This is a genomic window from Aminobacter anthyllidis (assembly GCF_018555685.1).
GTDB lineage: Bacteria > Pseudomonadota > Alphaproteobacteria > Rhizobiales > Rhizobiaceae > Aminobacter > Aminobacter anthyllidis.
Genome location: NZ_JAFLWW010000001.1, coordinates 724,354 through 780,197, shown reverse-complemented (window position 1 = coordinate 780,197; position 55,844 = coordinate 724,354). Strand labels below are relative to the sequence as shown.

Here is a 55,844-nt window from a genome sequence, read left to right as displayed (position 1 = left end):
GGCAAGGTGATGCCGAAGACGGTGAGGATGGCCGCGCCCGCAACCGCGAAGACGGCAAGCACGATGAAGGCGATGATGCTGGCGCGCATCGACACCTGCAGGCGCTGCTCGCGGTTCATGCCGCGGGTGACGGCGAGAAACAGCGGCGCCAGGCCGGGCGGGTCGATGGTCACGAGGATGGTGACGAAGGCATTGAAAACACTGTCGAAAAACGGCATCCGATGTCTCCCCGGCGGATGCAGGCTAACCCGAGGCGGGCCGCAACGCCAGAGCCCTTGCGCATGATTGCCGCGTCATGCGCGCGCAAAGGGCGGCACAGCCGCCGGACAGACTGTCGCGGATCAGGAGGTGGCGCCTATCCTCTTGATATCTAGCGAAAAATCAGCGTTGGAAAAGCGCGGCCAGAATTGGTCAATTGCAGGTCGTTCCTATATAAGAGGCAAATGATTCCCAACATGCGTGATCAGAGTTGACCGACCAGAAATCACCGCGCGGACCTGACGGTCCCTCCGGCATCGAGCCGATTTCCATCATCGAGGAGATGCAGCGCTCCTATCTCGATTACGCGATGAGCGTGATCGTGAGCCGCGCGCTGCCCGACGTGCGCGACGGCATGAAGCCGGTGCATCGCCGCATCCTTTTTGCCTCGCATGAGAGCGGCTACCACTGGAACCGCAAATATGTGAAGTCGGCGCGCCCCGTCGCCGACGTGATGGGTAAATATCACCCGCACGGCGACGCCTCGATCTATGACGCCCTTGTGCGCATGGCACAGGACTGGTCGATGAGCGTGCCGCTGATCGACGGCCAGGGCAATTTCGGCTCGATCGACGGCGATCCGCCCGCAGCGATGCGCTACACCGAAGCGCGCCTGACCAAGGTGGCGCACGAGCTGCTCGAGGACATCGACAAGGATACCGTCGATTTCCAGGACACATATGACGCGTCGGGCCAGGAGCCGCGCGTTCTGCCGGCGCGCTTCCCGGCATTGCTGGTCAATGGCGCCGGCGGCATCGCCGTCGGCATGGCGACCAACATTCCGCCGCACAACCTGGTCGAGATCTGCAACGGCACCATTGCCGTCATGGAAAACCCGGCGATTGACCTGCCCGACCTGATGGAGATCATTCCCGGTCCGGATTTCCCGACCGGCGGCCTGATCCTCGGACGCTCGGGCATCTACAATGCGTATTCGACCGGGCGTGGCTCGGTCATCATGCGCGGCAGGGTCAACATCGAGCAAAGCCGCGGCGACCGCGAAGCAATCGTCATCACCGAAGTTCCCTTCCAGGTGAACAAGGCGTCGATGATCGAAAAGATGGCCGAACTGGTGCGCGACAAGCGCATCGAAGGCATCTCCGATATCCGCGACGAGTCCGACCGCCAGGGCTACCGCGTCGTCATCGAGCTCAAGCGCGATGCCAATGCCGAGGTGATCCTCAACCAGCTCTACCGCTTCACGCCGCTGCAGACCTCGTTCGGCGCCAACATGGTGGCGCTCAACGGCGGCAAGCCGGAAGTGCTGACGCTGCTCGACATGCTGAAGGCGTTCGTTGCCTTCCGCGAAGACGTGATCAGCCGGCGGACAAAATTCCTGCTCAGGAAGGTGCGTGACCGCGCGCATGTCCTGGTCGGCCTGGCGATTGCCGTTGCCAATATCGACGAAGTCATCAAGCTCATCCGCACCGCGCCAGATCCGCAGACGGCGCGCGAGCAGTTGATGACGCGGCGCTGGCCGGCGTCCGATGTCTCGGCGCTGATTCAGCTGATCGAAGATCCGCGCCACCGCATCAACGATGACGGCACCTACAATCTGTCGGAAGAGCAGGCGCGCGCCATTCTCGAACTGCGCCTGCAGCGCCTGACGGCGCTTGGCCGCGACGAAATCGCCGACGAGCTCAACAAGATCGGCGCCGAGATCACCGATTATCTCGACATTCTGTCGTCGCGGGCGCGCATCCAGCAGATCGTCAAGGACGAGCTGGTCGCCGTGCGTGACGAGTTCGGCGTGCCGCGCCGGACCGAGATCACCGACGGCGGCGCCGACATGGAAGACGAGGACCTTATCCCGCGCGAGGACATGGTCGTTACCGTCAGCCATTCCGGCTACATCAAGCGCGTGCCGCTGTCGCTCTACCGGGCGCAGCGCCGTGGCGGCAAGGGCCGCTCGGGCATGTCGACGAAGGACGAGGATTTCGTCACGCGGCTGTTCGTGGTCAACACGCATACGCCGGTGCTGTTCTTCTCCTCGCGCGGCATCGTCTACAAGGAAAAGGTCTGGCGCCTGCCGATCGGCAATCCGCAGTCGCGCGGCAAGGCGTTGATCAACCTGTTGCCGCTGCAACAGGGCGAACGCATCACAACGATCATGCCGCTGCCGGAGGACGAGGCAAGCTGGGCCGAGCTCGACGTGATGTTCGCAACCACGCGCGGCACCGTTCGCCGCAACAAGCTCAGCGAGTTCGTCCAGGTCAACCGCAACGGCAAGATCGCCATGAAGCTGGAGGAAGAAGGCGACGAGATCCTCGGCGTCGAAACCTGCACCGACAATGACGACGTGTTGCTGACCGCCGATTCCGGCCAGTGCATCCGCTTCCGGGTCGACGACGTGCGCGTGTTCCAGAGCCGCAACTCGGTCGGCGTGCGCGGCATCAGCATGGGCGAGGGCGACCGCGTCATTTCGATGGCCGTCATCGAGCATGTCGAGGCAAGCCCGGCCGAGCGCGCGGCTTACCTCAAGCGTTCGGTTGCCGAACGGCGACTGGCTGCGGGTGTCGCGGCCGGCGACGACGAGGACATCGCGCTGACCAACGAAGAGGTTGGCGAGGAAACCGACATCTCCGATGAGCGTTATCAGCTTCTGGCCGAGCACGAACAATTCGTGCTGACGGTCACGGAGTATGGCTATGGCAAGCGTTCTTCGTCCTATGATTTCCGCCTGACCAACCGTGGCGGCAAGGGCATCCGCGCTACCGACGTGTCGAAAGTGGCTGAGATCGGCAAGCTGGTGGCGACGTTCCCGGTCGGCAATGACGACCAGATCATGCTCGTCTCCGACGGCGGCCAGGTGATCCGTGTGCCGGTCGACGGCATCCGTACGGCCAGCCGCGCCACCAAGGGCGTGACCATCTTCAACACCGCCGATGGCGAGAAGGTGGTTTCGGTCGAGCGGATTTCCGAGCCGCAGGGTGAGGATGATGGCGACGAGGCATCGGATGGCGAAGCTTCTGGCGGCGAGGCTCCGGCGGCCGAGAGCTGATCTCGTCGGGTCTCAAACAGCTTTGCTGTTCAAGGCATTAGGTCAAGGAACTTAAGGAAAGAAAGAAGCGGCGCCGAGGCGCCGCTTTTGCCTGGAGGGGCAGAAACTGTTCAGCGGTGGCTGCGCGGATTGCGCCAGCCCGGAAGCTGCACACGCGCCGTCTGCACCTTGGTGCGAACGCGATGGGCCTCCTGATGAAGGCTGAAGGCTGTGGCGACAAGCATGGCCAGGGTCATGGCTGCTGCGAGCATGTAGATCATCATGGCGCTGTTCTCCTGCTGGAAACAACGGACGAGATGCCGTTTGGTTTCATCTGTTATAGCGACTATCTATTCACATCCGCTTGAACTGATCCTGAGATTGCCGTTCATTCCGCATTCATCTCGTAACCAATTTCCGGCCTGTTCCGGGCCAAGTTGGCGGCAAAAGTGCGCTTCCACCTTTGGCGCCGATGTTCTAGAAGCAGCCCATGACTGATCGCATCGCCATCTACGCCGGGTCGTTCGACCCACTGACCAACGGCCATCTCGACGTGCTCAAGGCGTCGCTGGCGGTGGCCGACGTCGTCTATGCGGCAATCGGCATCCACCCCGGCAAGAAGCCGCTGTTTTCCTTCGAGGAGCGCGTGGTGCTGATCGAGGAAGCAACGAAGTCGGAGTTCGGCGCCGATGGCGGCCGCATCAAGGTCGTGGCCTTCGACGGGCTGGTGATCGACGCCGCGCGCAAGGAAGGCGCTTCGATCATGATCCGCGGCCTGCGCGACGGCACCGACCTCGACTATGAAATGCAGATGGCCGGCATGAACGAGACCATGGCGCCGGAACTGCAGACGGTTTTCCTGCCCGCGAGCCCGTCGGTTCGCACAATTACCGCCACACTTGTCCGCCAGATAGCCTCGATGGGCGGCGACATCCGCCCGTTCGTGCCGGCGGCGGTCGTTGGCGCGCTCAAGGCCAAATTCGCGAAATAATCCCGGAGTATTTGATAATGCAGCTCAGGAAGCTTGCCTCGTCCTTCGTTGTCCTCGCCGGTTTGATGGCCGGTTCGACTGCCGCCATTGCCGCAGAACCAGACAACACGATGATCATCACGCTGAAGGGCGGCGACGTGACGGTGGCGTTGCGACCCGACCTCGCGCCCAAGCACGTCGCCCAGATCAAGACGCTGGTGCGCGAAGGCGCTTATGACAATGTCGCGTTTCACCGCGTCATCGGCGGCTTCATGGCCCAGACCGGCGACGTCGAGTTCGGCGACATGAAGGACGGCTACAACGCTGCCCGCGCCGGCATGGGCGGTTCGAAGCTGCCCGACATCCAGGCCGAGTTCTCCAACGAGAACTTCAAGCGCGGTGTCGTCGGCATGGCGCGTTCGCAGGATCCGAATTCGGCGAATTCGCAGTTCTTCATCATGTTCGACACCGCGTCCTCGCTCGACGGACAGTACACCATCGTCGGCGACGTCGAGAGCGGCATGGAACTTGTCGACGCCATCAAGAAGGGTGACGCGGCCGACAACGGGACCGTCAGCGATCCCGACCGCATGATCAAGGTCCGCATCGCCGCGGACGCCAAGTAATCCAAAACGAAAAGAAGGAATTTCATCATGGCCGAGATCAAGGATCGCGAGAACGCGCTGATCATGGAAACGACCAAGGGCAAAGTGGTCATCGAACTGTTGCCTGACCTGGCGCCCGGCCATGTCGGCCGCATCAAGGAGCTGGCGCGCGAAGGCGCCTATGACGGCGTTGTGTTCCACCGCGTCATCGAAGGCTTCATGGCCCAGACCGGCGACGTCAAGTTCGGCAAGTCGGGCGGCAAGGACTTCAATCCGTCGCGCGCGGGCATGGGCGGTTCGGACAAGCCGGACCTCAAGGCTGAGTTCTCCAACATGAACCACGCTCGCGGCACCTGCTCGATGGCCCGTTCGCAGAACCCGAACTCGGCCAACTCGCAGTTCTTCATCTGCTTCGAAGACGCCGGCTTCCTCAACCGCCAGTACACGGTGTGGGGCCAGGTCATCGAAGGCATGGACAATGTCGACAAGATCAAGCGCGGCGAGCCGGTGCAGGATCCCGACAAGATCGTGTCGCTGAAGGTCGCGGCCGACGTCGCGGAATAACAGGCAGATGTCCGGCGTTCTCTGGTCGCTTCTCGGCGTTCTGGCGGGCGCCTTCATCGCCATTCAGGCACCTGTGAATGCGCAGCTGGCGCGCGGGCTCGGCGTGCCCGTCGCGGCGGCTGCGATTTCGTTTCTTGCCGGCGCCATCGTGCTCGGCGTCGTCACTTTCCTGACCACGCGCTCGCAAGGCCTTGTCATCGACTGGCGGGCGCCCGCGCCCTGGCTGTTCGTGACTGGCGGGGCACTCGGCTCGGTCTATGTCGTCAGCGCTGTGCTTTTGACGCCGCGCATCGGCACGGCGGCGCTGATGGCGTTCCTTGTCGCGGGCCAGCTGCTCGCCGGCATGCTGCTCGACCGTGCCGGCTATCTCGGCGTTGCGGTGCGCGAACTCTCCATGGGCCGCATCGTTGGCGCCTTGCTGCTGCTCGCCGGCGCGATGATGATCCGTATCTACTGATGCGTGTAGACCTTTTCGATTTCGAACTGCCCGAGGAACGGATCGCGCTGCGCCCGGCCGAACCGCGCGATTCCGCGCGCATGCTGGTGGTGCGGCCCGGTGAAGCGCTTGCCGACATGAGCGTCGGCGACCTGCCGTCGCTGCTGAACCCTGGCGATGTGCTGGTGCTCAACGATACGCGTGTCATCCCGGCGCAGCTCAAGGGCCGGCGCGTGCGCGGCGAGGCGGTGGCGCATGTCGATGCGACGCTGCACATGCGCACCGCGCCTGACCGCTGGCTTGCCTTCATGCGCCCCGCCAAGCGGGTTGCCGTCGGTGATCGCATCCAGTTCGGCCACGAAGCCGAGGCCTGCATGCTCGGCCAGCTCGACGCGACCGTGTTGGAAAAAGGCGAGGGCGGCGAGGCGTTGTTGGCCTTCGACCTTGCAGGTCCGGCGCTGGACGAGGCGCTGCATGCCGTCGGCCACATTCCACTGCCGCCCTATATCGCGTCCAAGCGCGCCGACGACGAGCGCGACCGCAAGGACTACCAGACGGTCTATGCCCGGGAAGAGGGCGCGGTCGCTGCCCCTACCGCCGGCCTACATTTCACGCCGGAGCTGTTTGCGGCGCTGGAAGCTCGTGGCGTAGAGAAGCAATTCGTGACGCTGCATGTCGGCGCCGGCACCTTTTTGCCCGTCAAGGCCGACGACACCGCCGAGCACAAGATGCACTCGGAGATCGGCTACGTTTCGGCCGAGACGGCAGCCGCGCTGAATGCGGCGCGAGCGCGCGGCAACAAGGTCGTCGCCGTCGGCACGACGTCACTGCGCCTGATGGAAAGTGCCGCGCGCGCCGACGGCACCTTGGCCGCCTGGTCGGGCCCGACCGACATCTTCATCACGCCCGGCTACCGTTTCAAGTTCGTCGACGCGCTGATGACCAATTTCCACCTGCCGCGCTCGACGCTGTTCATGCTGGTTTCGGCCTTTGCCGGGCTGGAACGCATGCACGACGTCTATGCGCACGCCATTTCCAGCGGCTACCGCTTCTATTCCTATGGCGACGCCAGCCTGCTGTTCAGGAACGACCGATGAGCGAAGAATTCAAGTTCAACGTCCTTGCCAGCGACGGCAAGGCGCGGCGCGGCGAGATCACCATGCCGCGCGGGACCATCCGCACGCCGGCCTTCATGCCGGTTGGCACCGGCGGCACTGTCAAGGCGATGTACATGGACCAGGTGCGCGGCGTTGGCGCCGACATCATCCTGGGCAACACCTATCACCTGATGCTGCGTCCGGGCGCCGAACGCGTGGCACGGCTTGGTGGCCTGCATGAATTCGCGCGCTGGCCGCATCCGATCCTGACCGACTCAGGCGGTTTCCAGGTGATGTCGCTTTCGAAGCTGCGCAAGCTCAGCGAAAAGGGCGTGACCTTCCGCTCGCATATCGACGGCGCTGCCTACGAGATGTCGCCGGAGCGCTCGATCGAGATCCAGGGCCTGCTCGATTCCGATATCCAGATGCAGCTCGACGAATGCACGGCACTACCGGCGACGCCCAAGGAAATCCAGCGTGCCATGGAGCTGTCGCTGCGCTGGGCCGAGCGCTGCAAGGTTGCCTTCGGCGACCAGCCGGGCAAGGCGATGTTCGGCATCGTCCAGGGCGGCGACATCCCTGACATGCGCGTGCGCTCGGCGCAGGCGCTGAAGGCGCTCGACCTCAAGGGGTACGCGGTTGGCGGCCTTGCCGTCGGCGAGCCCCAGGAGGTGATGCTCGACATGCTCGACATCACCTGTCCGGAGCTGCCCGAGGAAAAGCCGCGCTACCTGATGGGGGTCGGCACGCCCGACGACATCATCAAGTCGGTGGCGCGCGGCATCGACATGTTCGACTGCGTGATGCCGACGCGCGCCGGCCGCCACGGCCTTGCCTACACCCGCCGCGGCAAGGTGAACCTGCGCAACGCCCGTCACGCCGACGATCCGCGTCCGCTGGACGAAGAGAGCGATTGCCCGGCGGCGCGCGACTACAGCCGCGCCTATCTCCACCACCTGATCAAGTCGGGCGAGTCGCTCGGCGCGATGCTGCTGACCTGGAACAACCTGTCCTACTACCAGCAGCTGATGAGCGAGATCCGCGCCTCGATCGAGGCCGGCCGGTTCGTCGACCGGAGCGCCGAGATCAGCGAAGGCTGGGCACGCGGCGACATTCCGCTGCACCAGGGCTGACCTCACAGTTCCTTTTCGGCCAGCTCGCGGAACGCGTCGGGCACCGAGCCGGCGCGCCCGAGTGCGACAGAAGCATAGCCGACCGCCTCCCAGCCGAAACGCTCGCGGATGGCATCCATGGCACGGTCGGCGCCCCAGCGCGCCTGGCCCTTGTGCGTGCCGGGCCGATGTCGTTCGTCGACGAGATCAAGCGGCAGCTCGAGCTGCAGGCCCGAATGTTCCTCGAGATGCGAAACAGAGATCGCCAGCAGCGAGATGCTGCGTTCAGCAGGGTAATGGGCGAGCGCGCCGCGCACCAGCTCCTCGGCGACCTCTGCAATCATTGAGGTGGCCGAAATCGGCGCGTCGAGCGTGATCGACCGCGTCACGGCGCGCATGTCGGAGAAGCGGACGCGGGCGGTGATCGTGCGGCCAGGACGCGACTTGGCACGGAGGCGCGAGGCGACACGGTCGGCGAGGTGGCGCAGCGCCGGCACGTAGATATCGGGCCGTGCGGGCTTCGTGCCCAGTGCCGACTGCGCGCCGGCCGAATGGGCGCGGCGATGCGGCTGGAGACGGCGCGGGTCGCGGTTCCAGGCAAGTGCTGCCAGCTTTTCGCCGGCGGCCGGGCCGAGCAGGCGTTCGAGCACATGCCGGTTGGCATTGGCCAATTGGCCGATGGTGGTGATGCCGGCATCACCGAGACGCGTTTCGGTGGCCGGGCCGACGCCCCACATCAGACCCACGGGCAGTTCGTGCAGGAAGGCGAGTTCGGTTCCCTCGGTGACCACGACGAGTCCGTCGGGCTTGGCGACCTGCGAGGCGATCTTGGCGAGATGCTTGGTGCGTGCGACGCCGACCGAGATCGGCAGGCCGAGCTCGGCGCGCACCCTGTGCCTGATCTTCCGGGCGATCTCCTCTGGCGAGCCGAAGAGATGGGTGCAGCCGGCGACGTCGGCAAAAGCCTCGTCGATGGAGATGCGCTCGACCAGCGGCGTGAAATCGCCGAGCACCGCGATCGCTGCGTCGCCGAGGCGCTGGTATTCCCTGAAGTTGCCGCCGACGAAGATGAGCCCGGGGCACAGCTCGCGGGCGCGGCGACCCGGCATGCCGCCGTGGACGCCGAAAGCCTTGGCCTCATAGGACGCAGCGAGCACCACCCCGCCACCGACGGCGATGGGCTTGCCCAACAGGCTGGGGTCGAGCAATTGTTCGACCGACGCGTAGAAGGCGTCGAGGTCGGCGTGCAGGATGGTGGCTGCGCTTTCCATGGAGGCGTTCTGCTGGAAATGAACAGGAACATAAAAGGAACATTGAGGCAGGAAAGTCAAGCACTGGCGCAAGCGGTGATGGTTGGTGCGGGCTTATGGAAACAGCGGGCGTCGACTATGGTGCCGCGATCCAAGGAGATTCCCATGACTGTATCGCTGCGCGTTCCGACATTCGAAGACGTCAAGGTTGCGGCTTCGCGCATATCAGGCGAGGCGCATCGCACGCCCGTGCTGACCTCGCGCACCGCCAATGCCAAGGCGGGCGGCGAACTCTTCTTCAAGGCGGAGAATTTGCAGCGGGCAGGGGCATTCAAGTTCCGTGGCGCCTACAACGCCGTTTCAGCGCTTTCACCGGAAGCCAGGCGCAAGGGCGTCGTCGCCTTCTCGTCGGGCAACCATGCCCAGGCGCTTGCCTATGCGGCGACGCTGCTCGGCGCGCCGTCGGTGATCGTGATGCCGAAGGATGCACCCGAGATCAAGATCGCAGCGACGCGGGGCTATGGCGCCGAAGTGGTGTTTTTCGACCGCTACAAGGACGACCGCGATGCGATCGCGCGAAGCATCTCGGAGGAACGCGGCATGTCCCTGATCCCGCCGTTTGATCACCCCGACATCATCGCCGGGCAGGGCACGGCGGCACTGGAACTGATCGACGAGGTCGGGCAGCTCGACATCCTGATCGTCCCGCTGGGCGGCGGCGGGCTTTTGGCCGGCTGTGCGCTCAGCGCCAAGGCGCTGTCGCCTGGCTGCCGCGTCATCGGCGTCGAGCCGGAGGCCGGCAATGACGGGCAGCGGTCGCTTGAGAAGGGCGAAGTGGTTCGCATCGCGCCGCCCAAGTCGATCGCCGACGGGGCATTGACCACCTATGTCGGCGACCACAATTTTCCGATCCTGCAGGCCAAGGTCGACGCCATCGTCACGGTCAGCGACGCGCAGCTGGTGTCGACGATGCGCTTCCTTGCCGAACGCATGAAGGTGATCGTCGAGCCGACAGGCTGCCTGGGTGCTGCTGCCGCGCTCAACGGTGTTGTCGACTGTGCCGGAAAGCGCGTCGGCATCGTGCTCAGTGGCGGCAATGTCGACCTCAAGGCGCTGAGCGGGTTTTTCGCCGACGCCTGACATTCGGCGGCCGACGCCTCGGCGCAAGCCGTGGTGTCTGCGCAACAGGCACCGCGCAAAGCTCCCAGGCTGAAGAATTCGCGACTGGACGCGGCAAGCAACTCCGTCCTATGGCGCTGGTCATGTTAGACCTCGCGAAGGTCGGTGGCAATTGCTGAAAGTCGGTGAGGCGGGTGCGCATGAACAACAGATACGGAACGCTTGCCTCCTGGGTCTACAATATCGACAAGCCGGTCGGCCGCTCGTTCGGCGACATCGAATATTATCGTGAGCGACTTTCAGGCTGTGTCGAGCCGGTACTGGAGCCTGCCGTCGGCAATGGCCGTTTCTTCGTCCCGATGCTCGAGGCAGGCATCGACATCAGGGGATTCGACCCTTCCGAGGAAATGCTCGGTTACTGCCGCAAGGCCTGTGCAGTGCGTTCGCTTGAAGGCCGGCTGAGCCGCCAGACGTTCGAGAGCTTCAGCTATGACACCACCTTCGCGGCCATCGTCGTGCCGCTGGGTTCGTTCCAGCTGCTCACGGGGCTCGATCAGGCCAAGGCCGTGCTGAAGCGGTTCTACGATCATCTGGCGCCTGATGGGCGGTTGATGATCGACCTCGATCCGATCGGCGGGTTCCTCGGCGCGAGCGGCAATATCCGCAGCTGGACAACTGAAGACGGCGATCTGCTGACGCTGACCGACAACCGCGTCGAAACCGATTTCATCGCCCAAACAACGGTTTCGCAGCTTCGCTACGAACATTGGCGCCATACAAAGCTTGTCGACAGCGAGCTCGAACTGTTCAGCCTGCGCTGGTGGGGCGTCAACGAGTTTGCCATGTCGCTAAGAGAAGCCGGCTTCACCGATGTCGTTGCCTCCGGCAACTATCAATACGGCCGTGCGCCGCAAAAGGACGACGAGACCATCAGCTTCGAGGCGTGCAGGCCGGCCTGAGTTTCGGTTTCAAACCAAGCACCTCGCCTTGACCTCAATATTCGCGACTTATCCAAGCTGACGCAAGGTGTCAGGAGGGCTGCTGTATAGTCGGTGCATGTCTTGACCTCAAAGGAGGTGAAAATGGACATCGTCATCGATGAAATCGCGGCGGATACGTTCAGAATATCGAGTTATTCGCCTGAGGCCGGTTTCACTTTCAACCAGTTTGTTGTTCGCGACCAACAACCACTGCTTTACCACACGGGTTTTCAAAGAGCGTTTTCATCGACGCGCGATGCTGTCGCTACATTGCTTGATCCAGCTACGCTGCGGTGGATAGGCTTCTCGCATTTCGAGCCGGATGAATGTGGTGCCCTGAACAAGTGGCTGGCCATTGCGCCTAGTGCGACAGCTATCACCAGCTCCGTCGGAGCCAGCGTCATGCTGGACGATTTCGCAGATCGGCCAGCGCGGGCGCTGATGGACGGCGAGCGCCTGAACACCGGCGCGCATACGTTCGAGTTTCTCTCCACCCCGCATCTGCCGCATGGATGGGACGGAAGCCTGCTGTTCGATGAGACAGAGCGAACGCTTTTTGCGTCCGATCTGTTTCTGCACCAAGGCGAGGGGCCGGCCGTCGTTGAAACAGATATCGTCGGGCCGGCACGGGAGATGATTGCTTCCACGTTCAGCAGTCCATTCGCTCACAGCATTCCTTGGACTTCGAGGACGGACGCGATGTTCAAGCGGCTGATGTTGCTTCAACCGAATACGCTTGCGGTGATGCATGGCTCGGCTTTTCGGGGGGACGGCGCGGGCGCTCTTTCTGACCTGTGCGGGGCCCTTTGCGCAGCGTCAGCATCTTGAAGGTTGCCTTCGCCTTTACGTGCTCAGCGAATTCGCCGCCCGCAGGCTGACGCCGGTAATGCGCCAGACGCCGTCCGGCTGCAGTTCGAGCGTGTAGACGGCTTCGTAATCCTTGCCGTCGGCGCCGACGATGATGACCTGCTGGACGATCGCGGTCGGGCTCATCTCCTGAAACTTGCCGAAGGAGAAGCTCTGCGGCTTGTGCACCGGCTTGTAGGCGCCAGTGACCATGTTCATGAAGGTGTCGAGGTTGGGGAAGATGCGCTTCACATTGGGCGCGGCGTAGCCGTAGGCAGCGGCATCGTCGCCAGCACGGAACGCTTGAAGCTGGCCCGAAATGCTGTTCTGGGCCGCCTTGATTTCAGCTTCGCCGGCAAAGGCGGGCAGGGCGACCAGCAGCAAAGCCAGCATCATTGCCGTACGACGCATTTCGACGTCTCCCGTCGGGTGGCAGGCATTGGCCGCAGCCACGATCACATTGTAACATACGCAGGTGCTGTGCCTCCGGTTTCAGGCTGGCGGACGATTTGCCTGAAACCGGCCCGTGCCCGAGGGGCTGGGACGCCAGCATTGGCTTGAAAGGGCCGGCCCGTTCTGCGACAAGACCGGCAACAGTGGCAGGCCCGGAACGGACGGTGCGATGAAGACCTTTTTCGTGCAGATCAAATGCGAACTCGGCAAGGCCTATGAGGTGGCGAGCGCACTGGCTGACGCCGAGATCGCCTCGGAGATCTATTCGACGGCCGGCAATTTCGACCTGCTGGCGAAGTTCTATGTCGACGACGAGGAAGATGTCGGGCACTTCGTCAACGAAAAGGTCCATGCCATCGGCAACATCAAGGACACGTTCACGACCGTGACTTTCCGCGCGTTCTGAACGCGGAAAGGGCAGGGGTGCGCCCAAATCCCCTGCATCTTGCCGAAAAGACGGGCAAATTCCCGATAAATAAGCCGGCTGCCGCTGAAACCGGCGATTGCGCTTGATTTTCTCTCCCGAGGTCATTTCACTGGCCATGAGGGGAGTTCGCCATTGGTCGCTTTCGACGAAATGCTCCCGGCCGAAGCCGGATTGAGAAGACCCTACGAAGCCTATGACGGCTGGCTGAAAAACCAGGACCCCGCCCGACTTACCGAGAAGATGCGCGATGCGGAACGTGTATTCCGCAAGACCGGCATCACCTTTGCCGTCTATGGCGAACAGGAAGCCTCGGAGCGGCTGATCCCCTTCGACATCGTCCCTCGCATCATTTCGGGCAATGAGTGGCGCAGGCTGACGCAAGGCATCGAGCAGCGCGTCCAGGCGCTCAACGCATTCCTCGACGACATCTATCATCGCCAGGAGATCCTGCGGGCAGGGCGCGTGCCGCGTGAGCTGATCGCGGCCAATGAAGCTTTCCTGCCCGAGATGATCGGCGTGCGTCCACCCGCTGGTGTCTACACCCACATCATCGGCGTCGACATCGTGCGTATCGCCGAAAACGAGTTCTATGTGCTCGAGGACAATGCGCGCACGCCTTCGGGTGTCTCCTACATGCTGGAGAACCGCGAGACGATGCTGCAGCTCTTCCCCGAGCTGTTCCAGCGCATCAAGGTGCATCCGGTCGAGAACTACCCGCAATTGCTCCGGCAATCGCTGGCGGCGGTCCGGCCGAACGGAGTGAGTGGTGCGCCGACGATCGCGGTGCTGACGCCCGGCAGCTTCAACTCTGCCTATTTCGAGCATGCGTTCCTGGCCGACCAGATGGGCGTGCAGCTTGTCGAGGGGCAAGACCTGCGCGTGGCCGACGGCCACGTGGCGATGCGCACCACCGAGGGCTACAAGCGTATCGACGTGCTGTATCGACGCGTCGACGATGCCTATCTCGATCCGCTGACCTTCAGGCCGGATTCATCGCTTGGCGTGCCCGGCATCATGGATGTCTACCGCGCCGGCAACATCACCATTGCCAATGCGCCGGGCACCGGCATCGCCGACGACAAGGCGATCTATTCCTACATGCCCGAGATCATCGAGTTCTACACCGGGCGCAAGCCGATCCTCGGCAACATCCCGACCTGGCGCTGCTCGGAACCCGACAGTTTGAAATACGTCCAGGAGCATCTCGGCGAACTGGTGGTCAAGGAAGTGCATGGCTCGGGCGGCTACGGCATGCTGGTCGGGCCTGCCGCGTCCAAGAAGGAGCGCGAGGAGTTTTCCAAGAAGCTCGCCGCAAGGCCATCGAACTACATCGCCCAGCCGACGCTGTCGCTGTCGACCTGCCCGATCCTGACCGAGAAGGGGCTGGCCCCGCGCCATGTCGATTTGAGGCCGTTCGTGCTGGTTTCGGACCGGATCCGCATCGTGCCGGGCGGGCTGACGCGCGTTGCGCTCAAGGAGGGCTCGCTCGTGGTGAACTCGTCTCAAGGTGGCGGGACAAAAGACACGTGGGTTTTGGACGACTGAGGGGACGCTGAGACTTCATGCTTCTGGGACGCACAGCCAACGGCCTCTACTGGATGAACCGCTATATCGAGCGGACAGAAAACATGGCGAGGCTGATCGATGCCGGCCTGCGCATCGCGCTTACCCGCAGCCAAGATGCCTCGGAGGAATGGAACTCGGTGCTGTTGTCGGCCGGTGCCGCCAGCGCGTTCGCCGCCAAGCACAGCGACCACACGGCGGAGAACGTCGCCGACTTCCTGCTGCGCGACATGTCGAACCCGTCGAGCGCGGTTGCGGCCATCGAGACCGCGCGCAACAACGCGCGCATGGTGCGCACGGCGCTGACCCGGGAGACCTGGGAAAGCATCAACGAAGCCTGGATGTCGCTCAAACGCGTGCTGGCATCGCCGATCGATCAGCGTGAGCTACCCGGCGTGCTCGACGCCATCAAGCGGGAAACGGCGCTGATCCGCGGCTCGTTCTACGGCACCATGCTGCGCAACGAGATCTTCGATTTCGCTCAGCTCGGCACCTATGTCGAGCGGGCCGACAACACCGCGCGCATCCTCGACGTCAAATATTACGTGCTGCTGCCATCGATCTCGTGGGTGGGATCGTCGCTCGACAACTACCAGTGGGAGTCGATCCTGCGTTCGGTGGCGGCGCACCGGTCCTACCGCTGGGTCTACGAAGCCGAATACAAGCCGACGAACATCGCCGAATATCTGATCCTCAATGCGCGCATGCCGAGGTCGCTGTCGTTCAGCTACCGCTTCCTCGCCGAGCATCTGAAGTTTCTCGGCGAGGATTACGGCGCCAGGCATCCGGCACAGGAGATCGCCGAGCGGACCTATGCCCGGCTGCGCGGCACCGAGATCAAGGACATCTTCGAGACCGGTCTGCACGAGTTCCTGGCCGACTTCATCAAGGACAATAACCGGCTGGGCGATCAGGTCGCCCAGGATTTCGGTTTTTATTGATCGGATAGGAAGATGCGGCTCAAGGTCAGCCACCGCACCGAATACAGTTACGACGAGCCGATCCGCTACGGTTTGCAGCGGCTGCGCCTGTGGCCGGCGAGCGGTCCGGCGCAGACGATGCTGACCTGGGCGCTGCACATCGAGGGCGCGCGCGAGGAGGTGCGCTTCCTCGACCAGTTCGGCAATGACACGCGGCTGCTGTCCATCGACGGAGAGCCGCATACGATCAGCGTGGTGGCAGAAGGCGAGGTCGAGACCAACGATACGGCGGGCGTTTCGGGGCCGCATCGCGGCTTTGCGCCGCTGTGGCTGTTCGAACACCAGACACCGCTGACGGCACCGGGCACCGCGATCCGCGAACTGGCGGCAAGCGTGGGCAACGGCCGCGATCTGGACCGGCTGCACGGGCTGATGGCGCTCATCCAGCAACGGATCGCCTATGTCACCGGCACCACGGACTCGCGCACGACCGCCGAGGAAGCGCTGGTGAAAGGAACCGGCGTCTGCCAGGACCACTCGCATGCGTTTGCCGCTTCGGCCCGCCTGCTGGGATTTCCGGCACGTTATGTCAGCGGCTACCTGATGATGAACGACACGGTCGAGCAGGTGGCGAGCCATGCCTGGGCGGAGGCCTATGTCAGCGATCTCGGCTGGGTCGGCTTCGACGCCGCCAACGGCATGTCGCCTGATGAACGCTACGTGCGCGTGGCCGTCGGGCGCGACTATCGCGAGGCGATGCCGATTGCCGGCATTCTGATCGGGCAGGCACAGGAACGGCTTGCAGTCCACATCACGGTAGAGCAGTAATCCGGCATTAGAACATTCGCCGGACTGGAATCGATGACTTATTGCGTCGGGATGAAAATTGACCGTGGCCTGGTGTTCATGTCGGACACACGGACCAATGCCGGGGTCGACAATATCTCGACCTTTCGCAAGATGCGTATCTGGGAGCAGCCAGGCGAGCGCGTCGTCGTTTTGATGTCGGCCGGCAATCTCGCCACCACGCAAGCCGTGGTCAGCTTGCTCGACGAGCGGACCAAGGCTGCCGCCGAGCGTGCGCCGACGCTGCTCGAAGCACCCTCGATGTTCCAGATCGCGCGAATTGTCGGCGACACTGTCAAGGAGGTGATCTCCCAGTCGGCCCCGGCCGGACAGACGGCGGATGCGGCGTTCAACGCGTCGTTCATCCTCGGCGGTCAGGTCAAGGGCAGCGAACCCCGGCTGTTCATGATCTATCCCGAAGGCAATTTCGTCGAATGCAGCGACGACACGCCATTCTTCCAGATCGGCGAGACCAAATATGGCAAGCCGATCATCGTGCGCGCCTATGACCCCAAGATGAGCTTCGCCGAAACGGTCAAGCTTTTGATGGTGTCGTTCGATTCGACGCTGAAATCGAATTTGTCGGTCGGCCTGCCGCTCGATCTCGCCTTCTATGAGAAGGACAGCCTAAAGATCGGCCTGAAAAGGCGGATCGGCGCCGACGACCCCTATTACCGCAGCGTCTCCGAGGGCTGGTCGGATGCGTTGAAGGCCGCATTCCAGAGCCTGCCCGATTTTGTCGAATAGTTGAACGCCTGGCCTGAGGCTGGTGGCGGGGGAGGATCATGGACAGCGAGGCGTTTCGGCAGTGGTCGCTCAAGGCGGCCGAATGGGGCGTCGACTATCGCGATGGCCTGCGCGAAAGGCCGGTGCGGCCGCAGGTCGAGCCGGGCCAGGTGCTCGCCTCGATTGCCGCCAGCCCGCCCGAGGCAGCCGAGCCGATGGAGGCGATCTTCGCGGACTTCGAGGCCAAGATCGTGCCCGGCATGACGCACTGGCAGCATCCGCGCTTTTTCGCCTATTTCCCGGCCAATGCGGCGCCCGTGTCGGTGGTCGCGGAATATCTCGTCAGCGCCATGGCAGCGCAATGCATGCTGTGGCAAACCTCGCCAGCGGCGACGGAACTGGAAACACGCGTCGTCGACTGGATGCGCCAGGCACTCGGCTTGCCCGAGGCCTTTGCCGGCGTCATCCAGGATTCGGCCTCGTCGGCGACGCTCGCCGCCGTGCTGACGATGCGCGAACGCGCGCTCGACTGGCAAGGCAACAAGTCCGGGCTGTCGGATGCCCCGCGGATCCGCGTCTATTGTTCGGATCAGGTCCACACGTCGATCGATCGCGCGATCTGGATCGCCGGCATAGGCGAGGATAACCTCGTGCGCATTCCGACCGGCGGGCGCTTTCGCGCCATGTCGCCCGAGGCGCTGGAGTCGGCGATCGTCGAGGACCGCAAGAATGGCTTGCTACCGGCGGGCATCATCGCTTGTGTCGGCGGTACCAGCGTCGGCGGCACCGACGACGTGGCCGCGGTCGTCGAGGTAGCCAAGCGCCATGGTCTTTATGTCCATGTCGATGCAGCCTGGGCCGGTTCGGCGATGATTTGCCCGGAGTTCCGCCATTTCTGGGCCGGTGTCGAGGGCGCTGACTCGGTCGTCTTCAATCCGCACAAATGGCTGGGGGCGCAGTTCGACTGCTCGATCCAGTTCATCCGCGATCCCGAAAGCCTGGTGCGGACGCTTGCGATCCGGCCGGAGTTCCTGAAGACGCATGGCCGCGACGGCATCACCAACTATTCAGAGTGGTCGGTGCCGCTTGGCCGCCGTTTCCGCGCGTTGAAACTGTGGTTCCTGCTGCGTGCGCATGGGCTGGAAGGTTTGCGAACCATGATCCGCAACCATGTCGGCTGGAGCCAGGGTCTGGCGCAGCGGCTGGGCCGCGAGGCCGATTTCGAGATCACCAGCGAGCCGATGCTGTCGCTGTTTTCGTTCCGTCACGCGCCGGCGGGCGTGGACGATCTCGACCGCCACAATCTGGCGCTTGTCGAGGCGATCAACAGGGACGGACGGATTTATCTCACGCAAACGCGACTCGACGGGCGCGCCGTCATACGTTTCCAGGCCGGGCAGTTCGAAACGACCGAGGCCGATGTCGACCAGGCCTTCGAGGTGATCGTTGCGCTTGCCCGTGCCGAAGGTGAGCCGGCCGCCAACTGACTGCCGGTGAGAAACCGGCCGGAAACTGGATTCCGGCCGGCCTTCTTCAAGTGACGTCAGCCCCTGAGATAGGGCAGGACTTCGATGGTGCCGCGATAGATCATCTCGCCGGCGACATAGAGGATGATGACCAGGCCGACATAGGCGATCCAGCGGTACTTCTGCAGCAGGTTGGCAATGAAGCTTGCGGCAATACCCATCAGCGCGATCGACAACACGAGGCCGAAAATCAGGACGTTCGGATGGTCGCGCGCGGCACCGGCAACCGCCAGCACGTTGTCGAGCGACATCGAGACGTCGGCGATGAGGATCTGCCAGGCAGCCTGGGCAAACGTCTTGCGCGGCGCGGTGCCGGCGACCTTGCCGTCGCGGTCGATATCCGAGTCGGTAAGGGCTTCGACGGCCTGCGTTTCTTCGGCGTGGCTGTGGCGGAGTTCGCGCCACATTTTCCAGCATACCCACAGCAGCAGCACGCCGCCGGCGAGCAGCAGCCCGACGATCTGGAGAAGCTGAGTGGTTGCTGCGGCGAAGCCGATGCGCAGAACTGTCGCGGCGATGATGCCGACGACGATGGCCTTAGTGCGTTGGTCCTTGGGCAGGCCCGCCGCCGCGAGGCCGATGACGATGGCATTGTCGCCCGCCAGGACCAGGTCGATCATGATGACCTGGAACAGGGCGGTTAAGGCTTCGGGAGTAAAGAATTCTGTCATTATGGCACCCTTTGTTTCAGCAAGGGCGGCGTGGCTTGCAGACATGATCTGCCGCACCAGGATTGCTCCGAGTGGGTGCGGGTCAGTAACTGCCGGAGATAAGATACATCGAAGCCAGGCCGCCGGATTGGAACTCCAGTCCGACATCGCAGCCATGGTGACTGCCAGAGGGGCCCGGCCTGGGTGGCAGGTTCGTAGTCGATCGCTGTGCGGATTTCAAGGTCTTATGCGCGCGAAGCTTTCTGGCTGCCGCATCGGTCGTCATGAAAGCATTCGGCTTCGATCCGGGTTTCGAAGTGCCTTTTCACTGCTTTCGTCTTGGCCTATCGTCGGTCAAAACGAACCTCGGGGAATGCCCAGATGTACCTGTCGCCGCGCCAGTCCGAAATCATCCAACTCGCCAAGGACAACGGGCGCGTGCTGGTCGACGATCTGGCGACGCATTTCCAGGTCACGCCGCAGACGATTCGCAAGGACCTCAACGACCTGTGCGACCAGCGCCTGCTCAGCCGCATCCATGGCGGCGCGCTGTTTCCCTCAGGCATCGAGAACCTGGAATACGAGGCACGGCGCAAGATCGCGGCCGACGAGAAGGATGCTATCGGCCAGGCGGCGGCCCGCCTCATCCCCGATAACGCCTCGCTGTTCGTCAATATCGGCACCACCACCGAGGCCGTCGGCAAGGCGCTGCTCGACCACAAAGGGCTGATGGTCATCACCAACAACATCAATGTTGCCAACAGAATGCGGGTATATCCTGACATGGAGGTGGTGATCGCGGGTGGCGTGGTGCGCGGTTCGGATGGTGGCATCGTCGGCGAGGCGGCCGTCGATTTCATCCGCCAGTTCAAGGTCGACTACGCAGTGATCGGCGCCTCGGCCATCGACCATGACGGCGCGCTTCTTGACTTCGACTTCCGCGAGGTGAAGGTGGCACAGGCGATCATCGCCAATGCGCGCCATGTCATCCTGGTGTCGGACCAGACCAAGTTCGAACGCACAGCGCCTGTGCGCATCGCCCACCTGTCGCAGATGGACACATTCATCACCGACCATTGCGACATTCCGAGCATCCGCAAGATCTGCGCGGAATCGGACGTGCAACTCGTCGAAACGAAAAGACCCGCGCCTTGATGAGCGCGGGCCCGATTGTGCTGCCGGCGTAGCCTAGTTAGTAAGGCGAGTAGCACTGCTGGCGCGGCCCGTTATAGGGCTGGAAGGTATTGTCGGACGCGCGATAGGACCGGTAGCGGTCATAGCACCACTGGACATGCGAATTGCCGTAGCGGCTCGGCTGGACGTAACGCGGCTGCGGCTGGTTGGCCAAGGCACCGCCGATGATCGCGCCGGCAATGAAGGCACCGGCGGGGAACCAGAAGTCGTTATGGCGGCGATAGCCGGGGCGGTAGTTGCGATAGCCGCGATGGCCATTGAAATAGACGGCATCACCACGATCCCGGTAGAAGCCGCTACGCGGCGCACGGAAATGGCTGGCGCTGTCGCTGCGGTTTAGCCGGCGCTTCTTCCAGTAGCCGTCATATTGCACCTGCTGGATCGCCGTGTCGGCCTGTGGAGCCTTTGGCATGTAGGCCGGCGCCGCCGTGGCCTCGATCACCGGCATCACAGCAAATGATGCCGCGATGGCCGTCGCCATCAAGCTTGAGATTACCTTGTTCATTGTCTTCTCCTCGTAGGACGGATCGTTCCTTCATGGGCATAACGGCGCGAGGCGCCAAATGTTCCTGAGCCTGGAACAGGTGATGGGCGGTGTTGCCAGTTCTATGACGAGATTGAACAAGATTTGTTGGTGGGCGGGATGGGACTCGAACCCATGACCATTCGATTAAAAGTCGAATGCTCTACCAACTGAGCTACCCGCCCGACCGTACATAGCTGCTCTACCGGCTGAGCTACGCGCTCCCGAAGGCCGCGTGGCGACCTCGAAATTCCGGCGGAACATAGGGAGAGTGCCCCGGCGGGTCAACCGGAAAAACGCTGTTGCAAACAGGCTGTTAAATGCGGGTCGCTGGACTGCCGGCGATGCGCATCCGGATGTCGTAATATTACCGGGCGGTGATATTGCTGGTGTCATAACCGACTGCTAGACAATGGTGCCCAATATCGGGCCGCCATCGTTTTGGAAATTGATAAATGCGTATGCTTTTGAAACTCGCCGTTGCTTCCGTCCTGGCAGTCTCCGTTCTTCCTGCCGTTGCCCAGGCAGAAGACCTTGTCTTTACCTTGAAGAATGGCACGACCTCGGTGCTGACGAATTTTTATGCCTCGCCGGTCGGCGTCGACAAGTGGGAAGACGACATCTTCGGCCGTGACACGCTGGGCGCCGGCGAAAGCATGCAGATCACCATCGCCGACGGACGCAGCGTCTGCGAATACGACATGCGCTTCGAGTTCGAGGAAGCTTCGGACCTCGACACGACCGAAGACAAGCAGAACCTCTGCGAACTCGGCGAATACACGATCCACGAGTAAGGTTGGCCACGAATAAGGTTGGCCACGAATAAGGCTGGCCATGCCCCGAGCAGGTCCGGCCCCGCTCGGGGCCGGCTTCCAATAGGTGGGCGTGCGCGGCGCATGAGTGCCGGAGATGAGGCGCTTCGGGCCGGCGACAACCGGCCCGGCTGCCACAAAATGGTGATTGGTACCTGATTGCCGCTGCCGCTATAGCGGCGCCTGTATTTCAGTGGAGCGGCACTAAATGGCATTGGACGTCGGTTATCTCAGCGCCCTGGGGGCAGGAGCCCTGTCTTTCCTGTCGCCATGCGTGCTGCCGCTGGTGCCGCCCTATCTCTGCTACATGGCTGGCGTTTCGGTCGACGATTTCAGGGCCGAGGGCGGGACGGCAACCGTTTCCCGCGCCCGCGGCGCGCTGCTGACGGCGTCCACCTGCTTCGTGCTTGGTTTTTCCACCGTCTTCGTGGCGTTGGGCGCGGGCGCCTCGACGATCGGGCAGTTGCTGCGGACGTGGCAGGAACCGCTGGCGATGGCGGCAGGCGTGCTGATCATCCTGATGGGGCTGAATTTCCTCGGCATATTGCGCATTCCGCTGCTGTCGCGCGAGGCGCGGTTCCAGTCGCAGGGCAAACCGGCGAGCAATCTTGCCGCCTATCTGATGGGGCTCGCCTTCGCCTTCGGCTGGACGCCTTGCATCGGGCCGGTGCTCGGGCCGATCCTGACTTTGGCCGGCGGACGCGAGACGGTGGGCGAGGGTGCAGCCCTGCTGGCCGTCTATTCGCTGGGCTTGGGCATTCCGTTCCTGATAGCGGCGCTGTTCTCAGGCGCGTTCATGCGCTTCCTGCAGAAGTTCCGCGTGCATCTGGGTAAGGTCGAAAAGGCGATCGGCGCGCTTCTGGTCGTTGCCGGCGTGCTGTTTTTGACCGGCGGCGTGCAGACCGCATCCTATTGGTTGCTCGAACGCTTTCCGGTGCTCGGCCAACTCGGCTGAACCTTCAAACCGTCGAAATCGGTGTGCATTGGAGGCGATTGCCAGCAATGCTAGAAAGGTGGCCGAATCCAGCCGCCTTCATCCAATCCGGACGACGCCATGACCTCGAGAACCTGCCTGTCGATCATCCTTGCCGCCGGCGAGGGCACGCGCATGAAAAGCAGCCAGGCCAAGGTCCTGCACAAGATCGCCAACCTGCCGATGGTGGCGCATGTCGCAAGGGCCGCAGAATCGGCGGGCGCAGAGGCCGTCGTATTGGTGGTCGGGCATGGCGGCGACGAGGTCACGAAGGCGGCGGAAGGTTTTGCGCCCAAGGCGGAAATCTTCGTCCAGAGCGAGCGTCTCGGCACCGCTCATGCGGTGCTGGCGGCGCGGAACGCGATTTCGTGCGGCCATGACGACATCCTTGTGATGTTCGGCGACACGCCGCTGGTTGAGGCCGATTCGCTTGAGTTGGCGCGGCAAAAGCTTGCCGAAGGTGCTGCCGTCGTGGTGATCGGCTTTCGGCCGCCAAACCCCGCCGGCTATGGCCGCCTGATCGAGAAGGCCGGCAGGCTCGTGGCCATACGCGAGGACAAGGACTGCAACGACGAGGAACGCAAAATCGGCTTCTGCAATGCCGGATTGATGGCGATTTCCGGCGCCCATGCACTCAAGCTGCTCGACCAGGTCGGAAACGCCAACGCCAAGGGTGAGTTCTACCTGACCGACATTGTCGAGATCGCCGACAGGGCCGGCCTGGCCGTGGTGGCGACCGAAGCAAGCTTCGAAAGCGTGCTCGGCATCAACAATCGCGCTGAACTGGCCGAAGCCGAGGCGATCTGGCAAAAGCGCCGCCGCCGCCAGGCCATGCTCGATGGCGCGACGCTGATTGCGCCGGAGACAGTCTACTTCTCGCACGACACGGAGATCGGTGCGGATGTTGTGGTCGAGCCGAATGTCTGGTTCGGCCCGGGCGTGAAGATAGCCGGTGGTGCCGTCATCCATGCGTTCAGCCATCTTGAAGGCGCCGATGTTGGGCCCCGTGCCGAGGTGGGGCCGTATGCCAGGCTGCGTCCGGGTGCCGAACTGCATGAGAAAGCCAAGGTCGGCAATTTCTGCGAGGTCAAGAAGGCGACGGTCGAAAAGGGGGCCAAGGTCAACCATCTGACCTATATCGGCGACGCGCGTGTCGGCGCCGGCGCCAACATCGGTGCCGGAACGGTCACCTGCAACTATGACGGCTATTCGAAATTCTTCACCGACATCGGCGAGGGCGCCTTCGTCGGCTCTAACTCATCGCTGGTCGCCCCGATCGTCATCGGTGCCGGCGCGTATGTTGCGTCGGGCAGCGTCATCACCGAGGAAGTGCCCGAAGATGCGCTGGCATTCGGCCGGGCGCGCCAGAAGACGCTCCCGGGCAAGGGCAAGGAACTGCGCGAGCGCTTTGCCTCCGCGGCTGCGGCAAAGAAGGCGGGAGGGAAGTAACCGCATTTCAATCCTGCCGTGCCATTGTGCACGGCCCGAAGGCTTGGATGGCTGATACGTAGCGAAACGGAATGTGACTTCCGCTTGATCGTTGCGCTGCTAAAAGGCCGACAGGGTTTTGAGGGATGGGGCTGGATCATGTGCGGAATTGTCGGAATTGTCGGCCGGACGCCGGTTGCGCCGCTGATCGTCGATGCGTTGAAGCGGCTCGAATATCGCGGTTATGATTCTGCAGGCGTCGCCACCATCGAGAATGGCGAACTGGCGCGCCGCCGCGCCGAAGGCAAGCTTGTCAATCTCGAGCGCCGGCTGAAGGATGAGCCGCTAGACGGCAACATCGGCATCGGCCACACGCGCTGGGCGACGCATGGCGTGCCCAACGAGACCAACGCGCATCCGCATTTTTCCAACGGCGTGGCGATCGTCCACAACGGCATCATTGAGAATTTCGCCGATCTGCGCGCAGAGCTTCAGGGCGACGGCTACGAGTTCACCTCGCAGACCGACACCGAGGTTGTGGCGCATCTGATCGCACGCGAACTGGCTGGTGGCACCAAGCCTGTCGACGCCGCATACGCGGCACTGAAGCGGCTCAATGGCGCGTTTGCGCTCGCCATCATGTTCAAGGGCGACGAGGATTTGATCGTCGGCGCCCGCAACGGTCCGCCCCTGGCCATTGGCCATGGCGACGGCGAAATGTTCCTGGGCTCGGACGCCATTGCGCTGGCGCCGTTCACCGACACAGTTACCTATCTCGAGGATGGCGACTGGGCGGTGGTGCGCCGCAACGAGTTCCAGATCTATGACATGGATCGCACGCCGGTTACGCGCCAGCGACGCCAGTCGGTCGGCTCGAGCTACCTCGTCGACAAGGGCAACCACCGCCATTTCATGGAAAAGGAAATCCATGAACAGCCCGAGGTGATCTCGCACACGCTGGCCCATTATCTCGATTTCACCCAAGGGACCTCGAAGCCGCTCGACCTGCCGTTCAGCTTCGCCGACATAGACCGCCTCGCGGTTTCGGCCTGCGGCACGGCCTATCTCGCCGGACTTGTCGGCAAATACTGGTTCGAGCGCCATGCGCGGCTGCCGGTCGACATCGATGTCGCTTCGGAGTTCCGCTACCGCGAAATGCCAATCTCGAAGAAAAGTGCTGCGTTCTTCGTGTCGCAGTCGGGCGAAACGGCCGACACGCTGGCGTCGCTGCGCTACTGCCGCAAGGCGGGCGTGCCGATCGGCTCAATCGTCAATGTGCGCGAATCGACGATGGCGCGCGAATCCGACGTCGTGATGCCAACGCTTGCCGGCCCCGAGATCGGCGTCGCCTCGACCAAGGCGTTCACCTGCCAGCTCTCGGTGCTGGCAGCACTCACCATACGTGCCGCCTCGCAGCGCGGCACGATCTCGGCTGACGAAGAGAGGGCGCTGGTGCGCAGCCTTTCGGAGACGCCGCGTTATGCCGCTCAGGTGCTCAAGCTCGACAAGCAGATCGAGAAGGTGGCGCGGGAACTCGCGTCCTACAAGCACGTGCTCTATCTCGGCCGCGACACCAATTTCCCGCTCGCCATGGAAGGCGCGCTCAAGCTCAAGGAAATCTCCTACATCCATGCCGAGGGTTATGCAGCGGGCGAGCTGAAGCACGGACCGATCGCGCTGATCGACGAGAACATGCCGGTCATCGTCATTGCGCCGCATGACCGTATTTTCGAGAAGACCGTGTCGAACATGCAGGAAGTGGCGGCGCGTGGCGGCAAGATCATCCTGATCACCGACCAGAAGGGGGCTGCTCAGGCGACGGTGAAGACGATGGAGACCATCGTGTTGCCCGACGTGCCGGAATTCATCGCGCCGATCATCTACGCGCTGCCGATCCAGATGCTGGCCTATTTCACCGCCGTGTTCATGGGCACCGACGTCGACCAGCCGCGCAACCTGGCGAAATCCGTGACGGTGGAATAAGGCCAAGAGATCGGCGCAGCGTAGCGCCTGTATCTACCAATGATACGTGTTCTTGCCTCCCCTTCTGTATCTGTATATGATACAGAATTCGGGGCTGGCATATGATCGTTTCGTTCAAAGGCAAGGCCGTCGAAGCGGTTGCTGCCGGCAAGGCGCCGAAAGGTTTTCCGCCGGATCTTGTCGCCCGAGGCGAACGACGTTTGCGTGCCGTGGCCAATGCCGTCGAGCTGAACGATCTTCGGTCGCCGCCGGGGAATCACCTGGAGGCACTCAAGGGCAACCGAGCCGGCCAGCATTCAATTCGAATCAACGACCAGTGGCGCATCTGCTTTCGATGGACTGCAGCCGGCGCAGAAGACGTCGAGATCGTCGACTACCACTGAGCATGGAGGCAGATATGACGCTGAAATTTGCACGCCCCGTCCATCCCGGTGAGTTCCTGCGCGAGGAATACCTGCTGCCGTTGGGCTTGAGCGCTGGCATGCTTGCCAAGAAGCTCAACCTGCCGCGCACACGTATCGAACGGATCGCCAAGGAAGAGATCGGGGTTACGCCCGATACTGCACTTCGCCTTGCCAGGTACTTCAACACCACGCCGGAGTTCTGGATGAATTTCCAGCAGGCTTATGAACTTGAGACCGAGGCGCGCAAACTGGCTCCGGAACTCGAAAAGATCCAGCCGATGGAAGCTGCAGCCTAAGCCCCTAGCCCCCTACGAAGATCGCTGTTCCAATGCGCGGCGCGCTTGACTAATGTTGCGCTGCAAACAATGCGGCGGTGAGCGATGTCGGACGGCCACAAGACCTCGGCGATGACTCGGTTGAGGAACTATTTCCTCACCGGCTTCATCGTCTGCGCGCCGCTGGCACTGACCATCTACATTGTCTGGTCTTTCATCGGCTGGGTCGATTCCTGGGTGAAGCCGTATATTCCAAGCAGCTACAATCCGGACAATTATCTTTCGATCAGGGTTCCCGGCTTCGGCCTGATCGTGGCGCTGGTTCTGATCACGCTGATTGGCTTCCTCACTGCCAATTTCATCGGCCGCGCCATTGTTGGCTTCGGCGAGCGGCTGATGAGCGGGATGCCGTTGGTGCGCGGCCTCTACAAGGCGCTGAAGCAGCTGTTCGAGACGGTGCTGTCGAACAAGAACGAGATGTTTCGCACCGTCGGCATGGTCGAGTACCCGCGCAAGGGGGTGTGGTCGCTGGTTTTTGTGGCCAACGAAAAGCAGACCGAGATCAACGAAAAGCTCGACAAGGAAGGCGATCCGCTGATCGCCGTCTTCATGCCATGCACGCCCAACCCGACGACCGGCTTTTTGATGTATGTGCCGAAATCCGACATCGTGGTGCTCGACATGAGCATCGAAGATGGTGCCAAGCTGATCGTATCGGCAGGACTCGTGGCACCCGAGGTCAAGACCAAGGCCGCGGCAAAGGGCATCGTCGTCGAGGGACCGATGGGCAATCCGCCGGTGGGCACCTTGCCTCAGCCGGCTCTCAGCAAGCGCACCGCCTCATCCCTGCCGAACACATAAAGCAGCAGCCGCAGCGCCTCGCCGCGTGGTGACACCAGTTCCGGATCGCGAGCCAGGATCAGCCGGGCGTCGTCGCGGGCGATTTCCAGGAGGTCGGCATGCGCCTCGATACGCGCGACCTGGAAGCCCGGTGTGCCGGACTGGCGCGTACCGAGAAGTTCGCCTTCACCGCGCAGCTTCAGGTCCTCCTCGGCGATGACGAAGCCGTCCTCGGTGTCGCGCATGACCGACAGGCGGCGCTTGGCGGTTTCGCCGAGCGGGTCCTTGTAGAGCAGCACGCAGGACGACGGCTTCGAGCCACGACCGACGCGACCGCGCAACTGGTGCAGCTGGGCGAGGCCGAAGCGCTCGGCATGCTCGATGACCATGATGGTGGCGTCTGGCACGTCGACGCCGACCTCGATGACGGTGGTGGCGATCAGCACGCGGGTTTCACCCGCCTTGAAAGCGCGCATCGCCTCGTCCTTGTCAGCACCCTTCATGCGGCCATGGACGATGCCGATCCTGTTGCCGAAGACAGGCTGAAGCGAGGCGAACCGGTCCTCGGCCGACATCAGCTTGACCTCTTCCGATTCCTCGACCAGCGGGCAGATCCAGTAGATCTTCTGGCCCTCGGCGACGGCATCCCTGACACGGCCGACCAGCTCGTCAATGCGCTCCAATGGGAGCGTGACGGTGCGGATCGGCTGGCGGCCAGCGGGTTTTTCGGTGAGGCGCGAGACGTCCATGTCGCCGAAGGCCGTCAGCACCAGCGTGCGCGGGATCGGCGTCGCTGTCATCACCAGCATGTCGGGCGCCTGGCCCTTGGCATTCATGGCGAGGCGCTGGTGGACGCCGAAGCGGTGCTGCTCGTCGATGACGGCAAGCGCGAGGTCGCGGAAGGCGACGGTTTCCTGAAACAGCGCATGCGTGCCTATGACGATGTCGATCTCGCCGCTTTCGAGCCCGGCCAGCGTCTGGGCGCGGTCGCGCCCCTTTTCGCGGCCGGTCAGCACCGCGACCTTGATACCGACACGTTCGGCGAGCGGCGCGATTGTCGCCATATGCTGGCGGGCGAGGATCTCGGTCGGCGCCATAAGTGCTGCCTGGCCGCCGGCCTCGACGGCGCGGGCCATGGCAAGCAGCGCGACGACCGTCTTGCCCGAGCCGACATCGCCCTGGAGCAGGCGCAACATGCGTTCGGGTTTCGCCAGGTCGGCGTCGATTTCCTCAAGTGCTGTCTGCTGTGAACCGGTCAGTTGGTAAGGCAGTGCCGCGCGGAGCGCATTCACAATACGCCCGTCGCCGGTTAGCGGGCGGCCGTGCAGTTTGCGCACCTTGGCACGGACCAGGGCCAGTGAAACCTGGCCGGCAAGCAGTTCGTCATAGGCGAGGCGGCGCCAGGCAGCATTCTCCGGCGAGGCGTCGATCGGATCGGCTGGGTTGTGGACACGCTGGAGCGCGGCAGTGAAGTCGGGAAAACTCTGCCGCCGCATCAGCTCAGCGTCGAGCCATTCGGGCAAGGCTGGCAGCCGCTCGAGCGACTGGCCGATGGCGCGGCGCAGCACCTTGCCCGACAGTCCTGCCGTCAGCGGATAGACCGGTTCGACCAGCGGCAGCTTGTCGGCTTCGCTGGCGAGCGCGATGTGGTCGGGATGGACCATCGAGGGGCGGCCGTTGAACCATTCCATGCGGCCGGAGACGATGACCTTCTCGCCCTCGGGCATCGCCTTTTCGAGATAGGCGGCGTGGGCATGGAAGAAGGTCAAGGCGATTTCGCCGGTGTCGTCATGCGCGAAGACGCGGTAGGGCACCGAGCGGTTGCCGCGCGGCGCTGGCTGGTGGCGATCAATGCGGACCTCCAGCGTGACGATGGCCCCTTCGGCTGACAGCGCGATGCCGGGCCGGTTGCGCCGGTCGATGACGCTGTTGGGCAGCACGAACATGAGGTCGCCGACGCGGGCGGCCCGGTCGCCGAGATCAGCAGGCACGACCTTCTCGATCAGCACGGCGACCTTCGGTCCGATGCCGGCGAGCGAGGTGATGGGCGAGAACAGGGGATCGAGAAGGGATGGACGCATGATGTCAGCTTATGCGCTGGAGCAGCCCGGGCAAAGGCTGACATGGCCGGCTATCCACGCTATATGCGCCTCGACACTAGAGGATTGCTGACATGACCGGATCGACACGCTCGAGCGAAGGGCTTGGTACGCGCAGGCGCAAGCTGCTGTTCCGCTCGTGGCATCGCGGCATGCGCGAGATGGACCTGATCCTCGGCAGCTTCGCCGACGCCAACATCGACAGGCTCAGCGACGACGAGCTCGACCATTACGAGGTACTGCTCGACATCACCGACAAGGAACTGCTGTCGTGGATCATCGGCGAGCATCCGGTGCCTGCAGCTGTCGACCATGACGTCTACCGCCAGATCGTGGCGTCGCGCGGCGCATTCACAGCCTGAGTGAAATCATGAGCCTTATCAAACCAATCGGCCTGCCCAAGGGTCGCGCCGGTCAGTTCATCGTCGATGGCGTCGCCGATGGCTACGAAGCCTTCGCGCTGGCGACCGCCGCTGCCGAGATGGCGCCCGACAGGCCGCTGCTGTTTGTCGCGCGCGACGGCCAGCGGCTGCCGCAGATCGTCGAGGCGCTGGCGTTTGTCGCGCCTGACATGCCGGTGCTCGAACTGCCGGCCTGGGACTGCCTTCCCTACGACCGCGTTTCGCCGGGGTCGGACGCGGCGGCACGCCGGCTCGATGCGCTGGCGGCGATGATCGCACTGCGCAAGGAGCCGCACCGGGCGATCGTGCTGACAACCGCCAACGCCCTGCTGCAGCGCGTGCCTCCTTCGGCGGCGATCGAAGCGCAGGAATTCCGTGCCAAGCCGGGCAACCAGGTCGAGATGAACGGGCTGGTGGCGCGGCTCGAGCGTGCCGGCTTCGAGCGCGTACCGACGGTGCGCGGCGTCGGCGAATTCGCGGTGCGCGGTGGCATCCTTGATCTCTTCGCGCCCGGTGCCGCGGACGCGCTGCGTCTCGACTTCTTCGGCGACACGCTGGAAACGATCCGCGCCTTCGACGTCGCCAGCCAGCGCACGACCGGCAGCCGCAATTCGGTGGTGCTGCAAGCGATGAGCGAAGTGGCGCTGACGCCGGAGACGATCAGCAAGTTCCGCCGCAGCTACATCGAAGCGTTTGGCGCGCCGTCGCCCGACGATGCGCTTTATGCCGCAGTCAGCGAGGGCCGGCGATTTGCCGGCATGGAGCACTGGCTGCCGCTCTACTATTCGCATCTTGAAACGATGTTCGACTATCTGCCCGACGCGCCCGTGGTGTTCGACCATCTGGCGCGCGAGGCGCTGGGCGAGCGCCACGCCCTGATCCTCGATCACTACGATTCCCGCCGCAAGCAGGGCGAAGGCAAGGGCCTCAAGGACGCGGTGCCCTACAAGCCGGTGGCGCCGGAGCAGATGTATCTGTCGCCCGAAGAGGTGATCACGGCACTCGCCGACCAGGTCAACGCGGAGCTTACGCCTTTCGACACGCCCTTTTCGAGCGGACGCAGGGTGCTGCATGCCGGCTCGCATGCAGGGCGCAGCTTTGCCGAGGAGCGCGCCGATCCCAACGCCAATGTCTTCGACGTGGTGGCCAGGCATATCGCCGACCAGCGCGCCGCCAAGCGGCGCGTCGTCGTTGCCGGCTGGACCGAAGGTTCGCTCGACCGGCTGACGCAGATTCTCGACGAGCACCATCTCGGCAACCTCAAGCGCGTGACGAGCCTTGCCGAGGTCGAAGCGCTGAAGCCGGGCGAGGCGGGTCTTGCCGTACTGCCGATCGAGGCCGGCTTCGAGTCGGGCGAACTGGTTTTCGTCGCCGAGCAGGACATTCTGGGCGATCGGCTGATCCGGCGTTCGAAGAAGCGCAAGCGCGCCGCTGATTTCATCGCCGAGGCCTCGGCACTGTCATCAGGTGACATCGTCGTGCACGCCGACCACGGCATCGGCCGATTTGTCGGGTTGAAGACCATCGAGGCGTTGGGCGCGCCGCACGACTGTCTCGAAATCCACTATGCCTCCGATGGCCGGCTGTTCCTGCCGGTCGAAAACATCGAGCTTCTGTCGCGCTACGGTTCGGATTCGGCAGAAGCCCAGCTCGACAGGCTTGGCGGCGGCGCCTGGCAGTCGCGCAAGGCCAAGCTCAAGCGACGCCTGCTCGAAATGGCGGGCCAGCTGATCAGGATCGCCGCCGAACGGCATATGCGCGAGGCGCCTGCGATGAACCCGCCGGACGGTGTCTATGGCGAGTTCGCGGCGCGTTTCCCCTATGAGGAGACCGACGACCAGCAGAGCGCCATCGATTCCGTGATGGAGGACCTTGGCTCCGGCAAGCCAATGGACCGCCTGATCTGCGGCGACGTCGGTTTCGGCAAGACGGAAGTGGCGCTGCGCGCGGCCTTCATCGCGGCCATGGAAGGTTTCCAGGTGGCTGTGGTGGTGCCGACGACGCTGTTGTCGCGTCAGCATTTCAAGACGTTCACGCAGCGCTTTGCCGGCCTGCCGGTCAAGGTGCGGCAGGCGTCGCGGCTTGTCGGCAACAAGGAACTGGCCGAGACCAAGCAAGGCATATCAGACGGTACCGTCGACATCGTCGTCGGCACGCATGCGCTGCTCGGTTCATCGATCTCGTTCAAGAATCTTGGGCTGCTGATCATCGACGAGGAGCAGCATTTCGGCGTCAAGCACAAGGAACGGCTCAAGGAACTGAAGAGCGACGTGCATGTGCTGACGCTGTCGGCGACGCCGATCCCGCGTACGCTGCAACTGGCGCTGACCGGTGTGCGCGAGCTGTCGCTGATCGCCACGCCGCCGGTCGACCGCATGGCGGTGCGCAGCTTCATCTCGCCCTACGACCCGCTGGTCATCCGCGAGACGCTGTTGCGCGAGCGCTACCGCGGCGGCCACAGCTTCTATGTCGTGCCGCGCATTGCAGACCTCGCGGAAGTGCAGCAATTCCTTCAGGAATCGGTGCCGGAACTGAAGGTTGCGATCGCCCACGGCCAGATGGCGGCGGGCCAGCTCGACGACATCATGAACGCCTTCTACGACGGCCAGTATGACGTGCTGCTGTCGACGACGATCGTCGAATCCGGCCTCGACATTCCGACCGCGAATACGCTGATCGTGCATCGCGCCGACATGTTCGGCCTCGCCCAGCTCTACCAGCTGCGCGGCCGCGTCGGCCGCTCCAAGGTGCGTGCCTATGCACTGTTCACGCTGCCGGCCAACCGCACGCTGACCACCACGGCCGACCGCAGGTTGAAGGTGCTGCAGTCGCTCGACACGCTCGGTGCGGGCTTCCAGCTGGCCAGCCACGACCTCGACATTCGCGGCGCCGGCAACCTACTGGGCGAGGAGCAGTCGGGCCAAATCAAGGAAGTCGGCTTCGAACTCTACCAGCAGATGCTTGAGGAGGCGGTGGCAGAGCTGCGCGGCAGCGGCGAAGCGCTCGACACCGGCTGGTCGCCGCTGATCGCGGTCGGCACGGCAGTGATGATCCCGGAAGCCTATGTGCCGGACCTGCAGCTCAGGCTGGCGCTCTACCGCCGTCTTGGCGATCTCGAAAACACCGAAGAGATCGACGGGTTCGGCGCCGAGCTCATCGACCGCTTCGGGCCACTGCCGGAAGAGGTCAAGCACCTGCTCAAGATCGTCTTCATCAAGGCTTTGTGCCGCAAGGCCAATGTCGAAAAGCTGGATGCGGGGCCGAAGGGCGTGGTGGTGCAGTTCCGCAAGCGCGAATTCGCCAATCCGGCCGGACTGGTGCGCTACATCGCCGAGCAGGGCTCGCTGGCCAAGATCAGGCCCGACCAGAGCGTGGTGTTCGCCCGCGACTGGCCGAACCCGGAGAAGCGGCTGGCTGGTTCGGCCGTCATCATGACACAATTGGCGAAGCTCGCCGAACAGGCAGCCTGACACAAAAATCCCTCACCGCCTGGCAGCGATGAGGGATTGACGTTTTCAGCAAATCAGAAGGTCAATTGAGCGTCGGTTCGCCGGCTGCCTTCTCGGTCGCGACCTGGCGGATGGCGTCGGCCAGCGTTGCCGCATCCTGGGCGCCCATGACAGCGTACTTGCCGTCGAGCAGGAAGCATGGCACGCCAGTAATACCCATGCGCGAGGCGGTGACGATCTCGTTGGTGACGTCGTCGCGGTCGGCGTCCGTGGCCAGCAGCGACTCGACAACAGCCGCATCCATGCCAGCCGCGCGCGCCGCCTCGACCAGCACGGAATGATCACCGATGTTCTTGCCCTGCTCGAAGTAGAGGCTGAACAGCGAACGCGCGAGCTTGTCCTGCACGCCGTATCCCGACGCTGCCGCCCAGCGGATGAGGCGGTGGGCGTCGAGCGTGTTGGGCGCAACAGTGATCGCATCGAAATCGAAGGCGATGCCCTCGACAGCACCGAGCGAAACCAGGTTGGCGTGGACCTGCTTCAGCCGGTTCTCGTCGCTGAATTTCGCCAGCATGTAGGCCTTGCGCTCCTTGCCCTCGGGCGGGATCGTCGGATCGAGCTGGAACGGCCGCCAATGCACCTCGGCCTTGATGTCAGGCAGGCTGGCAAGCGCGCTTTCCAGGCGCTTCATGCCAAGAAAACACCATGGGCAGACGACATCCGAGACGACGTCGATGGTGATCTGGTTCTGTTCAGTCATGGAAAAGTCCTTAGCTCAAGCAGTTCGATTTAACCGCCCTGACTCCACCAGACCGGCAATTGATAGCCAAATATGGGTGTTTTTTCCGGATGTTTTAGTCTCTTGGCAAATGCGATCCACTGCTCGGAATTGTGCTGGAACGGCACCATGTAGTTGCCGGAGATCAGCAGACGGTCGAGCGCGCGGACCGCAGCGACGAAGTCGTCCTTGTCCCGCGCCTTGAGCATGGCGTCGATCATGGCGTCGACGGCAGGGCTGGAGACGCCGGCGAGATTGAACGAACCCGGCTTCTGGGCGGCGGATGAGCCCCAGCGTCCGATCTGCTCGATGCCTGGCGACAAGGTGCCGGTGAAGCCGGTCACACCGATCAGGGCGTCGAATTCGAAGGCCTGCTTGCGCGACTGGATCTGGTCGGCCTCGAGCGCGCGAATGGTGACCGCAATGCCGAGCTTCTCCAGCGTGCGCTGGTAGATGGCGGCCAGCCGCTGCTCAGCCTCTGATGAGGTCAATATCTCGAAGGCGAAGGGCTTGCCTTGGGCATCGAGCATCTTGCCGCCCTGCAAGGTGTAGCCAGCGCTCTTGAACAGTTCGAAGGCCTGTTTCATCACCTTGCGGTCCTGGCCGGAGCCGTCGGTGACGGGTGGGCGCCAGGTGCCGTCCATGACGTCGGGGCGTACCGCATGTGGGAAGGGCGCCAGCAGCGCCTTTTCCTTGTCATTGGCCGGCACGCCAAAAGCGGAAAGCTCCGAGCCCTGCCAATAGCTGACGGTGCGCTCGTATTTGCCGGCGAAGAGGTTCCGGTTGGCCCATTCGAAGTCGTAAAGCATGCCGAGCGCCTGGCGGACCACCGGATTGGCGAATTGCGGCAGGCGGGTGTTGAACATGAAGCCGGTGACGACGGGCGGCAGGCCGCTCTTGAAGGTTTCGGCGACGACGTCGCCGTTCTTGAAGGCTGGAAAATCGAAGCCGCGTTCACGCTTGACCGGGTCGGCTTCGATGAAGGTGTCGCAAATGCCCTTCTTGAACGCCTCGAACTGGGCGGCGGCGTTGAGGAAGTACTCGATGGTGATCTGGTCGTAGTTGTCGAAGCCGCGCTTCGAGGGGATGTCGCGTGCCCAGTATTCGGGATTGCGCTTGAAAACGATGCGTTCGCCTGGCTTCACCTCTGACACCGTGTAGGGGCCGCTGCCGATGAGCGGCTTCAACGTGGTCTGGTCGAACGTTTCCTTGGAGAAAGCGTGCTTGGGCACGATCGGGGTCAGCCCGATGATCAGCGGGAATTCGCGGTCTGCCTTGTCATTGAAGGTGAAGCGGACGCTGTGGTCGCCGGTCTTTTCGATCTTCTCGATCTTGGCCATGCGGTCGGAGTAGGGCGGGCGGCCCTTTTCGGTGAAGACTTCATAAGTGAAGATCACGTCGTCAGGCGTGATTGCCTGTCCGTCCGACCATTTGGCGTCGGGGTCGAGGTTGAACTCGATCCACTTGCGCTCGGGGTCGATGTCGACCGACTTGGCGGTCAGGCCGTAGATGCTGAAGGCTTCGTCGGCGCTGCGCTGCATCAGCGATTCGAAGACCAGATTGCCGTAGATCGTGTCGATCATGCCGCGCGCGGTGGTGCGCAAGCTCTTGATGATGAAGGGGTTGAGGTTGTCGAAGCTGCCGATGACGCAATAGGTGATCTTGCCGCCCTTGGGGGCGTCGGGATTGGCGTAGGGAAAGCTCTTGAAATCGGCCGGCAATGCGGGTGTGCCATGCATGGAAAGGCCATGAACCGGCTCAGCCAAGGCCGCGCGCGGAGCGAGAAATGCGATGGCGGCGGTGGCAACCAGCAGCGAAAGAGTGCGTCTCACGACGATTCTCCACGAATTCGGGGAAGCTTTGATGATTCGAAGCGTAGCGCACGCGCATGTGGCCCGTCCATTGCCGGCTCAAGGCACAAGAAATGCAAGCAAACAGGCTGGATTCGCGGCCCGCAGCAGTGTAACACGCGCGGCGAAGTCATGCTGTTGCCTCATTTGCCCAACAGGTAGCGTCGACACACGGCTTGGGCCGGTCCCGGGATTGTTTGAGAGGAATTCATGAAGATGACGAGCCAGAAATTCGACGGTCTCCGCCTGTCGGCCTTGGCGGCTGGCGTTGCCGGTCTGCTGGCGTCGGGCCTTACGCCTGCGGCTGCACAGCAGCAGCAGGTGCCGCAGGGCTGGTTCAAGGCCTGTTCCAAGCAGGCTGACGTCGACATCTGCAACGTGCAGAATATCCTGACCGCTTCCAACGGCCAGCTGGTCACCGGCATCTCGATGATCGAGCTCAAGGGCAAGGTCAACCGCAAGGTGTTTCAGGTCACCGTGCCGAGCGGCCGCCTCATTCCTCCGGGAATCGGCCTGCAGGTCGATGGCGCCAAGGCGCAGAAGCTGGAATACGTGATCTGCTTCCCGGACCGTTGCGTTGCCGAGATCGCCCTGACCGACGCGCTCGTCGGTTCGTTCAAGAAGGGCACCGATCTCACGCTGACCTCGATCAACTTCCAGAACCAGCCGAACCCGATCAAGGTTTCGCTCGCAGGCTTCACAGGCGCCTTTGACGGCGAGCCGCTGAAGCAGTCGGATCTCGAAGATCGCCAGAAGAAGCTTCAGGAGTTCGTGTCGAAGAACAACGAGGACTTCGCCAAGAAGCTCAAGGAAGAGCAGGACAAGGCCAAGACGGCCAACTGATCGACCGACGAACATGAAATGAAAAAAGCGGGGTTCAGCCCCGCTTTTTTGTTGCGTATCAATATGTTGCGTTTAGTGGCTGCTGCGCGCCTTGGGGGCGTAGTGGCCATCTGGCGTCTTGTCGAAATACTCGCCCACCTGGGGATGCCGGACCGGCTCGCCGGAACTATCCTCGAGCAGGTTCTGCTCGGAGACGTAGGCGACATATTCGGTCTCCGAATTCTCCGCCAGCAGGTGGTAGAAAGGCTGGTCGCGCCTCGGGCGCACGGCAGCGGGAATCGCGTCGTACCACTCCTCGGTGTTGGCGAATTCGGGGTCGACATCGAAGATCACGCCCCGGAACGGGAAGACACGGTGGCGCACCACCTGTCCGATCGAGAACTTTGCCGTCTTCATGGATCACCTGCGCCGCGCGAGATCTGCCAAATCACACGCGCTTTCAATCGCTTAGGACGCGTCCGAGGTCGAAGTTACTCTCCGGCCCGGCCAATCGCGCCCTTCCAAGTTCCTATTTGGCGCAGCAAGGCAGGTATTTCAATGGCATAGCTGCTTGACTGCCGGTCAGGTGGCGCGATACCGGCTGGCTGAAGTGCTCCATCGCGCATCCGTCGCCGTCAGGCGGCGAACGCGTCTTTTCCAGCCCTGCCAAGCGGGAAAGTGCCGATGTCTGAGGTGATCGGTCTGGTCTTGCCCTTCTTCGGGCTGATCTTCATGGGTTTCGTCGTTGCCCGGATTACCAGGCAGCCGCTGGAGGCGCTTGGCTGGATGACGACGTTCATCGTCTATGTCGCGCTGCCGGCCCTGTTTTTCCAGCTGCTGGCCAAGACGCCGTTCGAGCGGCTGACCGAATGGGGCTACATATCAGGCGCGGTGTTCTCGACCTTCGTCATCTTCATGCTGATGTTTACGGCTTGCTGCATCAGGGCGCGTGGCGAGATTGCCGAATCGACGATCAAGGGGCTGGCCTCCGCCTATGGCAATATCGGCTACATGGGCCCCGGCCTGGCGCTGCTCGCCTTCGGCGAAGAGGCTGCTGTGCCGGTGGCGCTGATCTTCTGCTTCGAAAACATCATGCATTTCACCATCGCACCGATGATGATGGCGCTGGCCGGCGACGAGCCACGATCGCCGATGAACGTCGCAAGCGACGTGGTCAAGAAAATCGCCTTCCACCCGTTCATCATCGCAACCGCCGTCGGTGTGCTGGCGGCCTATGCGGAGTTCCGGCCACCGCTGCCGGTCGAGCGGTTTCTCGAATATCTGTCGCGCGCGGCTGCGCCTTGCGCCTTGTTTGCCATGGGCGTGACGCTGGCGCTCAGGCCATTGAAGCGCGTGCCGCATGAGATCGTGCCAATCGCCCTGCTCAAGCTGATCGTGCATCCGCTGCTGTGCTACGTCGTTTTGAGCTGGGTCGGCAATTTCTCGCCGGTCTGGCTGTTCTCGGCGGTGCTGCTGGCCGCACTGCCGACGGCGACAAACGTGTTCGTCATCGCCCAGCAATACGGCGTGTGGGTCGAGCGGGCATCGGCGAGCGTGCTTGTCACCACATGCGTGTCGGTGCTGACGGTGACCGGACTGCTCTACATGATCCAGCATGGCATATTGCCGCCGGATCTCTTTCCTTAGACGCTATTCGGTCGAGGCGTCGCGCACCTTGCGCGGCGAGCGCAAGCCGGATGCGATCGACGAAAAGCCGCTGCCTGGGCGCAAGCCCTCGCGCATGAAGAAGGCGCGGAGCGGCGAGAAGCCACCGAGGACATTCAGCCCAGCACTGCGGGCGAGCTGTGCCGGAAGCATGTCCGACAAAAGCGACCTGTTGAGCAGGTTGACCGCGCTGGTGCGGGCCAGAATGTCGGGGCGTCGCGCGGAATCGTAAGCGGCGAGCGCCTCCGCCGCGCCGGCATCGTTGCGGTGTTTCGATGCAATTTCAACGAGCTGGTCGACGTCCCTGATGCCGAGATTGAGCCCTTGCGCGCCAATCGGCGGGAACACGTGCGCGGCTTCGCCGACAAGGGCGACGCGGTTCTGGGCGAAACGCTGCGGCAAGGACGTCGACAGCGGGTAGATCTGGCGGCCGCCTTCGACCGTGACGCGTCCAAGCATCGACTGCATCTGCTGTTCGACGCGCAGCGACAGGGCAGCGTCATCGAGGTTGGCCAAGTCCTTCGCCGTTTCCGGCCTCAGCACCCAGACGAGGCTGGAGCGGCGGCCTGGCAGCGGCACCTGGGTGAACGGCCCGGTTTCGGTGTGGAACTCGGTCGAGGTGAAGGCGTGGTCGCGGCTGTGAGAAAAGTTCAGTACCAATGCGGCCTGCGGCAGCGCACGCGCTGACGCCGAGATGCCGGCAGCCTGGCGTGCCGGCGAGTTCCTGCCATCGGCGGCGACTGCCAATGGTGCTTCAACTGCAGTGCCGTCAGACAGCGAGGCAATCACGCTGCTGGGCTCGAAGGCCCAGCTGTCGACCATGGCGCGGCGCCATTCGATGCCCGCATGGGCCTCGACCGCCTTTTCGAGGACCGCGTTGAAGACGCGATTCTGGAAATTGAGGCCGAAATGTTCCTCGCCGATCTCGCCGGCGCGGAAGGTGACGATCGGACTGCGGATCAGCCGCGCCGTGCCGTCGATGATGCGCATCACCTTGAGGGGAGCGGCGTCAGGGGCAAGCGGATCGAGCACGCCGAGCCTGGCCAGGAATTTCAGCGCCGGCACCATCAGCGCGGTGGTGCGGCCATCATCGGCGCGCGCGGGCGGTCCGGCAAGCACGACGCCGAAGCCGGCCCCGGCAAAGGCAAGCGCGGATATCAGCCCGACCGGCCCCGTGCCTGCCACCAGAATGCGGTTTGTCGTGTCGACGCTCATCGGCCGCCCATGCTGTCCTGGTGCCATCCGCGCACCTCAGTTATCCTGGTATATTGCAGGCCTAAGCCATTGATCAACGCGGCGATTCATCCCATTCGGTCGCAATCGTTATTCCCGGTGCAATTTCAGCCGGCTTGAAGCGCTGCCGGCCGCCCGCGCCGAAGTGGAAGAAGCTGTGCTGGCACTGCAACCGGGCATTTTCGGATCGGCTTTCGGCTTGTCTGGAAAGCGGTGCTGCTATTAAGTGCCGGAATGGCGGGGGAGACTATCGGTGGCAAACAGGACTGCGCGATGACGGAAGAATTCGTGCGACCCGGCCACAGAAGATTTCTCGCGCATGCTTGGTGGTCATGTTCATCCATTCGGCTCGATGCTGGAAACGCGATTGGCGGGAACCGTGAAGCCTAAAAAAGTCACTTGGCCCCAGGCCCGCGCCTTTTCGGTGCATCTGCTCACCGCGTCGGGTTCGTTCCTGGCGTTCCTGTCGCTGGTTGCCGCAAGCGAAGAGCGCTGGACGGCGATGTTCGGGTGGCTGGGGCTGGCGCTTTTCGTCGACGGCATCGACGGGCCGATCGCGCGCAAGCTCGAGGTCAAGGAAATCCTGCCGACATGGTCGGGCGAACTGCTCGACAACATCATCGACTACGTCACTTACGTATTGATCCCGGCCTTCGCGCTCTACCAGAGCGGTTTCATGGGCGAGGGGCTGTCGTTCCTGTCTGGCGCGATCATCGTCGTGTCGAGCGCGATCTACTATGCCGACACTGGCATGAAGACCAAGGAGAACTTCTTCAAGGGGTTTCCGGTCGTCTGGAACATGGTGGTGTTCACGCTGTTCGTCATCGAGCCGGGACAATGGGTATCGTTCGCGGTGGTGGTGATCGCCGGCGTCCTGACCTTCGTGCCGATGAATTTCCTGCATCCGGTGCGTGTCGTCAGGCTGAGGAACATCAACCTTCCGATGACGCTGATCTGGTGCGCCTTTGGCGGGGTGGCGTTGTGGCAGCACATGGATGCCAGCGAATGGGTCAAGGTCGGCATTGCGGTAAGCGGCCTCTACCTGTTCTTCATCGGCGGCGTGATGCAGTTCTTCCCCAAGCTTGGCGCCAAGCCAGCAAGCGAGACAGAGAAAGACTGACGAGTGCCCAAAGCCATACGCGTCCATGCCCATGGCGGCCCCGAAGCGCTGACCTACGAAGAGGCTGATGTCGGCCGGCCTGGCCCCGGCCAGGCACTCATCCGCCATACCGCCATCGGTTTGAACTTCATTGACGTCTATTTTCGCACCGGCCTCTACCCAGCGCCGAACGGCATGCCGGTGACCCCAGGTGGCGAAGCGGCTGGCGTGGTGCTCGAACTGGGCGACGGCGTCGACTGGCTCAAGGTCGGCGATCGCATCGCCTATGCAGTACCGACGGGCGCCTATTGCGAACAACGCGTCATTGCCGCCGACCGGCTGGTCAAGATACCTGACGGCATCTCCGACGAGCAGGCGGCAGCGATGATGCTGAAGGGCATGACCGCCGAATACCTGCTGTTGCGCACCTTCAAGGTGAAGGCCGGCGATACGATCCTCTATCATGCCGCGGCCGGCGGCGTCGGTCTGATCCTTGGCCAGTGGGCCAAGCATCTTGGTGCGACTGTCATCGGCACTGTCGGATCGACGGAGAAGGGCGACCTCGCCCTGGCGCATGGCTTCGACCACGTGATCAATTATCGCGACCAGGATTTCGTCGCCGAGGTGGCTGCCATCACCGGCGGCAAGAAATGCGACGTCGTCTACGATTCCGTCGGCAACGATACCTTTCCCGGTTCGCTCGACTGCCTGCGGCCGCTTGGCATGTTCGTCAGCTTCGGCCAGTCGTCGGGGCCGATCCCGCCGTTCAATATTTCACTGCTGGCGCAGAAGGGCTCGCTGTTTGCCACGCGGCCGACGCTGTTTGCCTACAATGCCAGGCGCGAGGATATGGTAAAGTCGGCTGAAGCGCTGTTTGACGTTGTGCTGAAAGGCGCTGTGGAGATCAGGATAAACCAGCGGTTTGCATTGCACGACGCGGCGCAGGCTCATGCCGATCTGGAAGGCCGGAAGACGACGGGGACGACCGTACTTATCCCTTGAGTTTTCGCTAGAATTCTTGAAGCTCTTTCAACTTGTGACATGCTTTGCTCCGAGAGCGGGACGCGCCTACCATGCTCTCGGGAACATAAAAAGTAAGACAATGGGAGGCGTTGTGGACACAACCCCTTTAGCCAATGGTCGGAACCTGCTTGAGGTTCGCGGCCTGACGAAGGTATTCGGCACACTCAAAGCGTGCGATCAGGTAGACCTGACCATTGCCAAGGGCGAAATCCATGCCCTGCTCGGCGAAAACGGCGCGGGCAAGTCGACGCTGGTGAAGATGCTGTTCGGCTCTCTGGAGCCCAATGCCGGCGAAATTCACTGGAACGGCCAGCCGGTCATGATCACCAGCCCCGGCGTTGCCAAGAAGCTCGGCATCGGCATGGTTTTCCAGCACTTTTCTTTGTTCGAAGCGCTGACGGCTGCTGAAAACATCGCGCTTTCGCTGGCCGATGACACGCCGATCAGCACGATTGCAGCCAAGGCGCGCGCGCTGTCCTATAGCTACGGCCTGCCGCTCGATCCGGACTCGCTGGTCGGTGACCTCTCGGTCGGCGAACGCCAGCGTATCGAGATCATCCGCTGCCTGCTGCAGACGCCTGATTTGATCATTCTCGACGAACCGACTTCGGTGCTGACGCCGCAGGAAGCCGACAAGCTGTTCGAGACGCTCGAGCGCCTGCGCTCCGAGGGCAAGTCGATCCTCTACATCTCGCACCGCCTCGACGAAGTCCGCCGCCTGTGCGACAGCGCCACGATCATGCGACACGGCAAGGTTGTGGGGCACTGCAATCCCCGGCTCGAGACGCCATCCTCGCTAGCACGGATGATGGTCGGCACCGAGGTCAAGAACGCCGAGCGCACCACGGCATCGGTGCGCGGCGAAGAACTGCTCAGCATCTGCGGCATGAGCCGCAAGCCTGCTGGGCCGTTCTCGATGCCGCTCAAGAACATCTGGCTGAGCATCGCCGGCGGCGAAGTCATCGGCATTGCCGGTGTCGCCGGAAACGGCCAGGGCGAGCTGTTCGAAGCGATCTCGGGCGAAGCGCTGCAGGAAAGCGCCGATGCCATCCGCATTCGCGGCAAATCGGCTGGACGCATGGGCATTTCGGCACGCCGCCTGTTGGGCGCTGCCTTCGTGCCTGAGGAGCGCCTCGGCCACGGTGCAGCACCGCGCATGCGGCTGTCGGACAACCTCCTGCTGTCGCGTCACACCACTGACGGCAAAGCCTTTGTCAGTGGCCTCGGTGTGGTCAAGTCGGGCGCGATCCAGAAGGCGGCTCAGCGCATCATCGAGGTAATGGACGTGCGCAAGAGCGCACCCGATCCTGAAGCCGCCGCACTTTCGGGTGGCAATCTGCAGAAATTCATCATCGGCCGCGAGCTCGACCGCAACCCTGCCGTGATGGTCGTCAACCAGCCGACCTGGGGCGTCGACGCCGGCGCCGCCGCGCGCATCCGCCAGGCGCTGATCGAGCTCGCCCGCAACGGCTCGGCGGTGCTGGTCATCAGCCAGGATCTCGACGAGTTGTTTGAAATCTCCGACTCGATCGCCGTCATGCACAATGGCGAGCTGTCGAAGCCGATCCCGATCGCCGAAGCGACGCTCGAACGCATCGGGCTGCTTATGGGTGGGGCCGAGCCGGGTCATCCCGATCATGCGAAGGAGGTCGCGTGATGCGGATCGAACTCGTCAAACGTCCGGAGCGCTCGGCGCTCTTCGCCGCGCTTTCGCCCTTCATCGCGCTTGGGCTGACGCTGATCGCCGGTGCGATCATGTTCTCGCTGCTCGGCAAGAACCCTGTCGAAGCGCTGTATTACTACTTCATCGATCCGCTGCGCGAGGTCTGGTCGCTGCATGAGCTGGCGGTCAAGGCAGCTCCGCTGATCCTGATCGCCGTCGGCCTGTCGATCTGCTACCTCTCGAACAACTGGAACATCGGCGCCGAAGGCCAGTTCATCGTCGGTGCGATCATGGGATCGATCCTGCCGGTGATGTTCCCCGACTTCCAGTCGTGGATCGTCCTGCCGCTGATGCTGCTGATGGGCATCGCCGGGGGCGCGCTCTACGGCGCCATCCCGGCCTATCTCAAGGTGCGCTTCAACACCAACGAGATCCTGACCAGCTTGATGCTGGTCTATGTCGCGCAGCTGTTCCTCGACTGGATGGTGCGCGGTCCGTGGCGCAACCCGGCAGGCATGAACTTTCCGGAGACGCGGACCTTCAGCCCGAGTGCCGTGCTGCCCGAGATCTGGTCGGCTTCGGGCCGCGCCAACTGGGGTTTTGTCTTCGCCATCGTCGCGGCAATCGCCCTGTGGTTCATGCTGTCGCGTACGTTGAAAGGCTTCGAGGTGCTGGTGCTGGGGCAAAGCCCGCGAGCAGGGCGCTTTGCAGGCTTCTCGCAGTCGCGGATGGTCTTCTTCGCCTTCCTGGTCTCCGGCGGTCTCGCAGGCCTCGCCGGCATCTCCGAAGTCTCGGGTGCCATCGGTCAACTGCGGCCGACGATCTCGCCCGGCTATGGCTTTGCCGCGATCATCGTTGCTTTCCTCGGACGCCTGAACCCGCTCGGCATCATCGCCGCGGGCCTCGTCCTGGCACTGTCTTATCTCGGCGGTGAAGCAGCTCAGATCTCGCTCGGTGTGTCCGACAAGGTGGTGCGCGCCTTCCAGGGCATGCTGCTGTTCTTCGTGCTCGCTTGCGACACGCTCATCCTTTACCGCATCCGCTTTGTCGGCGCCTCTGCTGCAAAGACCGTGGAGGCCACGCAAAATGTTTGAAGACATCCTGATAACGATTGCGACGGCGGCAACTCCGCTGTTGATCGCATCCGTCGGCGAAGTGGTGGTCGAGCGCTCGGGCGTGCTCAATCTCGGCGTCGAAGGCATGATGGTGATGGGGGCTGTGACCGGCTTCGGCGTCGCGCTGACGACCGGCTCGCCCTGGCTCGGCGTCTTGGCCGCGATCATCGTCGGCGCGCTGTTTTCGCTGCTGTTCGGCTTCCTGACGCTGACGCTGGTGACCAACCAAGTGGCGACAGGCCTGGCACTGACGCTGCTCGGCCTGGGCCTGTCAGGCATGCTGGGCGAAAGTTTCGTCGGCCTGCCAGGCATTAAAATGGACTACATCCACATTCCCTTCCTCAGCGAACTGCCGTTTGTGGGCAAGCTGTTGTTCGGGCAGGATCCACTGTTTTACGTGTCGCTGCTGTTGACCGCCGGCGTCGCCTACTTCCTGTTCCGCACGCGGGCAGGGCTGACATTGCGCTCGATCGGCGACAACCACACTTCGGCGCACGCACTCGGCATCAAGGTCATCGCCATCCGCTACCTCGCCGTCATGTTCGGCGGCGCGTGCGCGGGACTTGCCGGCGCCTATCTGTCGCTCGTCTACACGCCGCAGTGGATCGAAAACATGACCGCAGGCCGGGGCTGGATTGCCTTGGCGCTGGTGGTGTTCGCATCGTGGCGGCCGTGGCGCGTGCTGGCCGGCGCCTATCTGTTCGGAGCGGTTTCGATCGGCCAGCTGCATGCCCAGGCGTTGGGCATCGGCGTGCCGTCGCAACTTCTTTCTTCGCTACCCTATCTGGCAACCATCGTTGTCCTTGTCCTAATCTCGCGCAACAGACGACTGACGATGGTGAACACTCCGGCTTCATTGGGGCGGCCGTTTGTGCCAGATCGCTAAGACCATGGCGCCGATTCGAAAGTCGTTTTGAACGGCTTTCGAGGCGGGCCATGTACAGGGACTATAAAAAGGATGGGATAGTGCCCCGGGCAACCACTAAGAGGAACAAAAGCATGAAGAAGACAATTTTGTCGTTTGCCGCGGCTGCCGCCGTGATGTCTTTCGGCACGATGGCGGCGGAAGCCGCGACCAAGGCCTGCTTTGTCTATGTCGGGCCAATCGGCGATTTCGGCTGGTCCTACCAGCATCATCAAGGCCTCGAACACATGAAGAAGGAACTCGGCGATCAGGTCGAGACCGCCTATCTCGAAAGCGTTCCCGAAGGCGCCGACGCCGAGCGTGCGATCGAACGTTTCGCACGTTCAGGCTGCAACATCATCTTCACCACGTCCTTCGGCTACATGGATCCGACCAACAAGGTAGCGGGCAAGTTTCCCGATGTGAAGTTCGAGCACGCCACGGGCTACAAGCGTGAGCACCCGAATGTCGCGACCTACAATTCGAAGTTCCATGAAGGTCGCTACATCCAGGGCGTGATCGCCGCCAAGATGTCCAAGGCAGGCGTCGCGGGCTACATCGCTTCGTTTCCGATCCCCGAAGTGGTGATGGGTATCAACGCCTTCGTGCTCGGCGCGCAGTCGGTCAACCCGGACTTCAAGGTCAAGGTGGTGTGGGCCAACACCTGGTTCGACCCGGGCAAGGAAGCCGACGCCGCCAAGGCGCTGATCGACCAGGGCGTCGACATCATCACCCAGCACACCGACTCGACGGCACCGATGCAGGTGGCGACCGAGCGTGGCATCAAGGCGTTCGGCCAGGCTTCCGACATGATCAAGTTCGGCCCGACCACGCAGCTGACCTCGATCGTCGATGATTGGGGCCCGTATTACGTCGAGCGTGTCAAGGCGGTCGTCGACGGGACCTGGAAGCAGCAGGACGTCTGGGGCGGCATGAAGGAAGGCCATGTCGTGATGGCGCCGTTCGCCAACATGCCCGACGACGTCAAGAAACTGGCCGAGGAAACCGCGGCCAAGATCAAGTCCGGGGAATTCAATCCGTTCACCGGGCCGATCACCAAGCAGGATGGCACGGAATGGCTCAAGGCCGGTGAAGTGGCCGAGAACGGCGTGCTGCTCGGCCTCAACTTCTACGTCAAGGGCGTGGACGACAAGCTGCCGCAGTAATCGGCTGACATTGCCGAGCGCGTTTCTTGCTCAAAAAAAGAACCCCCGGTTTTGCCGGGGGTTTTTTGTTTCAGTGCCTCGCGAACCCATGTCTAGTCCGAATGGACCTGTATGCCGGTTGTTGGAGGGACATTTTGGGCATCGACGGCAGCACCACCCGGGAACATCATGAAATCACGCGAATTCATCTGCAGCTCGCATACCGTCAGCGGCGTGATGCCCGGCAGCCCGGTGGCATCGCGCCATGGTTTTGCGTCCCGAGTCGAGGCATGTGCCACAGCAGGCTACACCGGCATGTGCCTGCATTTCCGCGATTATGCCGAGCAGCGGGCGCGCGGTTTCGGTGACGGCGAGCTGCGTTCCATCCTCGAAGTGCATGGCATGAAGCACGTTTCGGTCGAGTTCCTTACCGACTGGTTCATGGACGGTGAGGCGGGGCTGCTTTCGCGCCGCAACGAGGAGACGGCTTTCAGGGCGGCCACGGCCTTCGGCGCCAAGGTGCTCAATGTCGGTCCCGATCTTGGCGGGCGCGGCATCCCGCTGGACACGATGCAGCAGCGGTTTCGCGCGCTCTGCGGCCGGGCTGCCGCGCATGACATCGCCATCGCACTGGAACTGGTTGCCTGGGGCAATGTTAAGGACGTCGACACGGCACTGGCAATCATTGGCGAAATTCCCAACGCCGGCCTGGTCATCGATTCGTGGCATGTCTTCCGTGCTGGTATGCCGCTTGCGGATCTCAAGCGGATACCTGCCGACAAGGTGCTGTGCGTTCAGGTCAACGACGCCGACGCGATGCCGACGGGAGCGCTCGCTTCGGAAACGATGAACCGCAGACTGTGCGGGCAGGGTGGTTTCGATCTAGCCGGCTTTGCCGCAACGCTTGATGCCATGGGCGTTGCCGTACCTTTCAGCATCGAAGTGATTTCGCCTGACCTCGCGGCGCTCGACCTGCAAAAAGCGGCCAAGTTGTCGTTCGACACGACCAGAAGCTGTTTCTCGTGACATCACCGACGTTGCGGTTGCGGATGCCGGTCTGGTGGCGGTGAAGCATCCGGACGCTGGCCGTTCGATGTCTCCATGGCGGGTGATCAAATGCCGCCATTGCAAGCATTTTTCGTTAGTCCGTTCGAACGATGTTGCGACCACGGCTGCCACGCATAAGCTGACCTCAAAATACCCCTTCTTCGTCAGCGTTCCGGGCTTGCCCGCGGTGCAGGCAAGGGCGGGTTCATAAGTGTGGTCAGGGAGGCGAGCTTATGCTCAGTGAAATACTGATCATCGTGATACGTGGGATCGCCATAGGGTCGATCTTCGCCACCATCGCGATGAGCTTCAATATCGTTCATGGTGCGACGAACATCTTCAATTTTGCCCAGGGCAACATGTTCATCCTGGGCGGTTTCGCCGCCTATTTCCTGGCCAACCAAGTGGGGTTCGGCCAGTGGACGCTGATGCTTGTGCTGGCCGGGCTGCTGATCGCCGCCTTGGTCACCATCCAGGGCTACATCACGCTGCTGCCGCTGCGCTCCTCGGTCGAGCAGGACAGCTGGCTGATCTCGACGGTTTCGGTCTCGGTCATCGTCGCGGCACTCCTGATGATCACGCAGGGGCCGTTTGCGTATTCTGTCCAGAGCGTGGTGCCGAGCTTCCGCATCCTCGGCACGCGCACGCCGGGTGCTTATGCGCTGGCGATTGCGGCAATGATCTTCTGGTTCTTCGCGTTGCGCTTCTTCCTGCGCAAGACCTTCATCGGGCTCGCCATCAGCGCGCTGTCGCAGGACTTCGACGCCGCACGGGCAGCTGGCCTGCCGGTTCGCCGCCTGCAGCTGATTTCGTTCGCCATCAGCGGCCTGATGGTCGGTACCGTCGGCTTCCTCGTCGCTCCGGTGATCTCGGTCAGCCCCGACGCCGGCCTGAAATACGTGCTCAACGGCTTCGTTGCAGCCGTGGTTGGCGGCATCGGCTCCAACGCCGGCACGCTGATCGGCGGCCCACTTGTCGGCGTCGTCGCCATGCTGACGGCCTACAAGGTCGGCGGCGCCTACCAGGACCTGGCATCGCTTCTGGTGCTGGTGATCATCTTGATGTTCAGGCCGCAAGGCTTGTTCGGTCGCGTCGGCGCAAGGCGGGTGTGACCATGCAGGCGAATGCAAACGTGCAGACCGGACCCGTTACCATGGCCGTCGAAAGCAAGCCGAAAGGCCGTTTCAATTCCGACCTGACGCAGGTCTGGATCGGGGTGGCGCTGATCGCCATCACCGGCTTCGGCCCGGTGATCCTTGGCAATTCCTACTGGATCCATACGTTCCAGCTGGTCAACATCTACATCGCCGCGGCGATCTTCCAGAACATGCTGTTCGTCGATGCCGGCCAGAAGTCTTTTGGCCAGGGCGCGATCCTCGGGCTTGCCGCCTATGGTGCTGCAATCCTCTATGGCCTGCATGACTGGCCCTTCGCACTGGCAGCGCTCGGCGGCATTGTCGCTGCCGTCCTGGGCGGCCTGCTGTTTGCGCTCCCGGCGCTGCGCGTGCAGGGTTTCCATCTCGGCTTCGTCACCATGAGCGCTGCGATCGTCTTCCCGCAGCTGCTTGTGACGCTCGACAAGTGGACCAACGGCATCAATGGCATCAGTGTTTCCGTGCCCGAGCTGACCAACCCGGTCGTGTTCGGCATGTCGCCGCTGGCGATCGCGGTTGCTGTGTTCCCGATGATCGCGCTGTTCGCTCACTACGGCATCCGCCGCTCGAAGCTCGGCCGCAGCATGTTCGTGGCCGCACTGAGCCCCGAGGCGGCACGGTCCCTCGGCATAAAGCCCGGCGTGATGCGCTTCACCGCCTTCATCGTCGCTTCGATCGGCACCGGCATCTGCGGCATCCTCTATCTGCCGACGGTGGCCTTCGTCAGCCCCCAGGGCTTCAACATCGAGCTGTCCTTCGTGTTCTTCTTCGCCGTCGTCGTCGGCGGACGCGGGCAGATGCTCGGGCCGATCATCGGCATCTGGATCGTCTTCATCCTGCCCAATATCCTGCTGGCCCAGTTCGTCGAATACCGGCTGCTGATGTACGGCACACTGACGCTGCTGGCGGTGCTGATTTTCCCCGACGGGATCGTCGGTTCGATCGAGCGTCTGCGCGCCAAGCGCAAGCAGACCGGTGGCGGCGAGCAGGCCTTCCGCATCGACGGTTTCCTTGCCAACCTCCAGTCTGGCAAGGTGGCGCGCTCGCCGTCCGAGGAGATCGCCGTCGAGGTGCGCAACGGCACCAAGAAGTTCGGCGAAGTCGTTGCCGTCAGCGCGGTCGACCTCAAGGTCCGCAAGGGAGAGGTCCACGGCCTGATCGGCGCCAACGGTTCGGGCAAGACCAGCCTGCTCAATGTGCTGAGCGGCCTGTCGCGCCTGAACTCCGGCTCGTTCACCATCAACGGTGTCGACGCCACCAACATGGCCGCCGACCGCATCGCCAACATGAGCCTCGGCCGCACGTTCCAGGCGCCGCGCATCTTCAGCCAGCTGTCGCTGTGGGACAATCTGAAGATCGGCGTGGACGCCCGCGTCGGCCCGGCAAGCGCCGACATCACGGCGCTCGCCAAGGCGATGGAGGAAACCTTTGGCCAGGACAGCGCGACGCTGCTGTCTCACGGACAGCGCCGTCTCGTCGAGGTGATGCGCACGGTGCTGAAGGAAGCCACGATCGTCTTGTTCGACGAACCGGCCGCCGGCCTGTCGCAGGGCGAGCGCACCAATTTCGCCAATCTCGTCAGGTTCCTGAGCCGCCAAATGGGCAAGACCGTCATCCTGGTCGAGCACGATCTCGACCTGGTGTGGGGCATTGCCGACACGATCACGGTGCTGGAGCAGGGCCGCGTGGTTTCCTCAGGCAAGCCGGACGTGGTCGCCAAGGACCCTGCTGTGCAACATATGTTCGTGGGGTCGCGCCATGCTTGAGGTCAAAAATCTGGTTGCCGGTTACGGCACCATCCCGGTTCTGCGCGATGTGTCGCTGACGGCCAAGGCGGGCGAAATCCTGCTCATCGGCGGCGAGAATGGTGCCGGCAAGTCGACGCTGATGCGGGCGATCGCCGGCTTCAACAAGCCCGACAGCGGCGAGATCCTGCTCGACGGCAAGGTGATCGGCGGGCAGGCCCCTGAAAAGATCGCGCAGTCGGGCCTGCGCCTGGTGCTCGACGGCCACCGCGTATTCCCTGAGCTCAGCGTGTTCGACAATCTGCGCATGGGGGCGGCGGCGCGGCGCGGCGATCGCGCCGGCTTCAACAACGCGGTCGAGGAGATCTACTCGGTCTTCCCGATCCTGAAGGAGAAGCAGAAGCTCTACGCCCGCGATCTGTCGGGCGGCCAGCAGCAGATGCTGGCGCTCGGCCAGGCCTTCATCGCCCAGCCCAAAGTGTTGCTCTGCGACGAGCCGTCCATGGGCCTCGCCCAGGCGCTGCTGCCGCCGATCCTTGCCTTTCTGCGCCGCTGGGCACAGACCGGCACGGCGGTGGTCATCGTCGAGCAGCATCTGGCGGTGACTGCACCATATGCCGACCGCGCGATGATCATCGAACGGGGCCAGGTCAAGTTCTCCTGCCTCGCCTCGGAACTCGACGAGAAGCTCAACGCTCCCGCGCAAGCGGCGGAGTAAGGGTTGATGAAAGACGAGGGCGCTGTGGGGGACGAGGTGTCGGGCGCCAATGCCGTCGACGCCGAGAACGCACCGCGCCCTTACATCAGCTTCCGTGGCAAGGTCGAGCCGCACTGGCTCGACGTCAACCGTCATATGAACGTGTCGTGGTACGACCACGTCTTCGACATCGCCGAAAGCGACCTGTTCGAGGTGTTCGGCATCCATGACGCGTATATCAGGCGCACCAGCTACAGCTTTTTCCGGTTGGAGAAGAGCGTTCGTTACGCGCGCGAGCTGATGCCCGACGCCAGGCTCGAGGCACGCAGCGTCGTGCTGTGGACCGACCTCAAGCGCGTCCACCATTTCCACGAACTGTGGAATGTCGACCAGAATTATCGCGCGGCAACCCTCGAGGGCCTGTCGATCCATGTCGACCTGCGCCTGCGCAAGGCGGCCCGCATTGTCGAGCGCGACGTGGCCGATCCGCTGAACAGGCTCGCCCAGGAACATGCGCGGCTACCTTGGCCGAAGGGCGTGGCGCGACGAGATTTCAGGACCAGGACGTGAGCTTCGCCGATCTCGAGTTCGACTACGTCGTTGTCGGCGCGGGCGCTGCCGGCTGCGTGCTCGCTGCCCGCCTGTCCGAAAATCCGAATGTTCGGGTCGCGGTCATCGAGGCCGGCGGGCTCGACAAGGGCATGCTGATCCGCATTCCTGGCGCCAATGTCGTGACCGGCACGCACCCGGCCTATAATTGGAGCTACGAGAGCGAACCGGTGGAAGCGCTGGGGGGGCGCAAGCTCTACTGGGCGCAGGGCAGGATTGTCGGCGGATCGAGCTCGATCAACGGCATGATGTACATGCGCGGCCACCGGCGCGACTACGACAACTGGAAGGCGCTGGGCAACGACGGCTGGGGCTATGACGACGTCCTGCCGTATTTCAAGAAGTCCGAGACCAACGAGCGCGGCGCCAGCGACATCCATGGCGACAGCGGACCGATGCAGGTGTCGAAGGGGCAGGGCACCGCACCGGTCTGCGACATGTTCCTCGACGCGGCGGCGCAGGAAGGCCTGCCGCTGACCGACGACCTCAACAAGGATGCGGCAGAAGCCTTCGGCCATGTCGACCTGACCATCGGCAAAGGCAAACGGTCGAGCACGGCTGCCGCCTTTCTTCACCCAGCGCTGAAGCGGCCGAACCTGACGCTTATCGTCGACGCGCCGGTCAAGCGGGTCGTGATCGAGGCAGGAATCGCGACCGGCGTGGTGTTCTTTCATCAGGGCCGGCCTCGCGTGGCGCGCGCGGTCAAGGAAGTTATCCTCAGCGGTGGCGCGGTCAACTCGCCACAACTGCTGATGCTGTCGGGCGTCGGCGACGCCGGCAGTTTGCAACGCCTGGGCATCAAGGTAACCGCCGACCGGCCCGAGGTCGGGCGGAACCTGCAGAACCATCCGATGTACCGGCTGATGTACACGACGACCAAACCGGTCAGCGCCTACAGTCACGTCAGGCCTTGGGGCGCTTTGAAGGCTGGGGCGCAGTATGCGCTGAGGCGCCGGGGCGTACTGAGCCGCGGGCTGTTTCCGACGTCGGGCTATTTCCATGCCATCGAAGGCGACCCGGGCAGCGAGATCCAGGTCTGCATGGCGCCGGCAACGGTCATCAGGCGAGGCCCGGGCGTGCTGGGCATCCTGCCGCGGGAGCACGGCTTCACGCTGCTGCTCAACCATGGTTCGCCCTACAGCCGCGGGCAGGTGACGCTGAAGTCGGCTGATCCGATGGCGCATGCGGCGATCTCGCCGAACTATTTCTCCGATCCGCGCGACTTGCGCATCCTGACCGAGGGAGCCGACCGGACCCGCGCCATCGTCAACCAGCCGGCGCTGCGCAGCGTGCTCGACAAGGAGCTGTTGCCAGCGCGGCCGATCCGTTCGCTCGACGACATCGCCGAAGACATTTTGGCGACAGCGGTGACGCACTACCATGCCGCCGGCACGTGCCGGATGGGCGCGGACGCCGACTCGGTGGTCGATCCGCAGTTGCGGGTGCGTGGGGTCGAGAGGCTGCGCGTGGCGGATGCGTCGATCATGCCGGTGCTGGTCAACGGCAATACCTATGCGGCGACCGTCATGATCGCGGAGAAGGCTGCGGACATGATCAAGGCCGCAGCCTAGGCAGTTTGCCAACGAATTACGATAGTTATCGAATGAACATGATGGAGTAGACGAGATGGAAAAGCGCGTTCTCGGCCGCACGGGCCTCGAGGTTTCGGTGGTCGGTCTCGGCTGCAACAACTTTGGCGGCATGATCAAGGCGCTCGACACCGAGGGTGCGCGGAAGGTGGTGCATGCGGCGCTCGATGCCGGCATCACGCTGCTCGACACCTCGGATTCCTACGGCATCAACGGCGGGTCGGAGACTACGCTGGGCCAGGTCCTCGGCGACCGCCGCAAGGACGTGGTGCTGGCGACCAAGTTTGCCTCTCCGCTCAACCGCGAGAAGAGCAGCCGCTACAATGGCTCGCGCGGCTACATCATGAATGCTGTCGAAGACAGCCTGCGCCGGCTCAAGACCGACTACGTCGACCTCTACCAGTACCATTTCCCTGACCCGCAGACGCCTATCGAAGAGACACTCCGGGCGCTGGACGATCTCGTGAAGCAGGGCAAGGTGCGTTATCTCGGCTGCTCGAACCTGCCGGCGTGGATGCTGGTCGATGCCAGCTGGACCTCGCGCCATCACAATCTGCACAGCCTGCAGTCCACCCAGGCGGAGTACAACCTGATCTCGCGCATGGCCGAGACCGAGCTGTTCCCGGCGATGCGCCGCACCGGCATGACACTTCTGCCCTATTTCCCGCTGGCGAGCGGCCTTCTGACCGGCAAATACCGCAAGGGCCAGGCGCTGCCCGAGGACACGCGCATGAACATGGCCTATTTCAAGTCCGGCCTGACCGACGCCAATCTCGACAAGGTCGAAAAGCTGATCGCCTTCAGCGAGGCACGTGGGCGCACCATCCTCGAACTGGCGTTCTCCTGGCTGGCCTGCCAGCCGATCGTTTCCAGTGTCATCGCCGGCGCCACCCGTGCGGAGCAGGTGGTGGCTAATGCGGCTGCTGCCTCATGGAAACTGACGGTAGCCGAGCTCACCGAAATCGACACGATCTGCAAGTGATTGTGCGGCGCACAAGGTTGCCGGCGCGTTAGTCCCTTTGGACGATTGCACCCCTTGGCGGGGAACGTAGTTTCCCGTCAGCTACCAAGTTGGATTGTCAGCGGAAACCCTTGATATGAGCGATCTGGTTGAGCCGCGCACGGCAGACATCACCTATGAGACGGCTGAGCCGGTTCTCTATGAAACCGAGGGGCCGATCGCCTGGGTGACGATGAACCGCCCGACGTTCAACAACGCCCAGAACTCGCAGATGACCTATGCGCTCGACGACGCCTTCAGGCGCGCCGTCGACGACGATGCGGTCAAGGTCATCATCCTGCGCGGCGCGGGCAAGCATTTTTCGGCCGGCCACGATATCGGCACGCCGGGCCGCGACGTCAACAAGAGTTTCGACCGCCGCCTGATGTGGGCAGACCACACCAACAAGCCGGCAGCCGAAATGCTCTACACCAGGGAGCACGAGGTCTATCTCGGCATGTGCCGGCGCTGGCGCGACATTCCCAAGCCGACGATCGCGCTGGTGCAGGGCGCCTGCGTCGCCGGTGGGCTGATGCTTGCCTGGGTCTGCGACTTCATCGTCGCCACCGACGATGCGTTCTTCCAGGATCCGGTGGTGCGCATGGGCATTCCCGGCGTCGAATACTTTGCGCATGCCTTCGAGCTGCCGCCGCGCGTGGCCAAGGAATTCCTGATGATGGGCGAGCGCATGCCGGCAGCACGGGCCGAGCAGTTCGGCATGGTCAACAAGGTGGTGACCCGCGACGAGCTCGAAGGGGCCGGCCGGGCCATGGCCGAGAAGCTGGCGCAGTACCCGCGCCTTGGCCTGTGGCTGTCGAAGCAGGCGATCAACCATGTCGAGGACCTGCGCGGCAAGCGCACCGCCATGGACGCGCATTACCACATGCATCATTTCGCCCATGCCCAGAACGACCTGACCACCGGCAACACGCTGGGCGGGCAGGACGCCAAGAGCATGGCCGCCGCCAACAAGAAGCAGGCCGGCGAGGCCTGAGCC

At 63.1% G+C, this 55,844-nt stretch carries 53 protein-coding genes and 1 tRNA gene (1 of these 54 running past the window's edge); 42 read left to right on the top strand and 12 right to left on the bottom strand.

Annotated elements, in window-relative coordinates; translation table 11 throughout:
* A protein-coding gene (locus J1C56_RS04110) for a MarC family protein (RefSeq protein WP_214386208.1) crosses the window boundary here: on the bottom strand, positions 1-218 show its 5' end (the start). It extends 412 nt beyond the left edge of the window; 218 of the gene's 630 nt are visible here — the first part of the coding sequence; the start codon lies at positions 216-218; its stop codon lies off the left edge, out of view.
* Between the two features lie 251 nt (positions 219-469).
* Here J1C56_RS04110 and gyrA point away from each other — a divergent pair, with 251 nt between their 5' ends.
* The gene (gene gyrA / locus J1C56_RS04105) at positions 470-3,259 is read left to right on the top strand and encodes a DNA gyrase subunit A (protein ID WP_214386206.1); all 2,790 of its coding nucleotides are present in this window, start codon (positions 470-472) and stop codon (positions 3,257-3,259) included.
* Between the two features lie 110 nt (positions 3,260-3,369).
* Here gyrA and J1C56_RS04100 read toward each other — a convergent pair whose 3' ends face one another.
* Positions 3,370-3,522 carry a hypothetical protein gene (locus J1C56_RS04100; protein ID WP_214386204.1) on the bottom strand — a complete coding sequence of 51 codons (153 nt, stop codon included), beginning with the start codon at positions 3,520-3,522 and terminating at the stop codon, positions 3,370-3,372.
* Positions 3,523-3,728: 206 nt separating this feature from the next.
* Between J1C56_RS04100 and coaD the strand changes: the two genes are divergently transcribed.
* Genes coaD through tgt form a run of 6 tightly spaced genes read left to right on the top strand, consistent with a single transcriptional unit; the run spans position 3,729 to position 8,043 of the window.
* On the top strand, positions 3,729-4,229 hold the full coding sequence (gene coaD / locus J1C56_RS04095; RefSeq protein WP_214386202.1) for a pantetheine-phosphate adenylyltransferase: 501 nt from the start codon (positions 3,729-3,731) through the stop codon (positions 4,227-4,229).
* Between the two features lie 17 nt (positions 4,230-4,246).
* Entirely contained in the window at positions 4,247-4,834 is a 588-nt protein-coding gene (locus J1C56_RS04090) for a peptidylprolyl isomerase (protein WP_214386200.1), read from the top strand.
* A gap of 27 nt (positions 4,835-4,861) precedes the next feature.
* Complete coding sequence (locus tag J1C56_RS04085; RefSeq protein ID WP_214386199.1) at positions 4,862-5,377, top strand: peptidylprolyl isomerase; 516 nt, start codon at positions 4,862-4,864, stop codon at positions 5,375-5,377.
* Positions 5,378-5,384: 7 nt separating this feature from the next.
* Entirely contained in the window at positions 5,385-5,834 is a 450-nt protein-coding gene (locus J1C56_RS04080) for a DMT family transporter (RefSeq protein WP_214386197.1), read from the top strand.
* Positions 5,834-6,910 carry a tRNA preQ1(34) S-adenosylmethionine ribosyltransferase-isomerase QueA gene (gene queA / locus J1C56_RS04075; protein ID WP_214386195.1) on the top strand — a complete coding sequence of 359 codons (1,077 nt, stop codon included), beginning with the start codon at positions 5,834-5,836 and terminating at the stop codon, positions 6,908-6,910. Before J1C56_RS04080 ends, queA begins: the two co-directional genes overlap by 1 nt.
* On the top strand, positions 6,907-8,043 hold the full coding sequence (gene tgt, locus J1C56_RS04070; protein ID WP_214386193.1) for a tRNA guanosine(34) transglycosylase Tgt: 1,137 nt from the start codon (positions 6,907-6,909) through the stop codon (positions 8,041-8,043). The genes queA and tgt overlap by 4 nt, the downstream gene beginning before the upstream one ends.
* 2 nt (positions 8,044-8,045) lie before the next feature.
* Here tgt and dinB read toward each other — a convergent pair whose 3' ends face one another.
* Entirely contained in the window at positions 8,046-9,293 is a 1,248-nt protein-coding gene (dinB, locus tag J1C56_RS04065; protein ID WP_214386191.1) for a DNA polymerase IV, read from the bottom strand.
* Between the two features lie 144 nt (positions 9,294-9,437).
* On the opposite strand from dinB, the gene J1C56_RS04060 reads away from it, so the two are divergent.
* The 3 genes from J1C56_RS04060 to J1C56_RS04050 all read left to right on the top strand — a co-directional run bounded on the left by J1C56_RS04060 (position 9,438) and on the right by J1C56_RS04050 (position 12,199).
* The gene (locus J1C56_RS04060) at positions 9,438-10,412 is read left to right on the top strand and encodes a threo-3-hydroxy-L-aspartate ammonia-lyase (protein WP_214386189.1); all 975 of its coding nucleotides are present in this window, start codon (positions 9,438-9,440) and stop codon (positions 10,410-10,412) included.
* Between the two features lie 179 nt (positions 10,413-10,591).
* Positions 10,592-11,350, top strand: coding sequence for a class I SAM-dependent methyltransferase (locus J1C56_RS04055; RefSeq protein ID WP_214386187.1), 759 nt, complete (start codon positions 10,592-10,594; stop codon positions 11,348-11,350).
* Positions 11,351-11,473: 123 nt separating this feature from the next.
* Positions 11,474-12,199 (top strand): oxygen-binding di-iron domain-containing protein, encoded by a 726-nt coding sequence (locus J1C56_RS04050; protein ID WP_214386185.1) that lies wholly within the window; start codon positions 11,474-11,476, stop codon positions 12,197-12,199.
* A 15-nt stretch (positions 12,200-12,214) separates the two neighbouring features.
* Here the strand turns inward: J1C56_RS04050 and J1C56_RS04045 are convergent, their stop codons facing one another.
* Entirely contained in the window at positions 12,215-12,628 is a 414-nt protein-coding gene (locus J1C56_RS04045; RefSeq protein WP_214386183.1) for a DUF4864 domain-containing protein, read from the bottom strand.
* Between the two features lie 211 nt (positions 12,629-12,839).
* Between J1C56_RS04045 and J1C56_RS04040 the strand changes: the two genes are divergently transcribed.
* The 6 genes from J1C56_RS04040 (at position 12,840) to J1C56_RS04015 (ending at position 18,639) form a co-directional block, all read left to right on the top strand.
* On the top strand, positions 12,840-13,076 hold the full coding sequence (locus J1C56_RS04040) for an Lrp/AsnC ligand binding domain-containing protein (RefSeq protein WP_214386181.1): 237 nt from the start codon (positions 12,840-12,842) through the stop codon (positions 13,074-13,076).
* A gap of 153 nt (positions 13,077-13,229) precedes the next feature.
* A complete protein-coding gene (locus tag J1C56_RS04035) occupies positions 13,230-14,642 on the top strand; it encodes a circularly permuted type 2 ATP-grasp protein (protein ID WP_214386179.1) in 1,413 nt (470 codons plus the stop codon).
* A gap of 17 nt (positions 14,643-14,659) precedes the next feature.
* Entirely contained in the window at positions 14,660-15,601 is a 942-nt protein-coding gene (locus tag J1C56_RS04030; protein ID WP_214386177.1) for an alpha-E domain-containing protein, read from the top strand.
* A 12-nt stretch (positions 15,602-15,613) separates the two neighbouring features.
* Entirely contained in the window at positions 15,614-16,408 is a 795-nt protein-coding gene (locus J1C56_RS04025) for a transglutaminase family protein (RefSeq protein ID WP_214386175.1), read from the top strand.
* Between the two features lie 33 nt (positions 16,409-16,441).
* Positions 16,442-17,173, top strand: coding sequence for a proteasome-type protease (locus J1C56_RS04020; RefSeq protein ID WP_214386173.1), 732 nt, complete (start codon positions 16,442-16,444; stop codon positions 17,171-17,173).
* A gap of 38 nt (positions 17,174-17,211) precedes the next feature.
* Positions 17,212-18,639 carry a pyridoxal phosphate-dependent decarboxylase family protein gene (locus tag J1C56_RS04015; protein ID WP_214386171.1) on the top strand — a complete coding sequence of 476 codons (1,428 nt, stop codon included), beginning with the start codon at positions 17,212-17,214 and terminating at the stop codon, positions 18,637-18,639.
* Positions 18,640-18,695: 56 nt separating this feature from the next.
* On the opposite strand, the gene J1C56_RS04010 is transcribed toward J1C56_RS04015, so the two are convergent.
* Positions 18,696-19,349: a TerC family protein gene (locus J1C56_RS04010; protein WP_214386169.1), complete on the bottom strand. Its 654-nt coding sequence runs from the start codon at positions 19,347-19,349 to the stop codon at positions 18,696-18,698.
* Positions 19,350-19,709: 360 nt separating this feature from the next.
* On the opposite strand from J1C56_RS04010, the gene J1C56_RS04005 reads away from it, so the two are divergent.
* On the top strand, positions 19,710-20,483 hold the full coding sequence (locus J1C56_RS04005) for a DeoR/GlpR family DNA-binding transcription regulator (protein WP_115731941.1): 774 nt from the start codon (positions 19,710-19,712) through the stop codon (positions 20,481-20,483).
* 37 nt (positions 20,484-20,520) lie between these two features.
* Here J1C56_RS04005 and J1C56_RS04000 read toward each other — a convergent pair whose 3' ends face one another.
* A complete protein-coding gene (locus J1C56_RS04000; RefSeq protein WP_214386167.1) occupies positions 20,521-21,027 on the bottom strand; it encodes a BA14K family protein in 507 nt (168 codons plus the stop codon).
* A 127-nt stretch (positions 21,028-21,154) separates the two neighbouring features.
* Positions 21,155-21,230: transfer RNA gene (locus J1C56_RS03995), tRNA-Lys, on the bottom strand.
* 270 nt (positions 21,231-21,500) lie between these two features.
* Here J1C56_RS03995 and J1C56_RS03990 point away from each other — a divergent pair.
* From J1C56_RS03990 to J1C56_RS03960, 7 genes are all read left to right on the top strand, one after another.
* Complete coding sequence (locus tag J1C56_RS03990) at positions 21,501-21,839, top strand: hypothetical protein (RefSeq protein ID WP_214386165.1); 339 nt, start codon at positions 21,501-21,503, stop codon at positions 21,837-21,839.
* Positions 21,840-22,065: 226 nt separating this feature from the next.
* On the top strand, positions 22,066-22,812 hold the full coding sequence (locus tag J1C56_RS03985; RefSeq protein ID WP_214386163.1) for a cytochrome c biogenesis CcdA family protein: 747 nt from the start codon (positions 22,066-22,068) through the stop codon (positions 22,810-22,812).
* 99 nt (positions 22,813-22,911) lie between these two features.
* Positions 22,912-24,279, top strand: a complete 1,368-nt coding sequence (gene glmU, locus J1C56_RS03980) for a bifunctional UDP-N-acetylglucosamine diphosphorylase/glucosamine-1-phosphate N-acetyltransferase GlmU (RefSeq protein WP_214386160.1) — start codon at positions 22,912-22,914, stop codon at positions 24,277-24,279.
* A gap of 138 nt (positions 24,280-24,417) precedes the next feature.
* Positions 24,418-26,241 carry a glutamine--fructose-6-phosphate transaminase (isomerizing) gene (glmS, locus tag J1C56_RS03975; protein WP_214386158.1) on the top strand — a complete coding sequence of 608 codons (1,824 nt, stop codon included), beginning with the start codon at positions 24,418-24,420 and terminating at the stop codon, positions 26,239-26,241.
* Positions 26,242-26,342: 101 nt separating this feature from the next.
* Positions 26,343-26,624: a type II toxin-antitoxin system RelE/ParE family toxin gene (locus J1C56_RS03970; protein ID WP_214386157.1), complete on the top strand. Its 282-nt coding sequence runs from the start codon at positions 26,343-26,345 to the stop codon at positions 26,622-26,624.
* A 14-nt stretch (positions 26,625-26,638) separates the two neighbouring features.
* Positions 26,639-26,941: a HigA family addiction module antitoxin gene (locus J1C56_RS03965; RefSeq protein WP_214386156.1), complete on the top strand. Its 303-nt coding sequence runs from the start codon at positions 26,639-26,641 to the stop codon at positions 26,939-26,941.
* Between the two features lie 84 nt (positions 26,942-27,025).
* Positions 27,026-27,781 carry a DUF502 domain-containing protein gene (locus tag J1C56_RS03960; RefSeq protein WP_214386155.1) on the top strand — a complete coding sequence of 252 codons (756 nt, stop codon included), beginning with the start codon at positions 27,026-27,028 and terminating at the stop codon, positions 27,779-27,781.
* Here the strand turns inward: J1C56_RS03960 and recG are convergent.
* Positions 27,733-29,841: an ATP-dependent DNA helicase RecG gene (gene recG, locus J1C56_RS03955; protein ID WP_214386154.1), complete on the bottom strand. Its 2,109-nt coding sequence runs from the start codon at positions 29,839-29,841 to the stop codon at positions 27,733-27,735. The genes J1C56_RS03960 and recG overlap by 49 nt on opposite strands.
* 92 nt (positions 29,842-29,933) lie before the next feature.
* On the opposite strand from recG, the gene J1C56_RS03950 reads away from it, so the two are divergent.
* Both J1C56_RS03950 and mfd read left to right on the top strand, forming a co-directional pair.
* Positions 29,934-30,221: an FAD assembly factor SdhE gene (locus J1C56_RS03950; protein ID WP_214386152.1), complete on the top strand. Its 288-nt coding sequence runs from the start codon at positions 29,934-29,936 to the stop codon at positions 30,219-30,221.
* Between the two features lie 8 nt (positions 30,222-30,229).
* Entirely contained in the window at positions 30,230-33,730 is a 3,501-nt protein-coding gene (mfd, locus tag J1C56_RS03945; RefSeq protein ID WP_214386149.1) for a transcription-repair coupling factor, read from the top strand.
* Positions 33,731-33,791: 61 nt separating this feature from the next.
* On the opposite strand, the gene J1C56_RS03940 is transcribed toward mfd, so the two are convergent.
* Positions 33,792-34,469, bottom strand: a complete 678-nt coding sequence (locus tag J1C56_RS03940; protein ID WP_214386147.1) for a DsbA family oxidoreductase — start codon at positions 34,467-34,469, stop codon at positions 33,792-33,794.
* Between the two features lie 29 nt (positions 34,470-34,498).
* Complete coding sequence (locus J1C56_RS03935; protein ID WP_420797356.1) at positions 34,499-36,319, bottom strand: extracellular solute-binding protein; 1,821 nt, start codon at positions 36,317-36,319, stop codon at positions 34,499-34,501.
* 234 nt (positions 36,320-36,553) lie between these two features.
* Here J1C56_RS03935 and J1C56_RS03930 point away from each other — a divergent pair, with 234 nt between their 5' ends.
* Positions 36,554-37,180: an invasion associated locus B family protein gene (locus J1C56_RS03930; RefSeq protein ID WP_214386683.1), complete on the top strand. Its 627-nt coding sequence runs from the start codon at positions 36,554-36,556 to the stop codon at positions 37,178-37,180.
* Positions 37,181-37,252: 72 nt separating this feature from the next.
* On the opposite strand, the gene hspQ is transcribed toward J1C56_RS03930, so the two are convergent.
* Positions 37,253-37,576, bottom strand: coding sequence for a heat shock protein HspQ (gene hspQ, locus J1C56_RS03925; protein ID WP_214386145.1), 324 nt, complete (start codon positions 37,574-37,576; stop codon positions 37,253-37,255).
* A 267-nt stretch (positions 37,577-37,843) separates the two neighbouring features.
* Here hspQ and J1C56_RS03920 point away from each other — a divergent pair, with 267 nt between their 5' ends.
* A complete protein-coding gene (locus tag J1C56_RS03920) occupies positions 37,844-38,806 on the top strand; it encodes an AEC family transporter (protein ID WP_214386143.1) in 963 nt (320 codons plus the stop codon).
* Between the two features lie 3 nt (positions 38,807-38,809).
* Here J1C56_RS03920 and J1C56_RS03915 read toward each other — a convergent pair whose 3' ends face one another.
* On the bottom strand, positions 38,810-40,039 hold the full coding sequence (locus J1C56_RS03915; protein ID WP_214386681.1) for a UbiH/UbiF family hydroxylase: 1,230 nt from the start codon (positions 40,037-40,039) through the stop codon (positions 38,810-38,812).
* A gap of 397 nt (positions 40,040-40,436) precedes the next feature.
* Between J1C56_RS03915 and pcsA the strand changes: the two genes are divergently transcribed.
* The 14 genes from pcsA to J1C56_RS03845 all read left to right on the top strand — a co-directional run bounded on the left by pcsA (position 40,437) and on the right by J1C56_RS03845 (position 55,841).
* On the top strand, positions 40,437-41,177 hold the full coding sequence (pcsA, locus tag J1C56_RS03910) for a phosphatidylcholine synthase (RefSeq protein ID WP_338001396.1): 741 nt from the start codon (positions 40,437-40,439) through the stop codon (positions 41,175-41,177).
* A 3-nt stretch (positions 41,178-41,180) separates the two neighbouring features.
* On the top strand, positions 41,181-42,158 hold the full coding sequence (locus J1C56_RS03905) for a quinone oxidoreductase family protein (RefSeq protein WP_214386141.1): 978 nt from the start codon (positions 41,181-41,183) through the stop codon (positions 42,156-42,158).
* Positions 42,159-42,258: 100 nt separating this feature from the next.
* Positions 42,259-43,836, top strand: coding sequence for an ABC transporter ATP-binding protein (locus J1C56_RS03900; protein ID WP_214386139.1), 1,578 nt, complete (start codon positions 42,259-42,261; stop codon positions 43,834-43,836).
* Entirely contained in the window at positions 43,836-44,936 is a 1,101-nt protein-coding gene (locus J1C56_RS03895) for an ABC transporter permease (protein WP_214386137.1), read from the top strand. The genes J1C56_RS03900 and J1C56_RS03895 overlap by 1 nt, the downstream gene beginning before the upstream one ends.
* The gene (locus tag J1C56_RS03890) at positions 44,929-45,843 is read left to right on the top strand and encodes an ABC transporter permease (protein ID WP_214386135.1); all 915 of its coding nucleotides are present in this window, start codon (positions 44,929-44,931) and stop codon (positions 45,841-45,843) included. Before J1C56_RS03895 ends, J1C56_RS03890 begins: the two co-directional genes overlap by 8 nt.
* A gap of 113 nt (positions 45,844-45,956) precedes the next feature.
* Positions 45,957-47,027 (top strand): BMP family ABC transporter substrate-binding protein, encoded by a 1,071-nt coding sequence (locus J1C56_RS03885; protein WP_214386133.1) that lies wholly within the window; start codon positions 45,957-45,959, stop codon positions 47,025-47,027.
* Between the two features lie 168 nt (positions 47,028-47,195).
* Positions 47,196-48,032 (top strand): sugar phosphate isomerase/epimerase family protein, encoded by an 837-nt coding sequence (locus J1C56_RS03880; protein WP_214386131.1) that lies wholly within the window; start codon positions 47,196-47,198, stop codon positions 48,030-48,032.
* A gap of 254 nt (positions 48,033-48,286) precedes the next feature.
* Positions 48,287-49,165, top strand: a complete 879-nt coding sequence (locus tag J1C56_RS03875) for a branched-chain amino acid ABC transporter permease (protein ID WP_214386129.1) — start codon at positions 48,287-48,289, stop codon at positions 49,163-49,165.
* Positions 49,166-49,167: 2 nt separating this feature from the next.
* Positions 49,168-50,973, top strand: a complete 1,806-nt coding sequence (locus J1C56_RS03870) for a branched-chain amino acid ABC transporter ATP-binding protein/permease (RefSeq protein ID WP_246591103.1) — start codon at positions 49,168-49,170, stop codon at positions 50,971-50,973.
* Complete coding sequence (locus tag J1C56_RS03865; protein ID WP_214386127.1) at positions 50,966-51,670, top strand: ABC transporter ATP-binding protein; 705 nt, start codon at positions 50,966-50,968, stop codon at positions 51,668-51,670. Before J1C56_RS03870 ends, J1C56_RS03865 begins: the two co-directional genes overlap by 8 nt.
* Before the next feature lie 6 nt (positions 51,671-51,676).
* Positions 51,677-52,219 carry a thioesterase family protein gene (locus J1C56_RS03860; protein WP_214386125.1) on the top strand — a complete coding sequence of 181 codons (543 nt, stop codon included), beginning with the start codon at positions 51,677-51,679 and terminating at the stop codon, positions 52,217-52,219.
* Positions 52,216-53,829, top strand: a complete 1,614-nt coding sequence (locus J1C56_RS03855; protein WP_214386123.1) for a GMC family oxidoreductase — start codon at positions 52,216-52,218, stop codon at positions 53,827-53,829. The genes J1C56_RS03860 and J1C56_RS03855 overlap by 4 nt, the downstream gene beginning before the upstream one ends.
* 55 nt (positions 53,830-53,884) lie before the next feature.
* Positions 53,885-54,829 (top strand): aldo/keto reductase, encoded by a 945-nt coding sequence (locus J1C56_RS03850; protein ID WP_214386121.1) that lies wholly within the window; start codon positions 53,885-53,887, stop codon positions 54,827-54,829.
* A 115-nt stretch (positions 54,830-54,944) separates the two neighbouring features.
* Complete coding sequence (locus J1C56_RS03845; protein ID WP_214386119.1) at positions 54,945-55,841, top strand: enoyl-CoA hydratase; 897 nt, start codon at positions 54,945-54,947, stop codon at positions 55,839-55,841.
* Positions 55,842-55,844: the final 3 nt, after the last annotated feature.

Excerpts from the sequence above, each read along its gene's own strand:
- J1C56_RS04050 (WP_214386185.1), top strand. The coding sequence starts at position 11,474 with ATGGACATCGTCATCGATGAAATCGCGGCGGATACGTTCAGAATATCG.
- dinB (WP_214386191.1), bottom strand. The coding sequence starts at position 9,293 with ATGGAAAGCGCAGCCACCATCCTGCACGCCGACCTCGACGCCTTCTAC.
- hspQ (WP_214386145.1), bottom strand. The coding sequence starts at position 37,576 with ATGAAGACGGCAAAGTTCTCGATCGGACAGGTGGTGCGCCACCGTGTC.
- queA (WP_214386195.1), top strand. The coding sequence starts at position 5,834 with ATGCGTGTAGACCTTTTCGATTTCGAACTGCCCGAGGAACGGATCGCG.
- J1C56_RS03970 (WP_214386157.1), top strand. The coding sequence starts at position 26,343 with ATGATCGTTTCGTTCAAAGGCAAGGCCGTCGAAGCGGTTGCTGCCGGC.
- recG (WP_214386154.1), bottom strand. The coding sequence starts at position 29,841 with ATGCGTCCATCCCTTCTCGATCCCCTGTTCTCGCCCATCACCTCGCTC.
- J1C56_RS03950 (WP_214386152.1), top strand. The coding sequence starts at position 29,934 with ATGACCGGATCGACACGCTCGAGCGAAGGGCTTGGTACGCGCAGGCGC.
- J1C56_RS03875 (WP_214386129.1), top strand. The coding sequence starts at position 48,287 with ATGCTCAGTGAAATACTGATCATCGTGATACGTGGGATCGCCATAGGG.
- J1C56_RS03900 (WP_214386139.1), top strand. The coding sequence starts at position 42,259 with ATGGGAGGCGTTGTGGACACAACCCCTTTAGCCAATGGTCGGAACCTG.
- J1C56_RS03890 (WP_214386135.1), top strand. The coding sequence starts at position 44,929 with ATGTTTGAAGACATCCTGATAACGATTGCGACGGCGGCAACTCCGCTG.
- J1C56_RS03965 (WP_214386156.1), top strand. The coding sequence starts at position 26,639 with ATGACGCTGAAATTTGCACGCCCCGTCCATCCCGGTGAGTTCCTGCGC.
- J1C56_RS04090 (WP_214386200.1), top strand. The coding sequence starts at position 4,247 with ATGCAGCTCAGGAAGCTTGCCTCGTCCTTCGTTGTCCTCGCCGGTTTG.
- J1C56_RS03885 (WP_214386133.1), top strand. The coding sequence starts at position 45,957 with ATGAAGAAGACAATTTTGTCGTTTGCCGCGGCTGCCGCCGTGATGTCT.
- J1C56_RS04000 (WP_214386167.1), bottom strand. The coding sequence starts at position 21,027 with ATGAACAAGGTAATCTCAAGCTTGATGGCGACGGCCATCGCGGCATCA.
- J1C56_RS03880 (WP_214386131.1), top strand. The coding sequence starts at position 47,196 with ATGAAATCACGCGAATTCATCTGCAGCTCGCATACCGTCAGCGGCGTG.
- J1C56_RS03960 (WP_214386155.1), top strand. The coding sequence starts at position 27,026 with ATGTCGGACGGCCACAAGACCTCGGCGATGACTCGGTTGAGGAACTAT.
- J1C56_RS04025 (WP_214386175.1), top strand. The coding sequence starts at position 15,614 with ATGCGGCTCAAGGTCAGCCACCGCACCGAATACAGTTACGACGAGCCG.
- J1C56_RS04020 (WP_214386173.1), top strand. The coding sequence starts at position 16,442 with ATGACTTATTGCGTCGGGATGAAAATTGACCGTGGCCTGGTGTTCATG.
- J1C56_RS04030 (WP_214386177.1), top strand. The coding sequence starts at position 14,660 with ATGCTTCTGGGACGCACAGCCAACGGCCTCTACTGGATGAACCGCTAT.
- J1C56_RS04055 (WP_214386187.1), top strand. The coding sequence starts at position 10,592 with ATGAACAACAGATACGGAACGCTTGCCTCCTGGGTCTACAATATCGAC.
- J1C56_RS04040 (WP_214386181.1), top strand. The coding sequence starts at position 12,840 with ATGAAGACCTTTTTCGTGCAGATCAAATGCGAACTCGGCAAGGCCTAT.
- J1C56_RS03870 (WP_246591103.1), top strand. The coding sequence starts at position 49,168 with ATGCAGGCGAATGCAAACGTGCAGACCGGACCCGTTACCATGGCCGTC.
- J1C56_RS04080 (WP_214386197.1), top strand. The coding sequence starts at position 5,385 with ATGTCCGGCGTTCTCTGGTCGCTTCTCGGCGTTCTGGCGGGCGCCTTC.
- J1C56_RS03850 (WP_214386121.1), top strand. The coding sequence starts at position 53,885 with ATGGAAAAGCGCGTTCTCGGCCGCACGGGCCTCGAGGTTTCGGTGGTC.
- J1C56_RS04100 (WP_214386204.1), bottom strand. The coding sequence starts at position 3,522 with ATGATGATCTACATGCTCGCAGCAGCCATGACCCTGGCCATGCTTGTC.
- J1C56_RS03990 (WP_214386165.1), top strand. The coding sequence starts at position 21,501 with ATGCGTATGCTTTTGAAACTCGCCGTTGCTTCCGTCCTGGCAGTCTCC.
- coaD (WP_214386202.1), top strand. The coding sequence starts at position 3,729 with ATGACTGATCGCATCGCCATCTACGCCGGGTCGTTCGACCCACTGACC.
- J1C56_RS04085 (WP_214386199.1), top strand. The coding sequence starts at position 4,862 with ATGGCCGAGATCAAGGATCGCGAGAACGCGCTGATCATGGAAACGACC.
- J1C56_RS03865 (WP_214386127.1), top strand. The coding sequence starts at position 50,966 with ATGCTTGAGGTCAAAAATCTGGTTGCCGGTTACGGCACCATCCCGGTT.
- J1C56_RS03915 (WP_214386681.1), bottom strand. The coding sequence starts at position 40,039 with ATGAGCGTCGACACGACAAACCGCATTCTGGTGGCAGGCACGGGGCCG.
- J1C56_RS03895 (WP_214386137.1), top strand. The coding sequence starts at position 43,836 with ATGCGGATCGAACTCGTCAAACGTCCGGAGCGCTCGGCGCTCTTCGCC.
- J1C56_RS03985 (WP_214386163.1), top strand. The coding sequence starts at position 22,066 with ATGGCATTGGACGTCGGTTATCTCAGCGCCCTGGGGGCAGGAGCCCTG.
- J1C56_RS04045 (WP_214386183.1), bottom strand. The coding sequence starts at position 12,628 with ATGCGTCGTACGGCAATGATGCTGGCTTTGCTGCTGGTCGCCCTGCCC.
- glmU (WP_214386160.1), top strand. The coding sequence starts at position 22,912 with ATGACCTCGAGAACCTGCCTGTCGATCATCCTTGCCGCCGGCGAGGGC.
- J1C56_RS04005 (WP_115731941.1), top strand. The coding sequence starts at position 19,710 with ATGTACCTGTCGCCGCGCCAGTCCGAAATCATCCAACTCGCCAAGGAC.
- mfd (WP_214386149.1), top strand. The coding sequence starts at position 30,230 with ATGAGCCTTATCAAACCAATCGGCCTGCCCAAGGGTCGCGCCGGTCAG.
- glmS (WP_214386158.1), top strand. The coding sequence starts at position 24,418 with ATGTGCGGAATTGTCGGAATTGTCGGCCGGACGCCGGTTGCGCCGCTG.
- J1C56_RS04060 (WP_214386189.1), top strand. The coding sequence starts at position 9,438 with ATGACTGTATCGCTGCGCGTTCCGACATTCGAAGACGTCAAGGTTGCG.
- tgt (WP_214386193.1), top strand. The coding sequence starts at position 6,907 with ATGAGCGAAGAATTCAAGTTCAACGTCCTTGCCAGCGACGGCAAGGCG.
- J1C56_RS03930 (WP_214386683.1), top strand. The coding sequence starts at position 36,554 with ATGACGAGCCAGAAATTCGACGGTCTCCGCCTGTCGGCCTTGGCGGCT.
- J1C56_RS03860 (WP_214386125.1), top strand. The coding sequence starts at position 51,677 with ATGAAAGACGAGGGCGCTGTGGGGGACGAGGTGTCGGGCGCCAATGCC.
- J1C56_RS04015 (WP_214386171.1), top strand. The coding sequence starts at position 17,212 with ATGGACAGCGAGGCGTTTCGGCAGTGGTCGCTCAAGGCGGCCGAATGG.
- J1C56_RS03920 (WP_214386143.1), top strand. The coding sequence starts at position 37,844 with ATGTCTGAGGTGATCGGTCTGGTCTTGCCCTTCTTCGGGCTGATCTTC.
- J1C56_RS03845 (WP_214386119.1), top strand. The coding sequence starts at position 54,945 with ATGAGCGATCTGGTTGAGCCGCGCACGGCAGACATCACCTATGAGACG.
- J1C56_RS04010 (WP_214386169.1), bottom strand. The coding sequence starts at position 19,349 with ATGACAGAATTCTTTACTCCCGAAGCCTTAACCGCCCTGTTCCAGGTC.
- J1C56_RS03940 (WP_214386147.1), bottom strand. The coding sequence starts at position 34,469 with ATGACTGAACAGAACCAGATCACCATCGACGTCGTCTCGGATGTCGTC.